Below are 57154 nucleotides of genomic sequence, written 5' to 3'. Positions count from 1 at the left end.
TCGCCTTCTGCACCAGCTTCGTCGGCGCCGCGCTGCGGCTGCGGCTGACCGACCACCGCAGGGCGCAGGTGGTCCTGCGGGCGGCCGCCCCGGTCATCCGGGAGGTGGTGGCGGCCGCGCTGGTACGGGAGTCGGCGGACCTGGGCGGCTGCGTGCCGATCGCGGACGCGATGTCCGGCCGGCACGAGCGGGCCGAGGCCCGGCTGTTCGCGAGCTGAACCCACTCATTCCATTTCTGCTTCCGCTGCTACTGCTTCCGCTTCCGCTTCTGCTTCTGCAAGGAGATCCGCATGACCGAGAACGTGCTCCGGGTGGGCATCGGCGGCCCGGTCGGTTCCGGCAAGACGGCGCTGATCGAGGCGCTGGTGCCGGTGCTGATCGCGCGCGGCCACCGCCCGGCGGTCATCACCAACGACATCTACACCCAGGAGGACGCCCAGCACGTCCGCCGCACCCTGGCCGGGGTGCTCGACCCCGAGCGGGTGGTCGGCGTCGAGACCGGCGCCTGTCCGCACACGGCGGTGCGGGACGACCCGACCATGAACCTCGCCGCCGGGGCGGAGATGCTGGAGCGCTTCCCCGACGTCGACACCCTGCTGTTCGAGTCCGGCGGCGACAACCTGACCCTCACCTTCAGCCCGGTGCTGGTCGACCTCTTCCTGTTCGTGCTGGACACCGCCGAGGGCGAGAAGATGCCCCGCAAGCGCGGCCCGGGCATCACCGAGTCGGAGCTGCTGGTCATCAACAAGATCGACATCGCCCAGTACGTCCGCGTGGACCTCGGCGTCATGGAGTCCGACGCCCGCCGGGTGCGCGAGGGCGGTCCGGTGGTGCTCACCAACTGCCTGACGGGGGAGGGGCTGGAGGAGATCGCGACCTTCCTGGAGACCTTCCGGAAGGTCCCGGCGTGACGACCCTCGCCCCGGGTTCCGTCCCCCGGCTGGACCCCCGGCACTACGAGCCCGCCCGGGTCCCGTCCGAGGTCCGCCGGTACGCCGGGACGCCCGACACCCTCGCGGTCGGGCGCCCCGGCAAGGTCGGGCTGCTGGAGCTGGCCTTCGAGCGGATCGGCGGGCGCACCGAACTCACCGGCCACTACCAGAAGTCGCCGCTGCAGATCATGCGCCCGCTGTACTTCGACCCGGCCCGCCCCGACCTCGCCGTCACCCTGCTGATGTCCACCGGCGGCGGCATCCTCCAGGCCGACCGGCTGCGCACCGACGTCCGCTGCGGCGCCGACACGGCCGTCCACCTCACCACCCAGGCGGCCACCAAGGTCTACCGGATGGAGTACGACTACGCGACGCAGCTGGTCAACCTGGAGGCCGGGCCGGGCGCCTATGTGGAGTACCTGCCCGAGCCGGTGATCCCCTTCGTCGACGCCCGGTTCTACCAGCGCACCGTGCTGACCGTGGACCCCGGGGCGACGGTGCTGGCCGGCGAGACGGTGCTGGCCGGGCGCCTCGCCCGGGGCGAGCGCAACGCCTACCGGGTGTTCGCCTCGGACCTCGAAGTCCGGCGCCCGGACGGCGAGTTGGTGGCCCTGGACACGGTGCGGCTGGAGCCCTCGGGCGGCGGCACGACGGGCCCGGCGGTGCTCGGCGGGCACGACGTGATGTCCAGCCTGTACGTGCTCAGCCCGCTCGCCCCGGCGGCGCGGATCGCCGACGTCCTGCACGAGGCGCTGGCGGAGCGCGGGCTGCTGTACGGGGTCAGCGTGCTGCCGCAGGACAGCGGCGCCTGGCTGCGGCTGCTCGACTCCGACACCCGGGCCTGCGCCGCCGCGCTGCGGGCGGCCTGGGACGCGGTGCGGCGGCTGCTGATCGGGGTCCCGGCGCCGGAGCTGCGGAAGACCTAGTGCCGCGCGGCGGGAAGCCCTTCTCGGCCCGGAGCTCTCTCTCGGCCTAGAGGTCCTTCTCGGCCAGCCGGGCGATCTGCCGGTGGCTGAGCTCGACCGTGCGGCTCATGTGCCGGAGCAGGAAGTCGAGTTGGTCCTCGCTGTCCTCGGCGTACATCGCCACCCAGTCGACGCTGAGGGCGCGCCACACCTCCCCGAAGCGCTCCAGTGCCTCGGGGAGCACGGCGACCAGCACCCGGCGCCGGTCCGTCTCGTCCCGTCGCCGGACCACCAGGCCGGCCTTCTCCAGCCGGTCGACCAGTCGGGTGGCCGAGCCGCTGGTGAGCCCGGTCAGTTCGGCGATCCGGCCGGTGGTGACCGGGCCGTCCTCCAGGGTGAGCAGGTTGAGGCACTGGACGTCGGTCGGGTGCATGCCGAGGTGGTCGGCGACGGCCTGGTTGAACAGCACGTAGGAGGCCAGGTAGCGGCGTGAGACCGGCCAGAGCCGGGCCATCAGTTCGTCGCGGGAGGGCGTCATGGGGCCAGGGTAACCGGCGGCCCGATAAAAAGTTGCGTCGCGCAGAGATGTCTCCTTACATTGACTGCATGACGCAGATAAATGCTCGACTCCCCGTCGCCGTGACCGGCGCCACCGGCGCCCAGGGCGGCGCCACCGCCCGCGCCCTGCTCCGGGCCGGCCGTCCGGTCCGTGCCCTCACCCGCGCCGTCGGCTCCCCGGCCGCCCGCGAACTCGCCGCCCTCGGAGCCGAGTTGGCGTACGCCGACTTCGACGACCCGGCCTCGCTCACCGCCGCCCTCGACGGCACCGGCGCCCTCTTCGCGATGTCCACCCCGTTCGGGACGGACCTCGACACCGAGATCCGCCAGGGCACCGCCCTGCTCGACGCGGCGGCCGCCACCGACTCCGTCCGGCACGTGGTCCTCACCTCCGCCAGCAACGCCGACCGCTCCACCGGCATCCCGCACTTCGACTCCAAGCAGCGCATCGAAGAGCACCTCGCCACCCTCGACCTGCCCTGGACCGTCCTCGGCCCGGCCGTCTTCCTGGACAACTACGCCAACGACTGGACCCTCCAGGCCCTGCGCGAGGGCGTCTTCCTCCTCCCGATGCCCGCCGACACCCCCATCCCGGTGATCGCCGCCGACACCATCGGCGCCTTCGCCGCCCACGTCCTCGCCCACCCGGACGGCTACACCGGCCGCCGCATCGACATCGCCTCCCAGTGGCGCACCGGCCACCAGATCGCCGCCGCCATCACCGCCGCCTCCGGCCGACCGATCCGCTGCGAGCAGGTGCCGCTCTCCGTCGTCGAGACCTACTCGGCCGACCTCGCCGCGATGTTCCGCTACTTCCAGCAGGTCGGCCTCGCCATCGACACCGAGGCCCTGCACGCCGCCCACCCGACCGTCGACTGGCGCACCGCGGAGGCCTGGGCCGCCGACCAGCCCTGGGAGTTGTGAGCCGCACGCCGCGGGGCGGGAGCCCGGGCTCCGGGGTGGCGGGCGGTGTCACGGATGACGGACCTCCCCCCTACGATGACCGTCATGGATTCTGGGGGGCCGGGGCTCCAACTCATCGACGGGCGCTTCGAACTGGTGGAGCGTCTGGGCGGCGGAGGCATGGGTCTGGTGTGGCGGGCACGCGACACCGTCCTGCAACGCGAGGTGGCGCTGAAGGAGGTGCGCGCGCCGGATCCGGCCTACCTCGCCGGGGACCCGGGGGCGGCGGCGGTGCTGCGCGAACGCGTGCTGCGCGAGGCCCGTTCGCTGGCGCGGCTCAACCACCCGCACGTGGCGACGATCCACCACATCGTCGACCGGCCCGAGTACCCGCACCCCTGGCTGGTGATGGAGCTGGTCACCGGCGGCTCCCTGCACGACCGCCTCGCCCGCGGCCCGATGTCGCCGCTGGAGGCGGCCCGACTCGGCCGCGGCGTGCTCTCCGCGCTGAGCGCCGCGCACGCGGCCGGCATCCAGCACCGCGACGTGAAGCCCGGCAACGTCCTGCTGCGCCCGGACGGCAGCCCGGTCCTCACCGACTTCGGCATCGCCGCGCTGGCGGAGTCGCCCAGCCTGACCACCACCGGCGCGCTGATCGGCTCGCCCGAGTACATCGCCCCCGAACGCGTCCGCGGCGAGGAGGGCAACCCGGCCTCGGACCTGTGGTCGCTGGGGATGATGCTCTTCGTCGCGGTCGAGGGCTACCACCCGCTGCGGCGCGGCACCAGCCTGGCCACCCTCGCCGCCGTGCTGGACGAGCCGGTCCCGCCGCCGGTGCGGTCCGGGCCGCTGGGCCCGGTGCTCGCCGCCCTGCTGGTGCGCGACACGGCCGCCCGGCCCGACGCCTGGCTGCTCGACCGGCAGCTCGCCGAGGCCGAGTACGCGGCCTCGGTGGTGGGGGAGGCCGGCACGGTCGGCACGGTGCGCTTCCAGCCGACCGCCGGCACTGTACCGCCGCAGGCCACCGAGCGGGTCACCGGATACTCCGGCGGGTACCCGGGCGGATACCCCACCGGTGCGACCACCGGACACCCCACCGGGTACCCGGGCGGACACCCCACCGGACACCCCGCCGGTGCGACCACCGGGCAGACCTTCGGCCCGCCGAGGCCCCCCGCCCAGGAGCCGAGCGACGCGAGACCCCACCCCGGCCGGAAGCGCGGCAGGCTGCGGTCCGGCTACCTGCTCCTGGTGCCGGTGCTGACGATGTCCGTCGTCTACGGCATCCAGTACTTCGCGGCCAAGGACGCCGGCAAGCTCCCCGGCAGCGACGCGCCGGCGCCCTATCCGGGCCTGCTCACGCCCGCCGGCGTCCGCGGTGCGATCCAGTCCATGAACCAGAAGGCCGGCGGCCGTCCCGTCCTGGAGTTCACGCTCCAGCAGGACTCCGGGGGCGTCGTCGTCGCGACCGCCGCGAACCCGAAGCTCTACGACTCCTTCGACTACCGCGACGGCAAGACCACCCAGGGCCTGCGCTCCGGCACCGTGGCCTTCGAGGAGAAGCCAGTGGACCTCCAGGCGGTCAACTGGGACGCCCTCCCGGCCCTGTTGCAGCGGGCCGACGCAGAGCTCGGCATCGCCCACCCGACCAGCCACCACATCGCCGTGCGCAACGCCCCGGGAATGGGCGACACCGGGCCGACCCTGCTGGTGTACGTCGGCGACTCCTACGGCAGCGGCTACCTGCGGGCGGACGCCAACGGCACCGTCACGAAGACCTATCCGCGCAGCTGACGGTCATCCGTCACCGTCATCCGTCACCGGTCGGGCCGGCCCAGCCGCTCCACGAACCTGCGCTGCCACGGCGTCTCCACCGCGTGCCGGCTGTAGTGCTCCCGCACGTAGCCGACCGCCTCCGCCGCCGGGACGCCGTCCAGCACCGCGATGCAGGCGAGGGCGGTGCCGGTGCGTCCCCGGCCGCCCGCGCAGGCGAGTTCGACCCGCTCGTCCGCGCAGCGCTGCCAGGCCTCGCGGAAGGCGTCGGCGGCGTCCGCGCGGTCGGCGGGCAGGCGGAAGTCCGGCCAGCGCACCCAGCGGCTCGGCCAGGGGAGCGGGTTCGGCGCGCGGTCGAGCAGGTAGACGCCGAAGTCGGGCCGGGGCCCGGGCGGCAGCGGGTTGCGGACGCCGCGGCCGCGCAGCAGCCGCCCGGAGGGCAGCCGCAGCACGCCGGGGGCCGAAGGGTCCCAGGTGACGGGGTCGGGACGGTCGCTCATGTCGCCTCCTCAGGGGCCCGGGTGCCCGACGAGCTTCAGGCTGCGCTCCCACAACTCCGCACGGGCGCGCAGGTCGTAGGCCTGGCGGTTGGCACGGGCCTCCCGCAGGCGATCGTAGTAGCGGCCGGTGACGCCGGCCAGGGCTGCGTCGGTGACCAGCCGGTGGGTGGCGGCGAGGCCGTCCTCCAGGCTGTCGATGCTGTAGCCGATCTCCTGGAGCACCATCTTGGTGGGCATGTACGTCGACGGGTGGAGGCTGTTGACGGTCACCTCGGCGGCGGGCACCCGGGCGGCCAGTTCGAGGCCGCAGGCGATCTGGGCGAGCTTGCTGCGGCAGTACGCGCTGGTCCCGCTGTAGTCGCGCTCCAGCATCAGGTCGTCGAAGTCGACCTCCTCCTGTCCGGCGGAGGCGACGTTGACGATGCGCGCGGGGGCGCCGGCCCGCAGCAGCGGCAGCAGTTCGAGGCTGAGCAGGAAGCCGGCCAAGTGGTTGACGGCGAAGCGCAGTTCGTGGCCGTCGACGCTGGTGCGGCGGGTGCGGCCGTCGGGCTCGCCGGCGCCGACGCCCGCGTTGTTGACCAGGGCGTCCAGCCGGTCGGTGGTGGCCCGGACCCCGGCGGCGAGGGCGCGGACCTGGTCGAGGTCGGCGAGGTCGGCGCGCAGGGTGACGGGGCGGGCGACGCCGTGGGCCCCGGCGATCGAGTCGGCCGTGCGGTCCAGCTTGCCCTGGTCGCGGCCGTGCAGCAGGACGGTGGCGCCCTCGGCGGCGAGCCGGTGGGCGAGGGCCCGGCCGAGGCCGTCGGTGGAGCCGGTGACGAGGACGGTCCGCGGCGGGGTGAGCGGGGTCATCGGGACTCCTGGGGCCGGAGAGGGACGGGGGACCGGTTCAGGATGCCACGTGCAGTCGCGAGGCGCCGGGCATTCCGGCCCGGTGAGCCAGCGCCGCCGCCTCGCCGCGCGAGCTGACGCCCAACTTGGCCAGGATGTTGGCGACATGGAACTTCACCGTGGACTCGCTGATGTGCAGCGCCTCGGCGATGTCCCGGTTGCGGCGGCCCTGGGCCAGCTGGTCGAGCACCTCCAGTTCGCGCGGCTGCAGTCCGTCCAGCGGATCGGTGGCGGCGATCGGGGCGGGCAGGCCGAGCGGCAGGTCGACGGTCACGGTGGTCCCCCAGCCGGGGACGGACTCGACGCCGTAGCGGCCGCCCAGCGCGGCGATCCGCTCGGCGGTGCGGTGCACGGCCAGGGCGTCGGCGGCGAGCAGCCCGAGGCCGTCGTCGCGTACCACCGCGCGCAGCGCGCCGTCCGTCGTGAACTGCCAACTCACGTGTAGCCGGGCCGGCTTCTCCTGTTCCAGCATCAGCATCACGGCGACCCGGACGGCGTCCCGGGCGGTGTGCGCGGTGTCCGCCGGGACGGACCGGGCGGCCTCCGCCGGGGGCGCGAGGTCCAGCCTGACCCGGGTGTGCCGCAGCAGCGGGCGCAGTTCCCGGGCGAGCCGGGCGAACGCGGCGTCGGCGGGCTCCTCGCTGAGCGTGCGGTCGAGGTCGGCGGCGCGGCGCAGGTCCAGCAGGGCGGTGACGGCCAGCTCGGTGGCGGCCCGGCGCGCGGCGGCGTCGTCCAGGTCGGCCGAGCGCAGCGGTGCCAGGATCGCGCTGAGCGTCGCGCCGTGGGTGCCGGTGAACTCGGCGGTGGCCCGGGCGCGGGCGTCGGCGGCGGCCCGGGAGGCCGCCGCCAGGCTGGGCGCGGCGTCGGTGGAGCGGTGGGCGGAGTGGGCGATCACCAGCTCGCACAGCTGCTGGAGCACGGCGAGTGCGGCGGGCGACACCGGCTCGGCGTCCGCCCGGACCAGCACCACGACCGCGCCCTTGCCGTCGCCCTGCTCGGTCGCGACCGCCACCACCGGCCGGGTCCGGCCCGCGAGTTCGGCCTCGCCCTGCCAGGGCCGGCCGGTCGAGGTCGTCCCGGCCGCGCGCTCGGCCAGCCGGGACAGCTCCAGGCCGCTGGTGCCGCCGGTCAGCTCGGGCGGGCCGTAGGCGAGTGCGGGGGAGTGGGTGCAGACGCCGCTGAGGTGGGCGATCGCGAGGTGCGGGACGAGCGTGCGGATCACCTCCGACAGCCGCGGCATGAGGTCGGGCCGGGGGGTGCGCAGCACCTCGACGGCCCGCGCCAACGCGTCCTCGGGTCGGCTCCAGTACTGCTGCCAGGTCTCGTCCATACCGTTCAGCCTAGTGCGGGCGCCGCCGCGGGCCACCCCTCCCTTCGGCCAGGTCGAACTGTCCGAAGGACCGGCCGGAGCGGGACGGGCGGAGCAGGATGGAACCCGTCGGAACGAAACGGCGCCGGGCGACTCCCGGCCGGGTCCCGGGCCAACCCCCGGACCAGCCAAGGACGAAGAGGACCTCCCATGACCAAGGCGATCGCCTTCCCCCAGTACGGCGACGCGGACGTGCTGCGCCCCGTCGAGATCGAGCTGCCCGCCCCCGGGCCCGGCCAGGTGCGGGTCGCGGTGCGTGCGGTGGGCGTCAACCCGCTGGACCACAAGGTGCGCAGCGGCGCACTGGACGGCTTCTTCCCGGTCACCTTCCCCGCCGTGCCCGGCTACGAGGTGTCCGGGGTGGTGGAGGAGGTCGGCACGGAGGTGACCGGCTTCGCCCCCGGCGACGAGGTGTTCGGCGCGCTGATGGGCGGCGGCTACGCCGAGCACGCGCTGCTGGACGCGGACCGGCTGGCGCACAAGCCCGCCACGCTGAGCTGGGAGGAGGCCGCGGCGATCCCGACCGTCGCCGAGACCGCCGAGCGGGTCCTCGCGAACCTGGGCGTCCGGGCGGGCGAGACGCTGCTGGTGCACGGCGCGGCGGGCGGGGTCGGCACGCTGCTGCTGCAGTTCGCCCGGGCTCGCGGGATCACCGTGGTCGGCACCGCGAGCGAGGCCAACCACGACTACCTGCGCGAGCTCGGCGCGATCCCGGTGACGTACGGCGAGGGCCTGGCCGAGCGGGTGCGGGCGGCCGCCCCGGGCGGGGTGGACCGGGCGCTGGACGCGGCCGGTCAGGGCGGCGTCCTGCCGCTGTCGATCGAGCTGACGGGCAGCGCGGACCGGGTGCTGACGATCGCCGACATCCCGGGGGCGGAGCAGTACGGCGTCCGCTTCACCGGTGGCGCCGAGGGCGAGCAGATGTACCACCGGGAGAGCCTGGACGCCGCGCTGGCCCTGCACCGGGCGGGCACCCTGCGGCTGCCGCTGCACCGGGTGCTCCCGCTCGCGGAGGCGGCGGAGGCGCAGCGGCTCAGCGAGTACGGGCACCTGCGCGGGAAGATCGTCCTCACGGTCTGAGGGTGTGAGGGTGTGAGGGTGTGAGGCACTGGGGGCCTGACGAGTGCGGCTCCGCCCGCGCCCGTGCCCTGCCCGGTTCGACGGCCGACCGTCGAACCGGGCAGGGCACGGGCAGTGGCGTTCCCGCCTCCGACCAGGCCTCCTTCATCACCGGGGCCGTCCTGCCGGTGGACGGCGGGTACCTGGCGCAGGAGCGCTGCCGGATGTACCGGTGACCCGGCCCCGGTCGGTCATGGCCGCGCGCGTGCCGCGACGTCGCGGACCCAGACCGGGAACGGCGGGTGCTGACCCGGGATCCAGGCCCCGGAGTCGTCGAGGACGTCCCCGACGCCGGTCCCGTCCGTTCCGTCCGCCGTTCCGTCCGCCGTTTCCTCCGCCGGGTCTGTCAGCCCGGTCGTGCCGGGCTCCTCGTCGGCGAGGTAGTCCGCGACGATCGGTCCGAGGTCCGCGGTCGGGGTGTAGGCCCGGCCGAAGGGGAGGTCGTCCGGGCCGACCGAGCCGGTCGAGCAGCGCAGTTGGCCGGCCTGCTCGTCGTGCCAGACGTAGAAGGTGGCCGGCCCGTCGTGGCCGAGTGCCCGGACCCGCTCCCGGAGCAGGGCGGCGGTCCGCTCGAAGGCCTCCACCGTCTCCTGGACGGTCAGCGACTGCCGGTCCTCGACCTCGGCGGTCAGCCACCAGGTGTTGGTCTCCCACTCCACCGGCCGGTCGTCCGGCACCAGCACCGGCGGTTCGTCGGCCAGTTCGGCGATCCACGTCAACAGCATGACGCCAGTGTCCCAGCCCGTCCGTTCACCGTGTGCGGAGGGCAGCGTCAGTGCGCGAACAGCTCGACCAGGGTCGACACGCCGTCGGCCCCGTGGCCGTGGTCGACCGCGCGGCGGGTGACCGCGAGGGCGGCGTCCAGGACGGTGGTGTCCAGGCCGCGGGCCCGGGCGGTGTGGGCGACGTGCGTCAGCCCGGCCGCCGCGGAGGCGACGCTGCTGCGGTCGCCCGGGTGTCGGCGTTCGTCCGCGCGGCGGGCGAAGTCCTCGATCACCGCGGGCAGCAGCTGCGGCAACCCCTGGGCGTACGGGGCGAGTTCGGCGCCGCTGATGCCCTCGGTGCGGGCCAGGGCGAGGGCGTGGACCAGGCCGTGCACGGTGGTCCAGAACAGGTCCAGCAGGGCCGCGTCGAAGGCGGCCGCCCGTCCCTGGTCGGCGCCGACGTGCCGTACGGTGCCCAGCGCCCGCAGGGTCGGTCGGTGCTCGGCGAAGGTCCCGGCGTCGCCGCTGAGCAGGATGGTGCCCTCGGGGCGGCCGATGGTCGGGGTGGGGGTGAGGATCGCCGCGCTGAGGAGGCGGTGGCCGCGGGCTCCGGCCTCGGCGGCGTCGGCCCGGGCGTCCTCCGGGGTGATGGAGGTGGCGTTGACGACCGTCCGGTCGCGCAGCGCCTGCCCGGCGTCGTCCAGGACGGTCCGGGCGGCGGCCCGGTCGCGGACGCAGAGCAGCACCAGTGGGGCGTCCGCCACCGCCTCGGCCGCGGTGGCGGCCACCCGCGCGCCCCGGGCGGGCAGGTCGGCCTCCCGGCCCGGGGTGCGGTTCCAGACGGTGACGGGGTGCCCGGCGGCGAGCAGCGCCCCGGCCAGCGCGCGGCCCATCGGACCCAGGCCGAGGACGGCAACGGCGGTGGCGGGAAAGTGAGTTGATGACGGTGCGGAAGATCGTTCGTTCGGCATGGCGGTTACGCTAGACCTTCACGCCGACGGCAGAGTCAAGGCCGGGGCCGTCGGTGCTCGGTGGCCGGTGCTCGGTGGCCGGTGACGGGTGAGGGAAGAGGTGCCGTGATGCGGATCGGAGAACTGGCCCGGCGGACCGGGGTCACCCCGCGCGCCCTGCGCTACTACGAGGAGCAGGGGCTGCTCACCCCCGAGCGCCGCCCCAGCGGCTACCGCGAGTACGGCGACCGGGACGTGGACACCGTCCACGGCATCCGCACCCTGCTCGCGGCCGGGCTCAACAGCGCCGTGATCGCCGAGATCCTCCCGGGCCTGCCGCTCCCCGGGCAGCGCCGTCCCGGTCCGACCTGCCCGGAGCTGCTCACCGTGCTGGCCCGCGAGCGGGCCCGGATCACCCGGCAGATGGACCAACTGGAGGCCTCCCGGAAACTGTTGGACGCCGTCATGGGCGCGGACGCGCCGAGCGAGGTGATCCGTACGCCGCAGCGGTGAACGGGCCGGGCGGGCGGCGGCCGCGCGTCGGGCGAAAACGGGTGGCGTGTGCCCGCGCACCCGTGTTGAAGTGGGCGGATGGATTCTGATCATGTACTCGCCCTGTTCGACCAGCGGCTCCGGCGCGACGCGCGGCCGGACGGCCCCGGGGTCCGCGTCGAGCGCGACGGCGCCGTGGTGCGCCAGACCGGCGGGGAGCACGCCTGGAACGGCGTCGTCTGGTCCGGCCTGGACGAGGCCGGGGCGGATGCCGCGATCGCCGCGCAGGTCGCCCACTTCGCCGGGCTGGGCCTGGAGTTCGAGTGGAAGACCTACTCCCACGACCGCCCCGCCGACCTCGGCCGACGGCTGCTCGCGGCCGGTTTCACCGCCGAACCGGACGAGGCGCTGATGATCGCCCGGATCGACGAGCTGCCCACCGACGCGGCGCTGCCCGAGGGCGTCCGCGTGGAGCCGGTCACCGACCCGGCCGGGGTGGACCTCATGGTCACGGCCCACGAGCTCGCCTTCGGCACCCCGGGGGGCACCCTGCGGGAGCGGCTGCTCGACCACCTCCGGCACGACTCGGGCACGCTCAGCATGATCGTCGCGATGGCCGGCGACCAGCCGGTGAGCGCCGCCCGGATGGAGCTGAACCCGGGCACCGGCTTCGCCGGCCTGTGGGGTGGCGGCACGGTGCCCGGCTGGCGCGGCCGGGGCATCTACCGGGCCCTGGTCGCCCACCGCGCCCGCCAGGCCGCCGCGCTCGGCTACGAGTACCTCCAGGTGGACGCCAGCGACCAGAGCCGTCCCATCCTGGAGCGGCTCGGCTTCGCCCGGCTGAGCACGACCACGCCGTACGTGTACACGCCGTAGCGGCGGCCTGCCGCCTTCCGGCTCCCGTCCCGCGTCGCCTCCGGTGCGGCCCCGCCCCTCACGGCAGCCGCTCGACCAGCACCATCGCCGCGTCGTCGTCCAGCCGTCGGCCGACGTGGGCGAGCAGGTCGCGGCGCAGGCGGTGCAGCAGGACGCCGGGGCGTTCGGCCTGCCAGGCGGTGACCCGGTCGGTGAGCGGGTAGAAGCGGCGCTGGGCGTCCCGGGCCTCGATCACGCCGTCGGTGTAGATCAGCAGCCGGTCGCCGGGGCGGAACGCGAAGGTCTGCACCTCGTAGGAGACCGGGGCGAGCTCGCCGAGCCCGAGCGGCGGCGCGGGCTGGGGGGTGGTGAGGGTGGTGAGGCCCTCCGGGCGCAGCAGCAGCGGGGGCGGGTGCCCGCAGTCGATCAGGTGGACCAGTGCGCCGTCGTCGGGGATGTCGAGCAGGACGGCGGTGATGAAGGACTCGCCGCCCTCGTCCGGCGCGCCCTCGGGCGGGTCCGGGCGCCGGGAGCGTTCGGCCTGCCGGCTCTGGGCCAGTTGGGCGAGGTCCCAGCAGACGCTGCCGTCCAGGTACGCGGCCAGGTCCGGCAGCTCGGCGTGCAGGTGGGCGGCGGCCCGGAAGGCGCCGAGCAGCAGGGCGGCGTCGCCGAGCGAGGACAGCCCCTTGCCGCGTACGTCGCCGACCAGCAGCCGGGTGCCGGTGGCGGTGCGGGCGGCCGCGTACAGGTCCCCGCCGACCTGCGCCTCGGCCTCGGCGGCCAGATAGACGGAGGCCAGGTGCAGCGGCCCGATCCGCTCCGGCAGCGGGCGCAGCAGCACCCGTTGGGCGGCCTCGGAGACCGAGCGCACTCGGGCCAGTTCGCGTTCGTGCCGGTCGCGCAGCACCCGTAGGCCGACGATCAGCACCGAGACGATCACCTGGGCGCTCAGCTGGGTCTCGATGTTGGCGCTGGTCAGGCCGTCCCGGGCGGCGCCGATGAGGGTGAGCGCGCCGAGGGCGAGCAGGGCGACCCCGGCGGTGGCCCGGGGGCCCGCGATCGAGGCGGTGAGGGCGGGGGCGACGATCAGCAGCGGCCCGAGGTGGATCTGCGGCGGCGAGAGGAGGTCGACGACGGTGATCACGACGATCAGTGCGAGCGGCAGCGCCGTCATCACTCGGCGGTCCGGCCGCCAGGAGCGGCGGCGGGCGCGCGGACGGGGTTCATCGGGGCGCTGCCGGAGGGGCACCCCTCCTCTGTACACCGTGCGGGCGGTGGGGCGCACCCCGGGACGGCGGCCGGGCCCCGGCGGGTGGCCTGCCCGCCGGTCCGGGTGGTGCGCCCGGGGCCGGTCAGCCGTCCTTGCCGTAGCGGACCAGGTATGCGGCGAAGCGGGCGATGTCCTCGTCGGACCAGTCGGTGAAGCGGGCGGTGAAGGAGAGCCGGCGCTGCTCGTTGGCGTCCTGCAGCAGGGTGAGTCCGGCGTCGGTGGCGCGCAGGATCTGGCCGCGCTGGTCGTCCGGGTCGGCCTCGCGGCGCAGCAGGCCGAGCTTCTCCAGGGCGGTGACCTGGCGGCTGACGGTGGACTTGTCGAGCATGAAGTGCGCGGCCACGTCGGCGGCCCGGCAGCCGCCGCGCTCGGTGATCAGGTCGAGGATGCTGTACGTGACCAGGGAGAGGTCGGGGTGCAGCTGGGAGGCCTTGTGCCGGGCACGGCGGGCGAAGGCGGTCAGCTCGCGCTGGATGGTGTCGATGGACGACTTGCGGCCGGGCACGGCGTTGCTACCTCCTGGAGATTTGTTGCACTATACAACGGATTCGCCCGGAGTCGCGCGTGTCGGCGCCGCCCCGCCCGGGTCGTCGCCCGCCGGTCCGTCCGTGCCCCCGCCTCCGTCCGTGCCCCCGCCTGCGCCCGCGTCCCTGCTTTTGCCAGCGTCCCCGCCCGCCGTCCGGGCCCACTCGGCCTGCCAGGCGCGGGCGGCCGCGATCCGGCGGGTCGCACTCGGGTGAGTGGCGAACAGTAGCTCAAGCACCCGGGGCGGGTCGACATCCGAGACGTTCACCACCGCCAGTCTGCGCTGCATCGCCACGAACTGCTCGGCGTCACCGGTCAGTTCGAGTGCGTGCCGGTCCGCCCTGGCCTCGATCCGACGGCTCACCGCGCACTGCACCGGCCCCGACAGGGCACCGATCAGCGCGGCGAGCGCGGCCAGCAGCGGCAGCGCCCGGGGATCGGCCGCGTCCGCCGCCCCGGCGGCCGACAACAGCGGGTGCCAGTTGGCCAGCAGGCCCAGCACGGCCACCGCCCCGGCGGCGCCCACCGCGCCGAGCGCCGTCCCGACCGCCACGTCCCGGTGCTTGACGTGCCCCAACTCGTGCGCCACCACCAGCTCCACCTCACGCGGCTCGGCGGCCGACAGCAGCGTGTCGTACGCGACGATCCGGCGGGTCGCACCCAGCCCGGAGACGTACGCGTTCAGCGCGGTGGTCCGGCGGGAGGCGTCCGCCACCAGGACGTCCCGGACCCGTACGCCGTCCCGCTCGGCCAGCGCCAGCAGCGCGGTCCGCAGCTCGCCCGGGGGCATCGGGGTGAACCGGTTGAACACCGGCTCGATCAGCAGCGGGTGGAGGAAGGACAGCGCGGCGGTCAGCAGCGCCGCGGCCCCCGCCGCCGGGAGCCACCAGTGCTGCGGCGACCAGGCGGTCAACGTGAACAGGCCGAGCACCAGCGGGAGGACGAGCAGCAGGGTGAGCGCCAGCGAGCGCACGGCGTCCACCGCCCAGCCGGCCCAGCCCTGGGTCACCAGCCCGTACCGGGCCCGCACGGTGCGCGCCCCGGCGCCGAAGGGCAGCTGCAGCGCCTGGCCGAGCAGCACCAGGGCCGCCGCCCCGGCGAGCACCCCGGCCGTCCGGGAGCCGCCGAACCAACGGCCGGTCGCGGTCACCAGTGCGGCACCGGCCGGGCTCAGGCCGAGCACCAGGGTCAACGCCAGGCCCGCCAGGCGGCCGCCCAGCGCCCACGGCAGCTGGGCGCGGCGCAGTGCACGGCCGCGGGCGCGCTCGGCGGGGGAGAAGACCGGCTCGGCGGGGGCGGCGGGGGCGGGTTGGCCGGGAGCGGTGGGCTCGGCGGGCTCGGTGGGGTCCGTGGGGTCCGTGGGGGTGTTCATCGCTGCGGCTGGCTCCGGTGGGGTCGGGGGCGGTTCCAGCATGTCCTACCGCACGGTGCGGGCGCTCACCCGTCGCGTCCGCCCGGCGGCCCTGTGCGGCTCCCCGTCCCCGCCCGGTGGCCCCGTGCGGCTCCCCGTCCCCGCCCGGTCTCCCGTTGCCGCGCTACTCCTCCGCCGGTCCGGTGGCCCCGTGGACGCCGGCGCGCAGCAGCTGGTGACCCAGGTCGACCAGGGCGCGGCCGACCGCGAACTCGTCGCCGACCGCCGCGGCCGGGGCGTCGCGGGGGTTGCGGCGGGCCAGGGCGTCGCTGTGCAGCACCTCGCCGTCGGCGTCCAGCACGGCGTGCACCCGGGTGGTGTCCCCCTCCTCGGCCAGGTGCAGGCTGAGCCGCCAGTCCTTGGTGCGGACGGTGCCCGGGGCCGGACCGCTCTCCGGCTCCGCCGTCGGTGGCCGTTCCCCACCCGTGGTGGCGGTACCGTCCGCACCGTCCGCCCGGACGATCACCACCGGGCAGACCCCGTGCACCGCGCAGCGGGTGGACACCGAGCCGAGCAGCGCCCGGGCGAAGGCGCCCCGGCCACGGCTGCCGAGCACCAGCAGATCCGCCTCCTCGGCGGCCTCCAGCAGCACGTCGGCGGCGTGTCCCGGCAACAGGCTCTCCCGGATCTCCACCGGGTGCCGGGCGCCGACGACCTCGTTCACCTCCGCCGTCAGGGTGCGGTGGGCGGCCTGTTCGAAGCTCTCGTCCACCATCGGCGAGAACCAGCCGTACAGCGAGGGGTACTCCCAGGCCGCCACCGCGTGCACGGCGGCCCCGGTGAGGACCGCCTGGCCGACGGCCCAGCGCAGCGCCGCCTTCGACGGCGCCGATCCGTCGATCCCGACCACGATCCGGTGCTCCCGGCTGCCGGGGACCGGTTGACTGCTGGCCATCACGCACCTCCTGCGGCATCCGGGCACGCCCGCGCGGCCCGCCCGCGGCCTCCTCCCTCCACGCTGCGCGCCGCCCGACCCGGGGCGCCAGGGACGCGGTGGCCAGGTCGGGCGGGAGATCGGGACGGCCGGGCCCGCCGGGACCTCGTGCCGCGCCGCCCTGCTGGGACCTTGTCCCGCGCCGCCCTGCTGTGTCCGGAATGTTGTGGACAGGGGCTCAATCCGTGGCGATTCGGTGGCATAGGCTGACCGCTCTTGCATCGACACCGGGGGGAACCACTCATGCGCCGTGCCGCGGCCGCCGTCGCCGTGTTCGTCGGGCTGACCGCCGTCGCCGCCTGCGGGCCGGACGATCCGGCGCCCGCCAAGGCCGCACCGGCCGCGTCGACCACCCCGGCCGCCGCCCCGCCCTCCGCCGGGGCCTCCGGTACGGCTCCGGCACCGCTCCCCACCAAGGGCGGCGCGCCCCGCCCGGACGGCACCATCACCGTCGCCCTCGCCGGGGACGTCCACTTCGAGGGCCGCACCCAGTCCCGGCTGTCCGTCCAGCCGCCCGAGCCGGCCCTCGGTCCGATCTCCCGCACCCTAGCGGAGGCCGACCTCTCCGTGCTCAACCTGGAGACCGCGATCACCGGCCGCGGTGCGCCGGAGCCGAAGACCTACACCTTCCGCACCACGCCCAAGGCGCTGTCCGTCCTCAAGGACTCCGGCGTCGACGTCGTCTCGATGGCCAACAACCACGCCGTCGACTTCGGCGCCGACGGCCTCACCGACACCCTGGCCGCCAAGGACTCCTCGCCCATCCCGGTGGTCGGCGTCGGGCGCAACGCCAAGGAGGCGTACGCCCCGTACGTGACCACCGTGCGCGGGGTGAAGGTCGCCGTGGTCGCCGCCAGCCAGGTCGAGGACATCACCAACCAGAAGTGGCGGGCCGGTGCCAACAAGCCGGGCATCGCCTCGGCGCTGGACGTCCCCGCCCTCGTCGCGGCGGTGCAGGCGGCCAAGCAGCAGGCCCCGGTGGTGATCGTCTACCTGCACTGGGGCGAGGAGGGCAAGGCCTGCCCGACCGGTCCGCAGACCGCCGTCGCCAAGAAGCTGGCCGCCGCCGGCGCCTCCGCCGTGGTCGGCACCCACGCCCACACCATGGTCGGCTCCGGCATGCTCGGCAGCACCTACGTCGGGTACGGCTTCGGCAACTTCCTCTGGTACGGCACCTCCAACTACGCCTTCTCCAACGAGACCGGCGTCACCACCCTCACCGTCAGCGCCGACGGCAAGGTCACCGGCGAGGCCTTCGCCCCGGCCCTCATCGACGACAAGGGCATCCCCCAGCCCGTCACCGGCGCCGCCGCCGACGCGGCCCTCAAGCGCCGCGACGGCCTGCGCGGCTGCGCCGGACTCACCCCGCCCCCGGCGGCCCACTGACCTCTCCGTCGCCTTCAACCGGTCTGCGGACAGCAGTAACTGACGACACGTCGACTTCATCCACCGCTCCGCCCCCGACGCCTGGGGTCGGGGTTCTGGCACCGAGGCCGCCCGCCCCCTTCGTCGGGGCGGGCGGCCTTCGTGCGTTCGGGGTGAGTTGACGGTGGTGCACGGAGTCGGGGGCGTGTCCGCGTACGGCGGCTGACGGTGTGGTGCGGAGTCTCGGCGTAGGCGAACAGTTGTGTTAGGTTAGGCTTGCCTAACAATGCTGGTCGGAGGGGATGTCCTGTGGAGCGGTCCGAATTCGCCGGTGTCGTCGCGATGGTCACCGGGGCCCGGCAGGGCATCGGTGCGGCCGTGGCCCGGGCGTTGGTCGCTGAGGGGGCCGTCGTCGCGGCGGTGGACCGGAGCGCCGGTCCGGCGGTGAGTCCTGAGGCGGTTCGGCCGTACGTTCTGGACGTCGCCGATGCGCAAGCCGTCGATGGGACCGTCGAGTTGATCGAGGACCAACTCGGGCCGATCGACGTGCTGGTGAACGTCGCGGGCATCCTGCGGGCCGCACCGGTCGTCGAACTCAGCGACACCGACTGGGCGGAGACCTTCGCGGTCAACGCCACCGGGGTGTTCCACGCCAGCCGGACGGTCGGCCGTCGGATGGCCGCCCGCGGCCGTGGCGCGATCGTCACCGTCGGGTCCAACGCCGCCGGGGTGCCGCGGGCCGGGATGGCCGCCTACGCGGCGTCCAAGGCGGCGGCCACCATGTTCACCCGCTGCCTCGGGCTGGAACTCGCCCGGTCCGGGGTGCGCTGCAACGTCGTCTCGCCCGGCTCGACCGACACCCAGATGCAGCGCGCACTGTGGGGCGAGGACGCCGAGGCGGCCGAACAGCGCGTGATCGACGGCGATTTGGCGTCCTGGCGGGTCGGCATCCCGCTCGGGCGGATCGCCGCGCCCGACGACGTCGCGGAGGCGGTGCTCTTCCTGGCCTCCGACCGCGCGCGGCACATCACCATGCACGACCTGTACGTCGACGGCGGCGCGACCCTGCGCGCCTGAGGCGCCCGCTCCCGGACCGGCCGGCCGTCCCCACCTGGCCGGCGCCCGCTTTCCGCATGCCTGCAGTTCCGCAGTTCCGCATGCCCGCCAGTTCCGCATGCCCGTAGACCTTCGGACCCTTCGGACCCGTCCCAGACTGGAGAGAACGCCGTGACCACGGTGTACCACGCCCCGCCGACCCCCACCGACGGCGGTCCCGATCAGACGGCCATCGGCGCGGCCAGCGGCCTGCTCGGCCAGTACCGGGCCGACGCCGACGAGGCGTTCTTCGCCTCGCCGACCCGCACCCTGCTCACCGCCGGGGTGCACGCCCGGGTGCCGCAGGACGCCCGTCCGCTGCCCGTCCGGGTCGCCGAGACGCTGGCCGAGGCGCGGCGGGCCGGGGTGCAACAGCCGCTGGTGGTCGGGGCGGTGGCCTTCGACCAGGGCAGCCGGGCCGAACTCGCCGTCCCCGCCGTGGTCCGGGCCGCCGGGGCGCTGCGCGACGACCCGCTGATCGCGCTGCCCGCGCCGGCGGTCGCGGCGGCCGGGTGGCAGGTCCGCCCGGTCCCGGCCCCCGAGGCGTACGGGGCGGGCGTCGCCGCGGCCGTCGAGCGGCTGCGCGGCGGGGAGTTGAGCAAGGTGGTGCTGGCCCGCACGCTGGAGCTGACCAGTGACCGGCCGCTCGACCTGCCGGCCGTGCTCCAGCGGCTGGCCCGGCGCGACCCGGGCGGCTACACCTTCGCCGTGCCCGCCGGCGGCGGCCGCACCCTGATCGGTGCCAGCCCCGAACTCCTGCTCTCCCGGCGGGGAACGGCCGTGCTGGCCAACCCGCTGGCCGGCTCGGTGCCGCGCAGCGCGGACCTCGGCGAGGACGTGCGGCGCGCGGCCGCGCTGCTGGAGTCGCCGAAGGACCTGCACGAGCACGCCGTCGTGGTGGACGCCATCCGGGCGGCACTGGCGCCGTACTGCCGCGCCCTGGAGGTGCCGGAGCGGCCCACCCTGGTGCGGACCGCCGCGATGTGGCACCTGGCCACCACCATCACCGGCGAGCTGGCCGACCCGACCGTCTCCGCCCTGGAGTTGGCCTGCGCGCTGCACCCGACCCCGGCGGTCTGCGGGACGCCGACGGCGGTCGCGCGCCGGGTGATCGGCGAGGTCGAGCCCTTCGACCGGGGCCTGTACACCGGCATGGTCGGCTGGGGTGACGACACGGGCGACGGCGAGTGGGTGGTGACCATCCGCTGCGCGGAAGCGGACGCGGAGGAGCGGAGGCTGCGGGTGTACGCGGGCGCCGGGGTGGTCGAGCAGTCCCGACCGGAGGCCGAACTGGCCGAGACCAGCGCCAAGTTCCGCACCTTCCTGGACGCGGCGGGGGTGGCGCGGTGACCTCCCTGGACGGGGTGACTTCCCCGGACGCGGTGGCCTCCCTGGACGGGGTGACGTCCCTGGACGCGGTGGCCTCCCTGGACGAGGTGCTGGACGGATTCACCCCGTACCCGGCCGAGTTCGCCGAGCGTTACCGGGCCGCCGGGCACTGGCGCGGCGAGACCTTCGGCCGGATGCTGCGCGAGCGCGCCGCCGCGCACGGCGGGCGGACCGCCGTCGTCGACCCGGGCGGCCACGGGGTGGCGGCGGGGGAGCGGCGCTGGACGTACGCCGAACTCGACCGCCGGGCCGACCGGATGGCCGCCGGGCTGCTCGCCCGGGGCATCGGGGCCGGGGACCGGGTGGTGGTCCAACTGCCCAACGTCGCCGAGTTCTTCGAGGTGGTCTTCGCGCTGTTCCGGATCGGTGCGCTGCCGGTCTTCGCGCTCCCCTCACACCGGTACGCGGAGATCTCGCACTTCTGCTCGTTCACCGGCGCGGTGGCGTACGTCGTGCCGGGGGTCGAGGGCGGCTTCGACCACCGTGAACTCGCCTCCCGGGTACGGGCGGAGAACCCCGCGCTGCGGCTGGTGCTGGTGGCCGGCGACGACCCGGGCGAGCACCTGCGGCTGGCCGACGTGCCCTGCGACGGTCCGGGACCGGAGCGCGAAACCGCGCCCGGGGACGTCGCCTTCCTGCAGCTCTCGGGCGGCAGCACCGGCGTGCCCAAGCTGATCCCGCGCACCCACGACGACTACATCTACTCGCTGCGCGGCTCGGTCGAGCTGTGCGGGCTGGACGAGCGCAGCGTCTACCTGTGCGTCCTGCCCGCCGCCCACAACTTCCCGCTCAGTTCGCCCGGTTCGCTCGGCGCGCTGTACGCGGGCGGCCGGGTGGTGCTCTGCCCGCAACCCAGTCCGGAGACCGCCTTCCCGCTGATCGGGCGCGAGGGCGTCACCGTCACCGGGCTGGTCCCGCCGCTCGCCCTGCTGTGGCTGGACGCCGCCGAGCGCGGCGCCCGCGGCTACGAGAGCCTGGAGGTGCTGCTGGTCGGCGGGGCCAAGTTCAGCGCGGAGGCGGCCCGTCGGGTGCGCCCGGTGCTGGGCTGCACGCTGCAGCAGGTGTTCGGGATGGCCGAGGGGCTGGTCAACTACACCCGCTTGGACGACCCGGAGGAGCTGATCACCACCACCCAGGGCCGGCCGATCTCGCCCGACGACGAGGTCCGGGTGGTGGACGACCAGGACCGCGACCTGCCCGACGGCACCACCGGGCACCTGCTCACCCGCGGCCCGTACACCATCCGCGGCTACTGGAACGCCCCCGGGCACAACGCCGACTCCTTCACCCCGGACGGCTTCTACCGCACCGGCGACCTGGTCCGCCGGCTCCCCAGCGGCCACCTGGTGGTCGAGGGGCGGGCCAAGGACCAGATCAACCGGGGCGGGGAGAAGGTCGCCGCCGAGGAGATCGAGAACCACCTGCTCGCCCACCCGGCCGTGCACGACGCGGCGGTGGTGTCGATGCCCGACCCGTACCTCGGCGAGCGCAGCTGCGCGTACGTCGTGCTCCGCGCCGAGAGCCTCGAACAGCCGCCGAAGGCCGTCGAGTTGAAGCGCTTCGTCCGGCAGCGCGGCCTGGCCGACTACAAGGTGCCGGACCGGGTGGAGTTCGTCGACGCCTTCCCCGCCACCGGCATCGGCAAGGTCAGCAAGAAGGACCTGCGGGCCGCCATCGCCGCCTCGCTCGCCGATCCCGCCTCCCCCGACCGTTCCTGACATCCGTCATCCACCCGAGGAGTTCGACCGCCGTGGGCCTGCCCCGCATTCCCTCCTATCCGCTGCCCGCCGCCGAGGAGCTGCCCGCCAACCGGGTTCCCTGGACGGTCGACCCGGCACGCGCCGTCCTGCTGGTGCACGACCTGCAGAACCACTTCCTGGACGCGTTCCCCGAGGGCGCCGCTCCGCTGCCCGAACTCCTGCACAACGTCGCCGCGTTGACCGGGGCGGCGGCCGCGAACGGCGTACCCGTCGTTTACTCGGCGCAGCGCGGCGGGCAGAGCCCGGCCGAACGCGGGCTGCAGCAGGACTTCTGGGGGCCCGGGCTCCCCGACGACCCGCGCGCGGTGGCGATCGCCGAGGCCGTCGCCCCGGCGCCGGGCGACACGGTGCTCACCAAGTGGAAGTACAGCGCCTTCGTGCGCACCGAGTTGGAGCAGCTGCTGCGCGAGCAGGGCCGGGACCAGCTGGTGATCACCGGGGTGTACGCGCACATCGGCGTGCAGGCCACCGCCTGCGACGCCTGGATGCGCGACGTCCAGGCCTTCGTGGTGGCCGACGCGGTGGCCGACTTCGGGCCGGAGGAGCACCGCGCGGCACTGGCGTGGATCGCCGGCCGCTGCGGCGTGGTCACCACCACCGGAGCGGTGCGGGGCGCGCTGGACGGCACGGAAGGGGACGCGAAGTGACGGGCACGGCCTTCACCGTGGAGCGGATCCGGGCCGAGGTCGCCGACCTGCTCGGCGAGGACCCGGCGGACATCCCGCTGGACGAGAACCTGGCGGACTGGGGGCTGGACTCGATCCGGCTGATGGCGCTCGCCGAGCGCTGGCGGGCCGAGGTCGCCGAGGCGGCCGTCCTGCGGCTGGCGGAGCGGCCGTCCGTCGAGGCCTGGGCCGAGCTGCTGGGCGCGGTCTGATGGCGGCGGTGGTACGGGAAGCGGGCCGGCCGGCGGCGGAGGCGCCGGGCCTGGCCGCGGGTACGGCCGGGGTCTCCACGGAGGGGCTGGTGCTGCCGGAGCCGGCGCCGTCCGGCCCGGCGGTCGAGCATCCGGCCACCACCGTGGTGGGCCCGGTCGAGGCCCAGGCGGCCCGGACCCCGGAGGCTCCGGCGCTGGTGCGCGCGGACGGCGGGGTGGTGACGTACCGGGAGCTGAACGCCTCGGCCAACCGGCTGGCGCGGGCGCTCGCCCGGCGCGGCGCCCGGCCGGGGACGGTGGTCGGGATTACGGCGGCCGGGCACCCCGAGCAGGTGCTGACGGCGGTGCTCGCGGTGGCCAAGTCGGGTGCGGCGTACCTGCCGCTGGACCCGGCGGACCCGCCGGGGAGACGGGAGTGGCTGCTCGCCGGGAACGAGCCGGTGTGCGTGCTGGGGGAGGGGGTGCCGGGGGCGCTGTCCGGGCTGTCCGGGCTGGACGTCGGCGGGGAGCTGGACACCGATCCGCCGCGGGCGCTCACCCCGCAGCACCTGCTCTGCGTCGGGTACGGCCCGGGCGGGCGTCCGGCCGCCGTCCGGCTGACCCACGGCGAGGCGGACCGGCGGGTGCGCGAGCTCCAGGCCGCCCACCCGCTCGGACCGGGGGACGAGGTGCTGCAACTCCGGCTGCCGCACTGGGGGTTCCTCTGGCCGCTGCGGACCGGCGCGGCCGTGGTGCTCGCCGAGGGGTGAGCGGTGGGTGGCGGCGAACGACTTTCAGCGAACAGATGACGGAAGACGGATGATGAAATCTGTTCGCTGAAAGTTGTCGGCTGTTATCTGTTATCTGTTCGCTGAAATCTGAAATCTGAAATCTGTCAGCTGTCACCCGTCCGCCGCCGCCCCGTCCGCCCCCGCGAGGCCCGCCCGCGCCAGGTCCGCCGCCGTCCAGGCCATCGCCACCGCCCCGTCCAGCAGGGCCCGTTCGGCCTCCGCCCCCACCGCCGCCTCGGCGAACGCCGCCTCGTGCGGCGCGCAGGCACCCCCGGTGATGTCCAGCACCGGATGGATCGACGGCACCGCGTGCGAGACGTTCCCCATGTCCGTACAGGCGAAGGGTCCGCGCTCCACCGGCTCCGGCCGTCCCAGCGCCGCCGCGTTGGCCCGCCAGTACGCGAGCAGCGCCGGGTCGGAGCGCATGTCCAGGTAGTCCGGCTCGGGTCGGCTCAGTTCCACCTCGCAGCCGGTGGCCAGCGCCCCGGCCCGGAAGCAGTCCTCGACCCGCGCCCGCAGGTGGGCGAGGTCCTCGGCCGCCGAGGCGCGGATCTCGTACTCGGCGCTCGCGTGGTCGGGGATCAGGTTCGGCGCCGTCCCGGCGGCGGTGGTGATGCCGTGCACCCGCCACTGGGGCGGCAGTTGCTGGCGCAGCAGTCCGAGCGCGACCTGGGCGACGGTGAGCGCGTCGGCGGCGTTGCGGCCCTCGTGCGGGTTGAGGCTCGGGTGGGCGGCGCGCCCGGTGTAGCGGACGGACAGGGTGCCGAGCGCGAAGGAGTGGAAGTCGGCGACCTCGACGGGGCAGGGGTGGACCATCATCGCCGCGTCCACCCCGTCGAACGCGCCGGCCTCCAGCATCAGCGCCTTGCCCGCCCCGCGCTCCTCGGCCGGGGCGCCGATCACCCGTACGGTGAGCCCGAGTCGGTCCGCGTGCGCGGCGAGCCCGAGCGCGGCGCCGACGCCCGCGGCGGCGATCAGGTTGTGTCCGCAGGCGTGTCCGAGGTCGGGCAGGGCGTCGTACTCGCAGACGAGGGCGACGGTGACCGGCCCGCTGCCGAGGCTCGCACTGAAGGCGGTGGCCAGTCCGTGGGCCGGCGCGGTGACCGAGTAGCCGTGGGCGCGCAGCAGTTCGACGCACCAGGCCGCCGCCCGGTGCTCCTCGAAGGCGGTCTCGGGGTGGGCGTGGATGCGCCGGCTGAGGGTCAGCAGTTCCGTCCGGTGGGCGTGGATGCGGTCGCGGACGGCCTGTTTGGTGGCGTCCAGGGTCGTGGCCGTGCCGGCCGTCGTCGACGTGCGGGGCATGCGGGCGCCTCCGGGGGGTCAGGGGTCGGGCCGTCACGGGCCGTTGACCAGATCGTATGAAGTTAGATTAGGCTAACCTAAGTAAGGCGTTCCGGATCCCCCGAGGAGCTCTCCGCACCATGTCCGCCGTCGTCACCCAGTCCGCCGCCACGCAGCCCGTCGACATCCCCCTGCTCGCCGCCCAGGCCGCCGTCTGGTACGCCCAGTCGCTCGACCCCGCCAGCCCGGTCTACAACACCGGCGACGCCGTGGAGATCACCGGACCGCTCGACGAGGACGCGTTCGAGGCGGCCCTGCGCGCGACGGTCGACGAGGCGGAGGCGCTCGGCGCGGTCGTCGTCACCGGCCCGGACGGCACCCCGCACCAGCGGCCGCACCCCACCAGCCACTGGCCGCTGCACCGCCTCGACCTGCGGACCGCCGCCGACCCGGAGGCCGAGGCCGAGGCCTGGATGCGCGCCGACCTCGCCCGCCCGGCCGACCTCGCCACCGGTCCGCTGTTCACCCACGCCCTCGTCCGGCTCGCCGACGACCGCCGCCTCTGGTACCGGCGGATCCACCATCTCGCCGTCGACGCCTACGCGTTGACCCTGATCGGCGAGCGCGTCGCGGCCCGCTACACGGCGCACGTCGCCGGGGCCGACCCCGGTCCCAGCCCCTTCGCCGGCCTGGCGGAGGCCGCCGCCGAGGAGGCCGCCTACCGTGCGGGCGACGACCACCGGGCGGACCGCGCCCACTGGATGGCCCACCTCGCGGGCGCCGAAGCCCCCGCCACCCTGCCCGGCCTCCCCGCCGCGACCGACCGCACTCCCGAAGGCGATCCCGGTCCTGACGCTGCCGCCGCCCCCGTCCCGCTGCGCCTCACCACCACCCTCCCGGCCGGCACCCGCGAGCGCCTGGAGCGCGCCGCCACCGCCGCCCGCGCCACCTGGGCCGAACTCCTCCTCGCCGCCACCGCCGGCTACCTGCACCGCCTGACCGGCACCGAGGACGTCCTGCTCGGCCTCCCGCTCGCCAACCGCCGCGGCCCCGCCGCCCTGCGCACCCCCGTCGCCGCCGCCAACGTCCTCCCGCTGCGGCTGGCCGTCCGCCCCGCCGACACCGCCGAGGAGCTGCTGCGCCAGGTGGTCCGCGCCCTGCGCGCCGCCCGCCGGCACCAGCGCTACCCCTTGGAGGAGCTGCGCCGCGACCTCGGCCTCACCGGCGAACGCCGCGCCCTGTTCGGCCCGATGGTCAACATCAAGGCCTTCGAGGGCGACCTCGACCTGGCCGGCCTGCCCGGCGTGGTCCGCAACCTCGCCGCCGGTCCCGTCGACGACCTCGCCGTGAACGTCTCGCCCAGCCCCGACGGCGCCCTGCGCGTCGTCCTCGACGCCGACCCGGCCCGCCACGGCGCCGCCTCGCTCGCCGCCCACCGGGACGGCCTGATCCGCTACCTCGACGCCCTCGCCGAGCAGTTGCTCACCGAACCGCAGGCGCCGATCGGCCGGATCGACCTGCTGGACGCCGACGCGCTGCGCCGGGCGACCGCGGGCCGCACCGAGCCCCCGGTCGAGCGCACCGTGCCCGAGCTGTTCGCCGCCCAGGCCGCCCGCACCCCGGACGCCGTCGCCGTCCGCTGCGGCCCGACGGTCCTCACCTTCAAGGAGCTCGACGCCGACGCCAACCGGCTCGCGCACCGCCTGGCCGCCCTCGGCGTCGGGGGCGGCTCGCCGGTCGCGCTCGCCCTGCCGCGCAGCGCGGACACCCTGGTCGCGATGCTCGCCGTGCTCAAGGCCGGCGGTGCCTGCGTCAGCCTCGACCTCGCCCACCCCCGGCAGCGGCTCGCCGCCGTGCTGGCCGACGCCCGCCCGGTCTGCGCGGTCGGCACCCCCGACGCGCTCTCCGCCCTCGACCTGCCGCCCGGCCTGCCCGTCGTGCACCCGCACCAGGCCGTGAACGAGCCGGACGCCCCGCTCGCCGCGCCCCGACTCCAGCACGGCGCCTACGTGTTGCACACCTCCGGTTCCACCGGCCGTCCCAAGGGCGTGGTGGTCACCCACGCCTCGCTCGCCAACCTCCACGCCGGCCTCGGCGAGGACCACATCGCCCCCGCCCTCCGCCGCACCGGCCGCGACCGCCTGCGCATCGCCCACAGCGCCTCCTTCGCCTTCGACGCCTCCTGGGACCCGGTGCTGTGGATGGTCCACGGCCACGAGCTCCACCTGCTGGACGACGCCACCTACCGCGACCCGGCCGCCCTCGCCGCCCACCTCGACCGTGAGCGCATCGACTACCTCGACCTCACCCCGTCCTACCTCGAAGTCCTGCTCACCGAAGGCCTGTTGGACGAGGGCCGGCACCGTCCGTCGGTCCTCGCCGTCGGCGGCGAGGCCACCCCGCCCGCCCTCTGGCAGCGCCTGGCCGCCGTCCCCGGCCTGCACCCGATCGACCTCTACGGCCCCACCGAGACCACCGTCGACGCCTACGCCTGGACCCCGGGCCCGGACGGCGCCCCGACCGGCCGGGTGGTGCGCGGCTCCCGCGCCTACGTCCTGGACGGCTCGCTGCGCCCCGCGCCCGACGGCGTCACCGGCGAACTGTACGTGGCCGGCGCCTGCCTGGCCCGGGGCTACCTCGGCCGCCCCGACCTCACCGCCGAACGCTTCCTCGCCGACCCCTTCGGCCCGCCCGGAAGCCGGATGTACCGCACCGGCGACCTCGCCCGGCGCCGCCCCGGGGGCACCCTGGAGTTCCTCGGCCGGGCCGACGACCAGGTGAAGATCCGCGGCTTCCGGGTCGAGCCCGGCGAGGTCGCCGCCGTCCTCGCCCAACTGCCGGGCGTGGCCCAGGCGGTGGTGATCGCCCGACCCGGACCGCAGGGCAAGCGACTGCTCGGCTACGTCGTCCCGGAGACCGGCCGCCGCCCGGACGGCGACACCGAGCCGGCGACCGGCCGCCGCCCGGACGGCGACACCGAGCCGGCGACCGGCCGCCGGTCGGACACCGCCGCTGAGTCGGGCAGCGCCGCTGAGTCGGGCAGCGCAACCGACCCGGAGGCGCTGCGCGCCGCGCTGGCCGAGCGGCTGCCCGCCCATCTGGTCCCGGACGCCGTCCTGCTGCTGGACGAACTCCCGCGCACCGCCCACGACAAGCTCGACCACCGCGCCCTGCCCGAGCCCGCCGCCGTCACCCCCGGCGCGGCCGCCGCCACCCCGCAGGAGGAGCTGATCTGCGGGCTGTTCGCCGAGGTCCTCGGCCTGCCCGCGGCACCCGGCAGGGAGGACTCCTTCTTCGACCTCGGCGGCCACTCCCTGCTCGCCGGCCGACTCGCCGCCCGACTGCGCGAGACCTTCGCCGCGCCCGTCGCCTTCGCCGACGTCTTCCGCGAGCCGACCCCGGCCGCCCTCGCCGCCCTGCTCCAGGGCGCCGCCGCCGGGCACGGCCCGCAAGCCGCCGCCCCCGGCCTCCGGGGCGCCGTCGCGGCCGAGTCCCGTCCAGCCCTGCGGCCCGTGCCGCGCGCCGAGCGGATGCCGCTCTCGCCCGCCCAGCGCGGCCTCTGGTTCCTGCACCGGCTCGAAGGCCCCAGCCCCACCTACAACATCCCGCTCGCGCTCACCCTCACCGGGCCGCTCGACCGCGCCGCGCTCACCCTCGCCCTCGGCGACCTCACCGCCCGGCACGAGGTCCTGCGCACGGTCTACGGCGAGGAGCCGGACGGTACGCCGTACCAGCGCATCCTGCCCGCCGCGCCGGTCGAACTCCACCAGGGCGACGGAGAATTGACCGAAGCCGTCCGACACGCCTTCGACCTGGCCGCCGAACCCCCGTTGCGCGCGACCCTGTTCGCCCATGCGCGGGAGCGGCACACCCTGCTCCTGCTGCTCCACCACATCGCCGGGGACGGCGCCTCCACCACCCCGCTGCTGCGCGACCTGGCCGCCGCCTACGCCGCCCGGCAGGCCGGTCGATCGCCCGAACTCGAACCACTGACAGTCCAGTTCGCCGACCATGCGGCCTGGCAGCGGCAGCTGCTCGGCACCGTCGAGACGCCCACCCCGCTCGCCGCACGGCAGACCGAGCACTGGCGCGCCGCCCTCGGCGGGCTGCCCGACCAGCTGGAGCTGCCCACCGACCGCCCCCGCCCGGCCGTCGCGGGCCACCAGGGCGCCACCGTGCCCTTCACGCTGGACGCCGAGGCCCACGCCGCCCTGGCAGCCCTCGCGCGGGGTGCGGGCGGCACCGTCTTCATGGCCGTCCAGGCCGCCCTGGCCGCCCTGCTCACCCGGCACGGCTGCGGCACCGACATCCCCGTCGGCACCCCGCTGGCCGGCCGGGACGAGCCCGAAACCGCCGCGCTGGTCGGCTACTTCGTCAACTCGGTGGTCCTGCGCACCGACACGTCCGGCGACCCGTCCTTCCGGGAGCTGCTCGGGCGCGTCCGCGGCACCGTCCTGGCCGCGCACGAGCACGCCGACCTGCCCTTCGACCGCCTGGTCGAGGAGCTCAACCCGGCCCGATCGCTGGCCCGCCACCCGCTGTTCCAGGTGATGCTCGCCTGGCAGAGCCGCGCCGACGAACCCCTCGCGCTGGGCGGCGGACTGACCGCCGAGATCGCCGCGATCCCCAGCGGCACCGCCAAGTTCGACCTCACCCTCAACGCGGGGGAGCGGCCCGGCGGCGGCATCGACGGCTTCCTGGAGTTCCGCACCGACCTCTTCGACGCCGCCACCGCGGCCGCCCTCACCGAGCGCCTCGCCCGCCTGCTCACCGCGGCCGCCGCCGACCCGGACGCGCCGATCGGCCTGCTGCCGCTGATCAGCGAGCAGGAGCGGCACCGCGCCCTGGTCGAGTGGAACGGCGCCGCCCCGCCCCCCGCCGCGCCGGACGCCACCCTGCCCGAGCTGTTCGAGGCCGCAGCCGCCGCCAACCCCCGCTCCGTCGCCGTCAGTTGCGGGGACGACCGGCTCACCTACGCCGAACTCTCCGGCCGCGCCGACCGGTTGGCCCGCCGCCTGACCGCCCGGGGCATCGGGCCCGGCACCCTGGTCGCCCTCGCCCTGCCCCGCTCCGTCGGCCTGGTCGTCGCCCTGCTCGCGGTGACCAAGTCCGGCGCCGGCTACCTCCCGCTCGACCCCGACTACCCGGCCGACCGGCTCGCCTACATGCTGGCCGACGCCGCCCCCGCCGCCCTGCTCACCGACCGGGCCACCGAACCCCGGCTGCCCGCCCACACGGTCCCCTGGTTCCTGCTGGAGGGCGAGGAGCCGGCCGACCTCCCGGCCGCCCCGCCGGCCGACCCTCCGGCCCGGCACCAGCGCACCCGGCCGCTGCACGCCGACGACACCGCCTACGTCATCTACACCTCCGGCTCCACCGGCCGGCCCAAGGGCGTCCCCGTCACCCACCGCAACGTGACCCGGCTGTTCAGCTCCACCGACCACTGGTTCGGCTTCGACGACCAGGACGTCTGGACCCTCTTCCACTCCTACGCCTTCGACTTCTCGGTCTGGGAGCTGTGGGGAGCGCTGCTGCACGGCGGCCGCCTGGTCGTCGTCCCGCACCTGGTCAGCCGCGACCCGGTCGCCTTCCTCGACCTGCTCGCCCGCGAGCGGGTCACCGTGCTCAACCAGACCCCGTCCGCCTTCTACCAGCTCAGCGCCGCCGACCGGGACCGCCCCGGCACCGAACTCGCCCTGCGCTACGTGGTGTTCGGCGGCGAGGCGCTCGAACTCGGCCGGCTCGACGACTGGTACGCCCGCCACCCCCAGGACGCGCCCACCCTGGTCAACATGTACGGCATCACCGAGACCACCGTGCACGTCTCGTACATCGCCCTCGACCGGGCGAGCGCCGCCGCGACCAGCAGCAGCACCATCGGCGTCAACATCCCCGACCTGCGGGTCTACGTGCTCGACCGGCACCTCCAGCCCGTGCCGCCCGGCGTCACCGGCGAGATGTACGTCGCCGGGGCCGGGCTGGCCCGCGGCTACCTCGGCCGCCCGGAGCTCACCGCGACCCGCTTCGTCGCCGACCCGTACGCCGGGCTGTTCGGCGAGCAGGGCACCCGGATGTACCGCTCCGGCGACCTCGCCCGGCGCCGCGCGGACGGCGTGCTGGAGTACTTCGGCCGCGCCGACCAGCAGGTCAAGCTGCGCGGCTTCCGGATCGAACTCGGCGAGATCGAGGCGGTGTTGGCCGCCCACCCGGCGGTCGCCGACGCCGCCGTAGTGGTCCGCGAGGACGTCCCCGGGGACAAGCGCCTGGTCGGCTACGCGGTCGCCGGCGATGTGGCGTCCGACGAGCTGCGCGCCCACGCCGCCGCCGGACTCCCCGCCCACATGGTGCCCTCCGCCGTCGTCCTGCTCGACCGGCTGCCGCTCACCGCCAACGGCAAGCTCGACCGCCGCGCGCTGCCCGCCCCCGAGGCCCCCGCCGCCGGTGCCGGCCGCCCGCCGCGCAGCCCGCGCGAGCAGCAGCTCTGCCAACTCTTCGCCGAAGTCCTCGGGTTGGAGACGGTCGGCGTCGAGGACGACTTCTTCGCGCTCGGCGGCCACTCCCTCCTGGTGGTCCGGCTGGCCGGCCGGGTCCGCGAGCTGCTCGGCCTGGAGGTCGGCATCGGCACGCTGTTCCAGGCGCCCAGCGTGGCCGCCCTCGACGCCGCCCTGTCCGAGGACGCTCCCGGCGCCGACGCCCTGGACGTCCTGCTCCCGCTGCGGCCCACCGCCCCCGGACGGCGCGCCCCGCTGTTCGCCGTCCACCCGGCCGGCGGCCTGAGCTGGTGCTACACCGGCCTGATCCGCCACCTCCCGGCCGACGTGCCGATCTACGGCCTCCAGGCCCAGGGCGTCGGTGCCGCCACCGCCGCCGAGCCGCTGCCCGCGACGATGGAGGAGCTGGCCGCGCACTACGCCGACCGGCTGCGCGAGGTCCAGCCCGAGGGCCCGTACCGGCTGCTCGGCTGGTCCACCGGCGGGATCATCGCCCACGCCGTCGCCGTCCGGCTCCAGGAGCTCGGCCAGCGGGTCGAGTTGCTCGCGATCCTGGACGCCTACCCGGCCGAGGGCTTCCGCGACCTGCCCGTCCCCGACCGGGCCGAGGCCCTGGAGGCGCTGCTCACCATGGGCGGCTTCGGCCCCGCCGACCTCGCCGACCAGCCGCTCGAACTCGACGCCGTCATCGAGCTGTTGGGCCGCGAGGGCAGCCCGCTGGCCGGCCTGGACCGGACCACCGTGACGGCGCTGAACGAGATCTACCTCAACACCAACCACCTGGTGCGCGGCTACGACCACCGCCGCTTCGACGGCGACGTGCTGTTCTTCCGCGCCACCGTCGACACCATCGACGACACCCTGGTGCCCGAGCTCTGGGCCCCGTACGTGTCCGGCCGGATCGACAACACCGACGTGGCCTGCTCGCACAAGGACATGACCCTGCCCGCCCCGATCGCGCACATCGCCGACGTGATGGCCGACCATCTGGAGACCGCTACCGATGAGTGACGCCCCCGCCAACCCCTTCGACGCAGAGGGCGAGTTCCTGGCCCTCGTCAACGACCAGGGCCAGCACTCCCTGTGGCCCGCCTTCGCCGCCGTCCCGGCCGGCTGGGCCGTCGCCCACGGCCCCAGCGGGCGCGCCGACGCCCTGGCCTGGATCACCGCCCACTGGACCGACCTGTGACCGCTCCCGCCGTCGGGTCCCCGGCGCGCCCCCTGCTCGCGGGGCGCGCCGGGCTGGTGGTCGTGTACACCGCCGCGATGTGCATGAGCGGCCTGGACTCGACCATCGTCAACCCCGCGCTGTACCGGATCGCCGAGGACTTCGGACGGCCCGTCTCGGCCGCCAACACCGTCGAGACGGCCTTCCTGGTCGGGCTCGCCCTCGGCCTGCCGGTGGCCGGCTGGCTCGGCGACCGCTACGGCGTGAAGCGGGTCTTCCTCGGCGCACTGGCCGCCTTCACCCTCGCCTCCGCGCTGTGCGCGGCCGCCTCCGGCCTCGGCGCGCTGGCCGCCGCCCGCGCCGTCCAGGGCGTGGCCGGCGGACTGCTCACCCCGGTCGGCATGACCCTGCTGTTCCGCGCCTTCGACCCGGACGAACGCCCGCGCCTGGGCCGGATCCTGATCGTGCCGACCGCCCTGATGCCCGCCCTCGGGCCGCCGCTCGGCGGCTTCCTCACCGAACACCTCTCCTGGCACTGGCTGTTCCTGGTCAACCTGCCGATCGGGGCCGCCGCCGTGGCGACCGGCCTGATCGCCCTGCGCAGCGAACCGGAACCCCCGGCCGGCCGGTTCGACACCCGCGGCTTCCTGCTCGCCACCCCGGGCCTCGGCCTGCTCACCTACGCGCTCGGCTTCGGCCCCGCCCACGGCTGGTCCGCGCCGACGGTCTGGCTGAGCGGGCTCCTCGGAGCGGTTCTGCTGGCACTCGCCGTACGGAGCCAACTCCGCACGGCCGAACCGCTGGTGGACCTGCGGCTGCTCGCCGACCGGAGCTTCGGCGCGGCGAGCTGGCTGGCCCTGCTCACCTCCGCCGGGCTGATGGGCGCGCTGTTCGTCCTCCCGCTGCTCTACCAGGCCGCCCGCGGCGCCTCGGCGCTGGACGCCGGACTGAGCGTCTTCCCGGAGGCGATCGGCCTGATGGCCGCCTCCCAGGTGGTCGACCGGCTGCTGCTCCGACTCGGTCCGCGCCGCCTCGCCCGGCCCGCCCTGCTGCTGGCCGCGTTGGTACTGGCCGCCCTCGGCTTCGCCGAGAACCCTTGGGCCGTCAGGGCGTTGATGTTCGCCGTCGGCCTGGTGCTGGGCACCGCCGTGCTCACCGTCCAGATCGCCGGCTTCGCCGACGTCGCGCCGCCCGCGATGGGCCGGGCGATGGGCCTGTTCACGATCCTCCGCACCCTCGGCGGCGCCCTCGGCATCGCCGCCACCGCCGCCCTGCTCGGAGCCCTCGCCGACGGCCCCGACCCCACCCCCTACCGCCTCGCCCTCACCCTCACCGCCCTCCTGGTGGCGGCCGGAGCCCTGCTGGCCCGCCGCCTCCCGGCCGAGGGCCCGCCGCCGCCCCCGGCCTGAGGATCAACCGGCCCGGCCGGGCGCGCCCCCCGCCGCCCGGCCGGACCACCACACCGACCCGAGCAGCAGCAGCCCGGGGGCGATCCCCGCGACGAGCGCGACCACGGCCGCCGGGGCCCCGCCGAACGCCAGCGCCAGCCCGAGTGCCCCACAGGCCGCCATCCCCGCACCGAGCTTGTGCAGCGAAGGGCGACGCCACGCGACCGCGAGGCCGAAGAAGTGCACCCCGACCACGAAGGCGATCCACCCCACCGTCGCCTCCGGGGTGTGCAGCACCCGGTTGATCACCGCGAGCCCGGCGACGATCCCGATCACCTCGGCCACCACCACCAGCCAGTACCGCCCGCCGAAGGCCGGGCCCGCCGATTGCTCCGCGACCGCTTCCGCGCCACGCCGCCCGAACAGCACCAGCCCGAGGAACGCGGCCACGCCGAGCACCCGCAGCGGTATCCCCACTCCCGTCGGCAACGCCCCCGCGTTCGCCTCGATGAACACGAGCCCGAACCCGGCCCCGATCAGCCGTCCCATGTGATTCCTGGTCATGCCGATCAGCATCCCATTCGAACGCGCATGCGTATCGGCGGCTCGCGCACCCGCACTGCATCTACGCTGGTCCGACAATTGGAGCACCGGAGGAGGATCGATGGTTCCCGAGCGCTTCCGACTCCTCGACGAGGCCCGCCGGAGCCTCCCGGACGGCTACAAGGTCGAGTTGTCCGGGGACCTCCTCGTCATGCAGGCGTCGCCGTCCTAGCGCCCTGTTCTCTGAGCCGAACCGCGACCGCTACCACACCAGAACCGAGCGGGAGTTCGGCGAGACGATCCGCATCCCCGTGCCGTTCGACTTCGAGCTGGACCTCGCGCGGCTCGTCCCGTACCGGGAATGACGGGCTTTCGTCCGTTGGCGGGAACTTGGCCGGGCGGTACTGCGCGGCGGTGTGGGGGTACTGCATTGGGCTGACACGTTGCAGACTGACCGTCAGAACCCAGGCCGACGTGGAGGCAACCTCATGACCGCTTCGCTCCCCGAGCTCACCGGTGACTACGTCATCGATCCCACCCACTCCCGGATCGGCTTCGTGGCCCGCCACGCCATGGTGACGAAGGTCCGGGGCGCGTTCCACCAGTTCGAGGGCACCGCTCACCTGGACGGCGCCGACCCGTCCAAGTCGACCGGCCAGGTGGTGCTCAAGACCGAGAGCATCGACACCGGGGTCGAGCAGCGGGACCAGCACCTGCGGACCAACGACTTCCTGGATGCCCCCAACTTCCCCGACATCACCTTTCGCACCACCGCGATCGAGGCGAAGTCCGACACCGAGTACCGGGTGATCGGCGACCTCACCATCAAGGACACCACCCGCCCGATCGACATCGACTTCGAGTACACCGGCAACGCCGTCGACCCGTACGGCAACCTGCGGGTGGGCCTGGAGGGCTCGGTGACGATCAGCCGCAAGGAGTTCGGGGTGACCTGGAATGCGGCGCTGGAGGGCGGCGGCGTGTTGGTCGGCGACAAGATCGTGCTGGAGTTCGACATCTCGGCGATCAAGCAGAAGTAGTCCGACCTCGCGGGCCCCGGTCGCCGTTGGCGGCCGGGGCCTCAGTCGTTCGGACAGAGGATCAGGTCGTCCAGGGCGTACCGGCGCGGCCGGTCGCCGAGTTCGGTGACGGCGGCGCGGATGCGGTGCAGGTGCTCGACGGTGAGTTGGAGCGGGGGCTCGTCGGGCTGGTGGGTGGTGCGGATCGGGTAGTCGACGCCCGGCTCGCGGGTCATCTCGATGTGGCAGCCGAGGACGTACGTGACGGGGTGCTCCTCGGCGAACGCGATCAGCCGCTCGATGCTGCGGCCGAAGGCGGGCCAGTCGTCGATGTAGAGCCGGCCGGGGTAGACGGTGTCGCCGGTGAGCAGGAAGCCGGTCCACGGGTCGTAGTACGTGACGGCGGCCGCGTGGTGGCCCGGGGTGGCGAGGCATTCCAGCGCCCGTCCGCCGCCGAGGTCCACTCGGGCGGTGCCCTCGGGATCCTGGTCGAAGCCGAAGTAGGACCAGGCGGTGGTCCGGTCGGCGCCGACCAGGACGGTGTCCGGCCGGTCGGCGAACTGCCCGTCGCCCGCGACGTGGTCGCCGTGCGGGTGGGTGTGCAGGACCAGCAACGGGTAGTGCTCGCGCGGGTTGCGGGCGAGCCACTTCGCGATCAGGTCGTCGACGGTGGCGCGCAGCGGGAAGTACTCCGCCTCCGCCGTCGCCCCGGTGTCGATCAGCACCGCCCGCTCCGCGCCGAACAGCAGGAACAGGAACGGCGCCTCGTAGTGCACCGCCTTGTTCTGCCGCAGGATGACGGTGTGCTCGTCGTACGAGTGGACCTGGATCTCCGGGTCCGTGTCGTGCTTCGCGGACGGCGAACCGTGGATCCACGGGACGTCCAGCGGGCGGGCGATCGGTGCGGCGGCGGTCATGACGACTCCCTGGGTGCGTCGTCTTGGCGGGCCGGGTACGGCGCACATCTCGTCCGGGGCGGGCGCCGTCGCGCTGCCGGTTGCGACGCTAGCATCCGTCCGTCGACGTCCGCGCGGTGGTTTCAGCCCGCGCGGGACATCGGCGGTGGCGTGGCGGACGAGGACGCGTTCATCGCTGACTCCCGAGGTCATCCGGCGTGGGCTCCGACGCTAGGCGCCCGACGGCTCGGAGGTGTGCGATTCGGTCGAAGCCGTCCCTACGGGCGACCCCAGCAGGTGGGCCAGTCCGTCGGCCAGGCCGCCGCGCCAGCAGGCGTAGTCGTGGCCGCCGTTGAACTCGCGGTATTCGAGCTCGTACCCCCGAGCGGTGAGGACGTCGCGCAGGTGGCGGTTCTGGGTGAGCAGCATCCATTCCTGGAGGCCGACTTCGACGTAGAACCGGGCGGCCCGGCCGGGTTCGGCGGCGAATCGGCGGGTCAGCCATTCGCTGCCCTCGTCGAATTCCGTCTCGTCCGGCCACCAGAAGGAGCCGGACTGGGAGAGCGCGTTGCCGAAGCGCTCCGGGCGCCGGTACGCGGCGAAGGCGGCGGTGAGGCCGCCCGCGCTCTGGCCGGCGATCACGGTGCGGGCCGGGTCGGTGGTCGCGCCGAACTCCCGTGCCGCCCACGGCAACAGCTCGTCGGCGAGCAGGTCGACGAAGCCCGGGTTGCAGCTGAGGTCCTCCGGCCGTCCCGGCCCCATGGTGTGCACCAGCAGCGCCACGGTCGGCGGGATCGCGCCGTCCGCCGTCAGGTTGTCCAGGGTGTCGCCGACGGACAGCACCTGGCCCCACATCTCGCCGTCCAGCAGCACCGCCACCGGGTACGGTCCCGGGCCGTGCCCGGCCGGGAGGTGGACGTCCACCCGCCGCCCGGCCACCGTGTGGGACACGGTCCGCCCGCGCGGCACGCCGTCGCGCCGCCGGGCGTACGGCTGGGCGGGCGCCTCCGGCAGGCTGAGCACCGAGGAGGGGTGGCGTCCGTCGCGGGCCGGGAGCCGGGGTTCGGTGTCGTGCGGGTCGGGGCGGGCGTGGTCGAGGACGTGCAGCCAGTCGGCCCGGCTGGTGCCCGGGGTGGGGCCCCGGAAGGGGTGCAGCTGGTAGGAGGCGCGGTGGTCGGCGCGCAGCCGGTGGGTGAGTTCCCAGCGGCCGTTGCGGCGCCGCATCAGGTGCGGGGTGAGGTCTCCGGCGTGCCGGTCCTTGTCGGTGACGGTGTGCAGTAGGGCGAGGACGCCGTCGCAGTCCTGTTCCTCGGAGACGAAGGTGACCAGCCGGTACGCGGGGTCGTCCGGGTCGGCCGCGATCAGCGGGAAGGCATTCACGTTGTTCAAGGTGTTCAACGTTCGTTACTCCTGGTTCAGTCGGTTCGGCGGGAGAGCAGCACCCAGAGCAGGAAGGGCCCGCCGAGCACGGTGGTGACGATGCCGACCGGGATCTCCACCCCGCCGATCAGCACCCGTCCGAGGGTGTCCGCGAGGACGACGAGCAGCGCTCCGGTGAGCGCGGAGCCGAGTACCGGCACCCGGGCCGGTCCGGCCAGCCGTGCGGCGAGCACGGGCGCGGCGAGCGCCACGAAGCCGACCGGCCCGCAGACGCCGACGGCGAGCCCGGCGAGGGCGACGGCCAGCAGCAGGCAGATCAGCCGGACCCGTCCGGGGTCGACGCCCAGTGAGGCGGCCACGCTGTCGTCGAAGCGCAGGACGGCCAGCCGTCGGGCCACCGCCAGGGCGATCGGCACCAGCACGGCGAGCCCGATCAGTACCGGTGTGGCGATGGCGTAGTCCCGCCCGTTGAGGCTGCCGGAGGTCCAGACGTACAGCGAGCCGGCCGAGTTGAGCGAGCGCCGGGCCAGGGCGACCTGGATGACGGCGGAGGCCAGTGCCGACATCGCGAGCCCGACCACCAGTACCCGGTAGCCGCGGGCGCCGAGTCCGCCGGAGACGAGGGTGACCACCAGGACGGCGGCCAGCGCGCCGAGCGGGCCGGCCCACCAGGCGCCGAAGGTGCCGGAGGCGGTGGCGGAGATCAGCACGGCGGCGGTCGCGCCGTCGTTGACGCCGAGGAGTTCGGGGGTGGCCAGCCGGTTGCGGGCGAGGGTCTGGGTGAGGCAGCCGGCCAGTCCGAGGGCGGCGCCGGCGGCGAGTCCGGCGACGATCCGGCCGAGCCGGAACTTCTGCACCAGCAGCACGTCGAGGCGCTCGCCCTGGCCGAACACCGCCCGGAAGGTGGTGCCGAGGCCGAGTTCGCTCTGCCCGGCGTGCGCGGAGACGACCACGGCGGCGAGCAGCGCGGCGGCCAGGCCGAGTCCGGCGAGCAGTGCCCGGCGGGGGAGCAGCAGCGACCAGGCGCCGTACCGGAGCACCGGGTCGGGTGCCGCCGGGCCAGGTTCGGAGCGCCGTACCGCTGGGGCTTCGGCGGCCGGGTCGCCGAGGGCGAGGGCGGCGGAGCGGCGGGAGCGGACGATGGCGATCAGCGCGGGGGCGCCGATCAGGGCGACGATGACCGACACCGGTGCTTCGAACGGCCGGGCCACCACCCGGGCGAGCACGTCGGCACCGGTCAGCACGGCGGCGCCGAACAGCCCGGCGAACAGGGTGAGTCGGCCGGTCCGGGGCCCGGCGAGGGCGCGGGCCAGGAATCCGGCGAGCAGTCCGAGGAAGGAGATCGGCCCGGCCAGTGCGACCGCCGAGGCGGTGAGCAGGGTGACGGCGACGGCGACCGCGGCGCGGGTGGCGCCGGGTCGGTGGCCGAGGCCGCGGGCGAGGTCGTCGCCGAGGGCGAGCGCGGTGAGCGGCCGGGTGGTGAGCAGGGCGAGCAGGAAGCCGACGCCGAGGACGGGGGCGAGCTGGCGCAGGGTGGTCCAGCCCTCCACCCCGGCCAGTGAGCCGAGCACCCAGACCCGGTAACGGTCGTACGCTTCGGGTGAGTTGACGATCAGCACGCCGGTGATCCCGCCGAAGGTGGCGCCGACGGCGGAGCCGCCGAGGACCAGTCGCATGGGGGAGCCGCCACCCCGGCTGCCGGCGATCAGCAGCACCAGGCTGCTGGCGAGGACGGCGCCGCCGAAGGCGAAGGCGAGGTAGCCGTAGGAGGTCTGCACGCCGAGGACGGAGACGCCGAGGACGACGCCGAGCGAGGCGCCCGCGTTGACGCCGAGCAGGCCGGTCTCGGCGAGCGGATTGCGGGTGACGGACTGCAGTTGGGCGCCGGCGACGCCGAGTGCGGCGCCGACCAGCAGGGCGGTGAGGGTGCGGGGGAGTCGCAACTCGCCGATGACCAGGGCGAGTCGGCCGTCGGTGCGGGCGCCGTCGTGGTCCAGCAGGTAGTCCAGCACCCGCCCGGGGCCGACCTCGCCGGCGCCGACCGACAGCGAGAGCGCGGCGAGCGCGAGCAGCACGAGGACCGCGCCGGTGGCGACCGGCCAGGTGCGGTGCCGCCAGGCCCGTGGGGGTGCCGGCGGCGGCGTGGCCGGGGCCTCGGCCTCGGGGACGGCGGGCGGTTCGTGGACGCCCGCTTGCGACGATGTCATAAGGTAAGGCTAACCTAATGAACGGGGCGTCCCTTTGGGCACCGCCGTCGCGCCCAGCCGCCCGGACGCCGCCCAACTCCCGTACCACCCCTGCCCCGGAGGCACCCATGCCGTACGCCCAGAGCCCGCTCCGCCCCGTCCGCCGCCGCGCGGCCCAGGCGCTGGCCGTCACCGGGGCGGCCGCCCTCCTGCTCACCGGCTGCGGCTCCTCCGGCTCCTCCTCGTCGTCCGCCCCGTCCTCGAACGCCGCCGCGGACCCGGCGAAGGCGGCCGACGGCGGCAAGCGCACCGTCAAGGACGCCACCGGCAAGGCCGTCGAGGTCCCCGCCGAGCCCAAGCGGATCGTCACCCTCACCCAGGAGGACCTGGACGCGGTGCTCGCCCTCGGCGTCAAGCCGGTCGGCATCACCAACGGCCAGGGCCTGGCCGAGCCGCCCGCCTACCTCAAGGACAAGGTCCAGGGCGTGCCGGTGGTCGGCAACCTGCTGCAGCCGGTGATGGACAAAGTGATCGCCGCCAAGCCCGACCTGATCCTGGCCGGTGACATGCAGGACGAGCAGGTGCTCAAGCAGCTGCGCGAGATCACCCCCGCCACGCTCGTCACCATGGCGCCCACCGACGACTGGAAGCTCGCCTTCCGGGGCATCGGCAACGCCGTCAACAAGCTCGACCAGGCCAACAAGGTGATCGACGACTACCAGGCCAAGGCGACCAAGGCCGGGGCGGACCTCGGCAAGAACAAGGGCGCCGCCGTCTCCATCGTCCGCTGGAACCCGACCGGTCCGAGCTGGATGGAGAAGAAGCAGTTCGCCAGTGGGGTCGCCCTCGACATGGGCCTCACCCGCCCGGCCGCCCAGGACAAGGACGGCAACGCCCACAGCCCGGCGCTCAGCCTGGAGAAGCTCGCCGAGATCGACGGCGACTGGCTGTTCCTGTCCACCCTCACCGACGACGGCAAGGCCGCGCTCAAGGACGTCCAGTCCAAGCCCGCCTACCAGCAGTTGAACGCGGTGAAGAACGACCACACCGTCACCGTGGACGGTTCGGTCTGGTCCACCCGGGGCGGCCCGCTGGCGGCCGACGTCGTCATCGGGGACCTCGGCAAGGCGCTGGCCGGGTCCTGAGTGCTCGCGACCGACGGGGGGATCCCGCCATGGAGTTGACGGTCCAAGGCGTCACCGCCGGGTACCGGCCCGGCCGTCCGGTGCTCGACGGCATCGACCTCACCGTGCCCGCCGGACAGGTGGTGGCCGTGGTCGGCCCGAACGGCTGCGGCAAGTCCACCCTGCTGCGGGCGGTGGCCCGACTGCACCGGCCCGACCGCGGCCGGATCCTGGTCGGCGGCGAGGACGTCTGGCGGCTCGGCCCGCGCCGGGCCGCGCACCGGGTCGCGCTGCTGCCGCAGAGCCCGCAGGCCCCCGAGGCGGTCACCGTCGCCGGACTGGTCCGCTACGGGCGCCACCCGCACCAGGGCCTGTTCCGCCAGTGGTCGGCCGAGGACGAGCGGCGCACCGCCGACGCCCTGCGCGCCACCGGCGTCGACGCCCTCGCCGACCGCCGGCTCGACCAGCTCTCCGGCGGCCAGCGCCAGCGCTGCTGGCTGGCCATGGTGCTCGCCCAGGACACCCCGGTGGTGCTGCTGGACGAGCCGACCAGCGCGCTCGACCTGGGCCACGCGGTGGAGGTGCTGGAGCTGGTCCGGGCGGTCGCGGCGGGCGGGCGCACGGTGCTGATGGTGCTGCACGACCTCGCGGCGGCCGCCCGCTACGCCGACCTGCTGGTCGCGCTGCGGGACGGCGCGGTGGTGGCCTGCGGGCCGCCGCGGGAGGTGGTGGACGCGCCGCTGGTCCGGGCGCTGTACGACATCGACAGCCATGTGCTGGCCGCGCCGGACGACGGGGCGCCGGTCATCGTGCCGCGGGCGCCGCTGGGCTGAGGGCGCCGTCGCCGCGGACGGGCGGCGTCACCCCACCCGGGGTGGCGCCGCCTTCGCGCGTTCGGCGTCCGGAGCGTTCGGTGTCCGGAGCGTTCGGTGTTCGGAGCGTCCGGCGCGTTCGGTGTCCGGCGTGGGCCGGGGCCGTCGCTCGTATCCGATCGACCACTCGTTCGAGTGGTTTCAACTCCCCTGCCCCTCGGCGAGCTCCCCCCGACCGTCGGCTTGTCAGTACCCCTCGCTACGTTCCTCGCATCGCTGGTCAACAGGCTGATCGGAACGATGTTCCCCGGTGGGAGGAGTACGGCCGTGGCATGGGTGGAGACGGGCGCGGGAGGGTACCGCGTCGCGCTCGACGGAGAAGGCAGGGTGGTGTGCCGCAACGCGGCGGGCCGCGAACTCAAGTCCCTTCCGTCGAAGCTCGGTGACGACCCGGTGGTCACCCAGCTCAAGCAGCTCGCCGAATGGCTCGCCGCGCACGAGCGGCGCTGCCAGGAGGACGTCGAGCGGTGGATGGTGCGCTCGCTGCCGGTGCCCGCCGCCGTGCTCGCCGCCGTCTGGCCGGACGAGGCCTGGCGGTCCGTCCTGCGGGACGTCGTGGTCACCGGCCCGGACGGCGCCGTCGCCGGCTTCCTGCGCGACGCGGACGCCGAGCGCGGCCTCGGCCTGGTCGACCTGGACGGCGACACCGTGCGCCTCACCGACGGCGAGGTGCTGATACCCCACCCGGTGCTGCTCCCGGACCTCGACGAGCTGCGCGAGTTCGCCGTCGAGCTCGGCGTCTCCCAGCGCGTCCAGCAGCTCTACCGCGAGGTCTGGCACCGGCCCGAGGAGCCGTCGGCCGGCACCGAGGTCACCGCGTACGCGGGCGGCCGCTACCGCGAACTGCGCGAGCTGATCGGCCGCTGCACCCGGCTCGGCTGCCGGGTCCGCGGCGGCTCGGCCGTGCAGTCGATCACCGAGGGCGGCCGCACGGTCGAGGCCCGGGTCTGGGTCGGCGACTACTACGAGTACGACGCCTGCGAGACGGGCGCGCTGAGCTGGGCCGGCCCGGACGGCCGGGCCCTGCCGCTCGCCGAGGTCGGACCGGTCGCCTGGTCCGAGGGGATGAGGATGGCCGCCGCCCTGTACGCGGGCCGCACGATCGAAGGGGAGGACGACGCCGCATGACCACCAGCCCGACCACCACGACCACCGCGGGCCACGGCCCCGCCGCACCCGAGGCGTTGCTCGACGCCGGCGCCGTGCTGCCGGCCGGCACCCTGCCCGGCGCCGGCCGCCCCGACAGCCCCGCCGACGTGCTGACCGCCCGCGGCTACACCCACCCCGCGCTCGACGGCCGCCGGATCGTCCGGCTGGTCCCCGGCGCGCTCGGCCGGGCCGAGGACCTCGCCGTCGAGTTCCTCGGCCTCACCCCCGACGCCGAGCCCGCCGAGGTCGGCCAGGTCCGTCAGGAGGCGCTCGGCTTCCCCGCCTGGGCGCTGGTCCACGACCCCGCCAACGGGCACCACGCGCTCGCCCTGGTCAAGGAGTTGGAGCGGCTGGCCCGCCAGGCCAAGTCCAAGCCCGGCGCCGCCAAGGACGGCTTCGACGAACTCGCCACCCGGCTCGGCCGCGCCGTCCCGCACTTCCTGCCCACCTTCTGCGAGGAGGTCGGCCGGATCTTCCTCGCCCACGGCAACCAGACCTACGCCGCCGCCTGGTTCGGCAAGGCCCGCGAGGCCGAACGCACCCACACCCTGCCGGTGGACGAGGAGCGGCTGCGCGCCGTCTTCCTGGAGTTCGCGCTGGCCGGCGCGCTCACCGTCAAGTCCCTGCGCCAGTACGTCAAGGAGCTCGCCGGGCGGCTCGACCCGCAGACCGCGTGGCAGCGCTTCCGCCAGCTGTGCACCGAGCGCTCCGCGGCCGGCATGGCCCCGTACGCCGGGGTCGCCGAGGACGCCCGCGCCCTCGTCAAGGCCGCCGGGCTCGACCGCGCCGAGCACGAACGCGCCCTGCTCGCCGAGCTGTTGGCCTCCCCGGCGGTCAACCGGGCGCCCGCCGCGTTCTGGAAGTCCTGGCACGGCACGCTGATCGAGCTGGGCCGCGGCGACGCCGAGGTCCGCGCCCGGCTGCTGGAGCTACTGCCCGACCCGGCCTCCTCCGCCGACGACTCCGCCCGGCACGACGCCGTCTGGCTGGAGGTGCTCGCCGCCACCGGCGCCGAGGACCTGCTCACCGGCCCGCGCGCCGAGGGCGCCGAGCCGGCCGCCGCCTGGCTCCAGCGCTGGTGCCACCACCTCGGCCGCGGCTGGGGCAGCCGGCCCGGCTGCCCCGCCTCCGTCGCCCTGGTCGGCCGGATGGTCGAGCGGTTGCGCGCCGACGCCGTCCCGGTCGACCTGTTCACCGGCATCCGGGCCGGCCACACCCGGCTCGACCTGTTGGACGTCCTGCTCGCCGCGGGCGTCCCGGTCGCCGACCCGCCGGCCGGCCTGGGCATCGACCTGCGCGGCTGGATCGGGCAGAGCGGCCCCGACAGCGCCACCCTCGCGGCCGTCGCCGCCGACGACCGCTTCCGGCCGCTGCTGCGCCGGTCCGCCCCGGCCGCCTGGGAGACGGCCGTCCAGCAGCAGGCCGCCGTCCTGCCGCTGCTGAACGAGCTGTTCCGGGAGTGGGCCGAGGAGCGCGCCGCGGACCTCGACGCCATCCGCGGCCTGGCCGGCGCCGCCGACCTGGTCCGCTCGCTCACCCTGCACCGCACCGCCATCCGCACGGTCGCCCCGGCCGTCGCCGAGCGGATCGCCGCGCTCGACGTCACCGGGCTGCTCACCCGCGCCCTCGGCGCCGGCATCCTGGACGAACTCGGCTGGCCCGCCCTGGAGGAGGCGCTCACCGCGCTCGCCGACCCGCCCGCCCCCGACGCCCTCCCGGTCACCGCCCCCGGCCACCGCCGCCAGGGCCTGAACGGCCTGGTCGTCGAGGACGCCTGGCCGTACCTCGTCCTCCTCCGTCACAACCGCGCCCTGGTGGTCGGCCCGGAGGGCGTCCTGCTGGAGCACACCCTGCGGGTTCCCCCGCTGTCGGGCGTGCGCAACCGGGTCCGGCTGCGCCTGGTCGACGGCGAGCTCCTGGTCGTCTGGTACGAGGGCAACCAGCAGAAGGCCTACTGGTCCGGCCGACCGGACCAGGTCTTCGAACTCGCCGGCCGCACCATCGCCGGCTACCACTACGGCGACCACCACCCGGACGACACCTCGCTCCCGCTGCCCGGCGGCGGCCGCACCACCGGCGCCCGCCCGCTGCACCCCGGCGACACCCGGCTGCCCGAGGAGCACCCCGTCCTCGGCGACGGCACCGGGTACTGGACGGTGCGCCACGCCCAGGACGGCACCCCCGTCCTGCGTGAACTCGACCCGGCCACCGGCACCCTGGGCCGGGCCGCCGAGCCGCCCCTGATCGCCGCCACCGCCTCGGCCGGCCGGCTGGTCGCGGACAGCGCCCGGCTGCTGCCGATGCAGCCCGGCCTGGAGGGCACCCCGCTCGGCACCGACGGCACCGTGCTCGGCAGCTGGATCCGCCGCGAGCCCGGGCGCGCCGTCACCACCTTCACCGCCGACGGACAACGCCTCGTCCTGCCGATGCACGGGAGCGACGACACCCACGTCCTCCCGGTCGGCCGGCTCGCCCTGCCCGGCGCACCGGGCCCGGTGGTCAGCCGCAGCGGCGAGTTCCTCGACCTCGGCCTGCCCGACCTCGCGGACCGCTCCGACCGCACCGCCGACCTGCGCTCCTGTCGCGCCGGCGAACTCTCCGCCGCCGGCACCGCGTTGATCCCGCCGTTCGACCACTGGCACGCCCTGCGGCCCCGCGACGAGGCCGGCTCCCGGGTGCTGCGCGCCCTGACCACCGAGCAGGCCGCCCGGCTGATCGACCTCGCCTGGCCCGAGGACGCCGAGCCCGTCCCGGCGGACGAGCAGCGCTGGCTCACCGTCCAGGGCGTCCGGCGCCCGCTCGCCCAGCGCGGCGAGGCCCGCAACAGCCTGCCGGTCGAGGCGGTCGGCGCCGCCCTGCCCGGGATCGGGCACCCGCTGCTGCTCGCCGGTGTCGCCGGGTTCGCCCGCGCCGCCGCCGACCTGCTCGACCGGGTCGCCCGGTTCGTCCCGCAGCCGGAGGCCGACCGGCCGAGCAAGGCCGAGGCCGCCGAGTGGCGGCCCCAGCACGGCCGCGACCACGAACTGCGCGACGCCGTCTGCGCCGTCCTGCCCGAGACGACCGGCTTCGGCAACTCCTGGGGCACCGCCGAGCGCCACTGGACGCTCAACAACCTGCGCGCGGTCAGCGCCGTGCTCGCCGCCCCGCCCGCCGCCGACGGCGAGGGCTGGACCACCCCGGCCACCGTGGCCCTCCGGGGCGGCGAGGCCAACCAGGGCTGGCTGCACCTGCTCGGCCGGGTGGACGTCCTCGCCCACGCCATCGCCAACCCGCTCACCCCGGCGGCACACCGCTCCTCGCTGGTGCTGCTGCTCGGCGAACTCACCAAGGGCCCGCTCGCCGACCGCGGCGCCACCCTGCGCGCGGTCCTCCTCGCCGAGACCGACGAGCGCGCCAAGGGCGGCGTGCGGCCGACGGACTTCCGCCAGGGCGAGGTGCTGCGGCACGGCGACCGCACCGTGGTGATCCTCGGCCACCGCTACCAGCGCCAGGACGGGACCGTGCACTGGCTCGCCGTCGACCACGACCCTAGCGGCGAGTTCGGTCCGGTCGCCCACTTCACCACCGTCACCGAGCGCAGCACCGAGGAGCGGGTCAGCGCCGCCTGGGCCGCCAAGTTCTGGCGGGTCGCCGCCCTGCGCGGCAGCGTCCCCTGGCAGCCCGCGCTCGCCGCCGCGTTCGCCGAACTCACCGGCATCGGCACCGCCCGGGCCACCCTGCTGCTCTGCCCGCCGCCCGGCCTCCTGCACTGGGGCAACGTCGAGGTGCCGGCCGAACACGGCCTCAAGTCCGCCGAGGTCAAGGCCGCCCACGCCTGGCTGCGCGGGCACGACCAGAACGCGCTCGCCGACGTCTGGGGCGCCCTGGTGCCCACCGACGACCCGAAGCGCCTGTGGACGGAGGGGCCCGACCTCGCGGCCGGCGCCGCCGCCTGGCTCCGGCACTTCGGACGGCTCGTCACCCTCCCCGAGGAACTGCTGCCCGGCGTCCAGGGCGTGCCCGTCGGCCGGATCGAGGCGGTGCTCAACCCCAGCCGCACGCCGTGGCTCACCCGCACCACCACCTACCGGCTGATCACCGAAGGCCGGAGCACGCCCCAACTGGAGCCCCAGGACGCGACGGCCGCGCCCGGCAACGGAGACGTCGCCGGCACGATCGACGCCCTGCGCTGGCTCGCCTACCACCTGCCCGCCGACAGTCCGCTGCGCCCGCCGCTGTCCGAGAGCGCCGCCGCGCTGCGCGCCCGACTCGCCGACCCGGAGCTGCTGATCAGCCTCGGCCCGGTCCGCACCGCCAAGGGCGGCGCCGTCTCCGCCGTGCTGCGCGGTCACTTCGGGCTGCCCGCCGAGGGCGGCGCCGACCCGGACGGCCTGGTCCGCTGCGGTCCGGCCGTCGTCCTCAGCCCCTACCACGCCGAACTCGAACAGCTCTGGCTGCGCCCGGCCGGCCTCACTGGCCCCGACGACCCGCTGGTCGAGCTGCTCCTCGGCCTCGGCGACGGCTACTGGACGGGCGTCGAACTGACCGCCGTACGCGCCGTCCTGAACGGCGAAGCGGAGCGCCTGGCCTCCTCGGTCGACCTTCCGTCAGCCGGAACCGCCGACGGCCCGCTCTGGTTGCAGAACCCGCAGCTCAGCGTCCCCGCACTGGTCGCCGAAGCAGCCCGCGCCCACGGCCTGGGCGAGGACGCCGCCACGCTCTACCTCCAACTGCTCGCCCTGCCCGACCCGACCGACCGCAACGCCGCCCGCTGGACGGGCTGGAAGCCCGCCCGGCTCAAGCGCGCCCGCGCCGAACTCGCCGCCGCCGGCCTGGTGCTGGAGGCCAAGCGGGCCCGGGCCGGGCGCAGCCTCTTCCTGCCCGGCGGCTGGCAGGAGGCCAAGGCCCCCGCCCTCCCGGTGGAGACCTGGAAGGCCGCCCTGTACCACCTGCCCACCCACCGGCCGGTGCTGCCGCACCTGCCCGTCCCCGAACTGTTCGCCCGCGCCTGGCAGCGCACGCTCGACGGCGACGCCCCCGGCTACGAAGAGCTCCAGACCAGCAAGCGCAGGAAGGCCCGCCGATGAGCACCACCGTCACCGTCCCCGAGACCCCCGTCCGGCAGATCGTCCCGCCCGAGGAGAAGTACGCCGCCGAGCTGGAGTTCCTCGCCGCCCACGACAGCGGCCCGCGCCCGCCCGGCTGGCACCTCACCCCGCGCGCCGTCGTCACCTTCGTGATGGGCAGCGACGGCGAGAAGCTCAAGGCCGGGCGCCGCGGCCTCGTCATCGAGCCCAAGTTCGTCGGTGAACGCGCCCTGGTGGAGCGCTGCGTCGTCACCCTCGCCGGGGAGCGCGGCCTGCTGCTCGTCGGCGAGCCCGGTACGGCCAAGTCGATGCTCTCCGAACTGCTCGCCGCCGCCGTCTGCGGCACCAGCGCGCTCACCGTCCAGGGCACCGCCGGCACCACCGAGGACCAGCTCAAGTACGGCTGGAACTACGCCCTGCTGCTCGCCAAGGGCCCCAGCCGCGAAGCCCTCGTCCCCTCCCCGGTGCTCACCGCGATGACCACCGGGGCGGTCGCCCGGGTCGAGGAGGTGACCCGCTGCCTGCCCGAGGTGCAGGACGCCCTGGTCTCGCTGCTCTCCGAACGGCGCATCGCGGTACCGGAGTTGGCCGGCACCCCGGACGGCCAGCTGCACGCCGCCGCCGGCTTCACCCTGATCGCCACCGCCAACCTGCGGGACAAGGGCGTCAGCGAGATGTCCGCCGCCCTCAAGCGGCGGTTCAACTTCGAGACGGTCGGCCCGATCGGCAGCCTCGCCGCCGAGGTCGAGCTGGTCCGCCGGCAGTCCACCACCGCCGTCGCCCGGGCCGGGGCCGGCTACGCCGTCGACGACGCCGTCCTGGAGGCCCTGGTCACCGCCTTCCGAGACCTGCGCACCGGCCGCTCCACCGAGGGCTGGGAGGTCGAACGCCCGTCCACCGTGATGAGCACCGCCGAGGCCGTCTCGGTCGCCACCGCGCTCGGCGTCACCGCGGCCTACCTGCCCGACGGCGGCGACCTCCTCGGCCGCCTGCCCGGCCAACTCCTCGGCGTCGTCCGCAAGGACGACCCGGCGGACGCCGCCCGGCTGCTCGGCTACTGGGACGGCCCGGTCCGCCGTCGCGCCGAGCAGGGCGCCGCCACCTGGCGCACCCTGTGGGACCTCCGCTCGGCGCTGGAGGCCTGACGATGACGAGCAGCGCGGTGCAGCCCGGGGTCGGCCCCGTCCCCGGCCCCGGCGCCAGCCCCGGTACCGACCCCGACGTCCGTGCCGAGACGGAGCGGCTGGCCGGCTCCGGTACCGACCGGCCCGGGCCCTACCTGATCGGCGTGCGCCACCACGCGCCCTCCCTCAGCGCGGTCCTGCCCGCGCTGCTCGACACCGCCCGGCCCGAGGTCGTCCTGGTCGAACTACCGGCCGAGTTCCAGCCCTGGCTCGACCTGCTCGCCGACGAGGCGACCGAGGCCCCGGTGGCCCTCGCCGCCGCCCCGTCCGGGCGCTCCGACGGCTCCGGGCCCTCCGACGGCTCCGGCGGGCTCGCCTTCTACCCGTTCGCCGACTTCTCCCCGGAACTCGTCGCCCTGCGCTGGGCCCGGCGCAACGGCGTCGAGGCCATCGCCTGCGACCTTCCGCTAGCCCACCGCGCGGGCCACCGCTCCACCGCCCACCGCGCCGGTCCCGACGGCCCCGACGGCCCGGCAACCCCCGGCGTCGCCGACGCGCTGCGCCACCGCCTCACCGGCCGCGCCTCCGACGAGGACCTGTGGGACCGCCTGGTCGAGACCGCCGCCCCCGGTTCCACCCCGGAGGCCGTCCGGCGCGCCGCCCTGCTGGTCGGCTGGGGGCTGCGCCACGACGCGGAGACCGGCCCCGGCGTCGACCCGTACGACCTGCGCCGCGAAGCCTGGATGCGGGCCCGCATCCGGGCGGCCACCGCCGACGGGCGCCGGACCGCCGTCGTGGTCGGCGCCTTCCACGCCCCCGCCCTGCTCGACGGGCCGACGGCCCCCGAGCAGCCGCCCGGTCCGGACGACCCCGGCCACGTGCTCTCCCTGATCCCGTACACCTACCCGCTGCTCGACGCCCGCTCCGGCTACCCCGCGGGCATCCGCGACCCGGAGTGGCAGCACACCGTCCTCGACGCCGGGGGCGACCCGCAGTACCTCGCCGAGGCCCTCACCACCACCGCCGTCCGGATCTGCGCCGCGCTGCGCACCCAGGACCACCCCTCCGGCCCGGCCGACGCCCGTGAGATCGTCCGGCTGGCCGGCGACCTCGCCCGCCTGCGCGGCCACGCCGCCCCCGGTCGCGGCGAACTCGTCGAAGCCGTCCAGACCGTCCTCGCCCAGGGTGAACCCCTCGGCCGGGGCCGGGCCGTCGCCCGCGCCCTCGAACAGGTCCTGGTCGGCACCCGCACCGGGCGCCCGACCCCCGCCGCCCCGCGCAGCGGTCTCGCCCCGGCCGTCGAGAGCCTCCTCGCCGAACTCGGCCTCCCCGGTCCCGCCGACCCCGGCCCGCGCGAACTGCGGCTCGACCCGTTGCGCAGCCCCCTGGACCGCCGCCGCGAGATCCTCTTCCACCGCCTCACCGCCTGCGGCGTCCCCTACGCCGATCCCGTCCCCACCACCGGGCCGGGCGGGACCGAAACCCTCGGCACCCGCTGGCGCCCCCACTGGACCCCGACGGTCGCCGCCCTCCTCACCGTCGCCGGCACCCGCGGGGTCACCCCGGCCCAGGCCGCCGAGGGCTTCCTCCGCGCCCACCTCACCGACGACCCCACCCCGCGCGAGGTCATCGACGGCCTCGCCGACGCCGCCGCCTGCGCCCTCCCCGCCCTCACCACCACCCGCCTCGGCCAACTCACCGCCACCCTTCCCGCCGGCGCCACCCTCCCCGACCTGCTGGACGGCCTCGCCCTCCTCGACCGGCTCACCGCCGGCCACTTCCCGACCACGGATCCGGCCCTTCCACCGGTCGACGCCGAGTCCGTCCGCGTGGACCGGTCCACCCCGTTCGAGGAGGCGGTGGAGGTGCTGACGGCGGCCGCCGTGCGGCAGGTGGAGGGACTGGGCGGGTCGGACGATCCCGGGGACGCGCGGGCGCTGGTGGAGCTGGCGCGGCGGGCGGACCGGTCCGGCGGGGTGCGCCTGGGCCATGTCCTGGGTGAACTCGCCGAGCGGGGAAGCCCGTTGGTGCGGGGTGCGGCCGGTGCGGTCCGGGTGCTGCTCGGGCAGGAGCCGGCCGAGGCCTTCGGCGGGCGGGCCGCGTCCTGGGTGGACGGGGCGACGGACGTACGGGCGCGGCAGGTGCTCGGCCGGTTGCTGGTCGGGGTGCTGACGGCCGCAGAGGGCCTCTTCGACAGTGCGCCCGAGGCGCTCGAACCGCTGCTGGAACGGGTCGGTTCGCTGTCGGACGCCGCGTTCCTGGACCGGCTGCCCGCGCTGCGCGGCGGCTTCGACACGCTCAGCCCGGCCGCCCGTGACCGCCTGCTGTCCCTGGTCGAGGAGCGCCTCGGCTCGCGGCTGGCCGCGCTGCCGGAGCAGACCGACCCCGCGCTGGTGGCCCGTTGGGTGCGCGCGGACCTGGCGGCCCGCCGGGTGCTGGCCGGTCGGGGCCTGCTGCCTCCCGCGGCCGGACCGGGCGAGCCGGGCGAGCCGGGCGAGCCGGGGCCCGTCCCGGTGCCCGCCGGGCAGTCCTCGCCCACCGGCCACGCCCTCGCTCCCGCCGAGCGCTGGCGGCTGCTGCTCGGCCGCCCGGGGACGGGCGGCCTGACCGGCCGCGGTGCCCGACTCGCCACCGCCCTCGACGAGTTGTACGGCCGGGGGCACGGCGAGGGCTCCGGCCCGGGCCTGGACGACCGGGCCGGCCGGGGCGGGCGGGGCGGTGGCCGGGAGACGCCGTTCCCGGGGGTGCGCGAGTGGGCCGAGGAGTTGGAGGCGCTGTTCGGCCCGGGGGTGCGGGAGGAGGTCCTGGCCGCCGCGGTCGCCCAGGGCCGGACGGACGTCCTGGAGGCGATCGACCCGTCCGCCGTCCGCCCGTCCGTCGAGCTGCTGCGCGCGGTGCTGGACCACGCGGGCGGTCTGCCGGAGGCCCGGGTGGCCGGGCTGCGTCCGCTGGTGCGGAGACTGGTGGACGAGTTGAGCCGGGAGCTGGCGACCAGGCTGCGCCCGGCGCTGACCGGGATCAGCGTCCCGCGCCCGTCCCGGCGCCCGGGCGGCGGGCTGGACCTGCACCGGACCATCCGGGCCAACCTGGCCACCGCCCGTCCCGGACCGGACGGCGAGGGCACCCTGATCGTGCCGGAGCGTCCGGTGTTCCGGACCAGGGCGCGGCAGGCCAACGACTGGCGGCTGATCCTGGTGGTGGACGTGTCCGGGTCGATGGAGGCGTCCACGGTCTGGGCGGCGCTCACCGCCTCGATCCTGGCCGGGGTGCCCTCGCTGACCACCCACTTCGTCGCCTTCTCCACCGAGGTGCTCGACCTGACGGAGCGGGTGGCGGATCCGCTGAGCCTGCTGCTGGAGGTGCGGGTCGGCGGCGGCACCAGCATCGCGACCGGGCTGCGCTACGCGCGCGGGTTGGTGACGGTGCCGTCGCGGACGCTGATCGCGGTGGTCAGCGACTTCGAGGAGGGCGGCCCGGTGAACGGGCTGCTCGCCGAGACCCGGGCGCTGGTGGACTCCGGAGTGCACCTGCTCGGCTGCGCGGCGCTGGACGACACCGGGACGGCCCGGTACTCGAAGGCGGTCGCGGGCCGACTGGTCGCGGCCGGCATGCCGGTGGCGGCACTGAGTCCATGGGAACTGGCCCGCTGGGTGGGGGAGAAGGTGCGATGAGCGCGACGACGTGTGAGAACGACTGGCCGGGCGTCCGGCCCGAGGTGGTCGCCGAGGTGGTGTCCGGGCTGAGCGCCCGCCTGCAGAAGCGGCTGGACGCCGCGGTGGCGAAGCTGGCGCAGCGGCCGGTGAGCCGGTCCGGCGACGAGTGGCGGGTGCCGGTCGACGAGGAGGCGTCGCTCGTCCTGCACGCCCCCGGCGGGGTGGTCGTCGGCCCGGACGACGTCCGGTGCGGCTGCCTGCTGGCCCCGGCCTGCGTGCACCGCGCCGCCGCCGTCACCCTCTGCCCGCTGGCCGAGGCCCCCGAGCCGACGGAGCCCGCACTGGCGGCTTCGGTACCGCCGGAGCCCGTACCGACGGCTTCGGTACCGACGGCCTCCGTCCCGACGGAGCCCGGGGGCGACGAACCGACGGCCACCGAGCCGCCCGAGCCCGCCGCCCTGACCCCGGCCGAACTCGCCGCCGCCCGCCACCTCCACCGGGCCGCCTGCGCGCTGCTGGCCGCCGGGGTGAGCGGTGCGGGCGCCGTGTCCCAGGCCGAACTGCTGCGCGCCGCCCACCGGGCCCGGGTGGCGGGACTGTACCGACCGGCCGCGGCGGCGGTCGCCGTGGTGACCAGGATCCGGGCGGCCCGCTCCGGTGCGCCCGACCACCGGCTGGCGGACCTGGTCGCCGTCCTGCGCGACCTGCTCGGCCTCACCACCGCCCTGACCGGCCCCGCCCTCGCCGCCGATCCGGCGTCCGCCGCCTCCGCCCCGCTCGGCGCGCTGCGCGGCACCGCCCGCCAGAGCTACGCGGAGGAGGGCGGCCTACGGCTGTACGGGCTGTTCGCCGAGCCGGTGCTGACCGCCACCCACGCCGGTGCGGTCAGCTGGGCGGTGGACACCGGCGGGCGGCTGAGCACGGTCGCGGAGGTGCTGCCGCACGGTGATGCGGCGGCCGCCGCGCCGCTGGCCGTCGGGGCGGGCAACCGGACGGTGCGGCTGGGTGACGCGGCGCTCAGCCACCGCGAGTTCAGCCGTGCCGGGCTGGCCGTCCAGGGTGCGACCAGGTCGGTCGCCGGCCGGCTGGGGGCGGGTGCCTCGGTCCGGGCGGTCCGCGCGGCCGGGGCGGACTGGACGGCGGAGCCGGTGGCCCGGCTCTGGTCCGAGCCGCCCGCCGCCCAGGTGGCGCGAGCGCTCGCGGCGCAGGAGCTGCCGTACGAGAGCCGCCCGGCGGGGAGCGACCTGCTGTTCCTGGACGTCACCCTGCTGGGGGCGGCCCCGAGCGGCCCCGGCGGGGCGCTCCAGCTGCTGGGCCGTGCCTGTACCCGTACCGGCGGGAGCGAGCCGGTGGTCGTGCTGCGCCCGGGGCACGAGCATCCCGGCCTGGCCTTCCGCGCCAATCTCGCGCTGCTCGCCACGGCCCCCGGCCTGCGGTTGCGGCTGATCGGCCGGCTGGAGCGGGCCGACCGCCCGGAGCTGCGGGTGCTCGCGATCGGCACACCCCCGGACGCCGCCGCCCCCGACGCAGCCCCCGCCCCCGACGCGGACCGGGGGGAGTCCCACCGCCTCGTCCTCCCGGGCGACCGGGCCGGCCGGATCAACCTCGGTCTGGAGCGCCTCCAGACCGCCGACCTCCAGACCGTCGAGCGGTCGGCCGGGCCCGCACCGGAGCCGCTCCCCGTCGCGCCGCCCGTCGGCCCGCCGGTGCACGTGCTGGGCCGACGGGTGGAGCAGACGGTCACCACCGGCCGGTCGGCCCTCGCCCCGAGCCCGGCCACGGCGGCGGCCGACCTGGGCCTGCTGCGCGCCGCCGGTCTGGCCACGGCCGCCGACCTGCTGGACGGTCTGCGGGCGGCCGGGGCGAACCGGCCGCGCGACGTGTTCGGCCGGATCGTCCAGGACGACCACGACGCCTTCGCCACCGCCTGGCTGGCCGCCGCCGGCTACACCGAGGCACTGGCCGTCGCGCTCTGCTCCGCCGCCTGGGAAGACGAGGAGGTGCCCCACCCGGCCACGCCGTGAAGCCGTGCCGTGAAGCCGTGCCGTGAAGCCGAGTCGTGAGCCGAGGCACCGGCCGGTCCCCGAGCCGAAGTATTTGCAGAGACCGATAATCCGCGCCGACTGGCATACTTGTGGGAGGAAGCAGCAGTAGACAGCACAGGACGCGAGGGGAAGGCGAGCCATGGGCATCCGCGACGATGCGGCTGAGGTCCGGGCCAGTGGCTGGCGGACGCTTGCCGCGTTGCACGGGCTGATCGACACCGCGCTGGAGAAGGCGCTCCAGGCGGAGCACAAGCTCTCGGTGGTCGAGTACACGGTGCTGGAGGCGCTCTCCCGCCAGGACGGCTGGCACATGCGGATGCAGCAGCTGGCCCGGGCGGCGGCGCTGAGCAGCAGCGCGACCACCCGGCTGGTGAGTCGCCTGGAGGACCGTGGCCTGCTCAGCCGCTACCTCTGCGCGGACGACCGGCGCGGCATCTACACCGAGCTGACGCCGGAGGGCCGCGCCCTGCTGGAGGCCGCCCGGCCGGTGCACGACGCGACCCTGGAGGCGACCCTGACGCAGGCCGCCGAGCTCCCCGAGCTGGCCCCGCTGGTCGACGCGCTCGCGGAACTCACCCCGGCCAAGGCGTAACAGCGAGCCGGGCACGGCCGGGCGAGCGGCCGACCTGCCCGGCCCGGCCCTGCGGCCCTCACCGCCGGGCGACGGCCAGTGCGTCCCGGTGCACCCGGTCGAGCAGGGCGAGCAGCAGCTCCTTGCTGGACGCCCGCTCCCGGACGTCGCACAGCACCACCGGCACCTCGGGCCCGAGGTCGAGGGCGCGTCGGACGTCCTCCGGGGTGGCGTCGCGGCGGCCGTGGAAGCAGTTGACGCCGATGGCGAACGGGATGCCGCGCTGCTCGAAGAAGTCCACGGCGGCGAAGCTGGATTCGAGCCGCCGGGTGTCGGCGAGGACGATCGCGCCGAGCGCGCCGAGGGCGAGGTCGTCCCACATGAACCAGAACCGGAACTGCCCGGGCGTACCGAAGAGGTAGAGCACCAGGTCCTCGCGGACGGTGATCCGACCGAAGTCCATCGCCACCGTGGTGGTGGACTTGCCCTGGACGCCCTCAAGGCTGTCGACCCCGATGCTGGCGCGGGTCATCCGCTCCTCGGTCTGCAGCGGTTCGATCTCGCTGACCGAGCCGACCATGGTGGTCTTCCCGACGCCGAAGCCGCCGGCGACGAGGATCTTGACCGCGCCCGGCACCAGGCTCTTGGTCGTCAATTCGGGTCTCCTGGAAGGGAACTGGGAGTTTCGAGGCGGGTCGGTGGCGGTTCGGCGGGCGGGGCGGCCGGCCGGTCAGAGCCGTCGGACGCCCTCGATCACGGCCTGGATCAGCGAGATGTCCGGGGCCTCGGCGAGCTGGACCGGGGCCCGGGTGAGGATCAGCCGGGCCTCCGCCAGGTCGTCCAGCAGCACCTTGACCACGCTCACCGGCAGGTCCATGCTGGCCGCGATCTCGGCCACGGCCAGCGGGCGTTCGCGGCACATGTCGAGGATCGCGGCCGGCTCGGGGGTCAACCGGCTGGTGTCGGCGCGCGGGTCGGCGGTGACCACCAGGGTGATCAGCGCGAAGCCGTCACGGACCGGGCCGGTGCGCCCGTTGGTGATCGCGTAGGGGCGGACCAGATGGCCGGCCTCCTTGTCGTAGAACCAGCCCTCGTCGGCGTCGGCGGTGGTCACGCACCGCCACCCGCGCCGCCTTGGCCCGCGTCGCTGCGCGGCGCCGCGGTGAGGTACTGGCCGACCTGCTTGACCAGCATGTTGATCTCGTAGGCCATCAGCCCGGCGTCCACCTGCTCGCTGGTGAGGACGGCCAGCCGGGCGCCCTGCCCGGCGGTGGTGACGAACAGGAACAACTGGTCCATCTCGACCACGGTCTGCCGGACCCGTCCGCCGTTGAAGCGGTGCCCGGCGCCGCGGGCCAGGCTCTGCAGGCCGGAGGCGACGGCGGACAGGTGCTCGGCGTCGGCCCGGTCGAGGCCCTGGGAGGTGCCGACCAGCAGGCCGTCCTCGGAGAGGACGATGGCGTGCCGGGTCTCGGGTACCCGCGCCACCAGCTGGTCCAGCAGCCAGTTGAGGTCGCGCTGGGTGTCGGTGTGCTGCGTCATCGCTGCTGTTCCTTGGGTTCCTGAACGGCGGAGGCTTCCGCGGCTTCCCCGGCGGCGGAGCTCGCGGCCGGGTGGGGGGCGGTGGCGGGCGGGTTGGGCTCGGTACCGGCCTCGCGCGCAGTCCGGGTGCCGCGCTGGATGGCGGCCATGGTGGCGCGGGACCGGGCCGGAGAGGGGTCGTCGGCCTCGCCGTGGCGCGGACCGGCCGGTGCGGAGGGGGACGCCACCGGCGGCACCGTCCCGCCGGGCGCGTTGGCCTCGCGGAGCTGCTCGGCGAGGCTGGCGTTGCGGACCCGCTGCGGCAGGATCCGC

General features: G+C 75.6%; 47 protein-coding genes and 1 riboswitch (2 of these 48 only partly in view). Of the genes, 28 read left to right on the top strand and 19 right to left on the bottom strand.

What is annotated here, in order from left to right:
• From ABTZ03_RS20635 to ABTZ03_RS20625, 3 genes are all read left to right on the top strand, one after another.
• Nucleotides 1-218 carry the 3' portion of an urease accessory protein UreF gene (locus ABTZ03_RS20635; RefSeq protein WP_502894528.1) on the top strand. The gene continues 547 nt to the left of window position 1, outside the view, so the window shows 218 of its 765 coding nt (coding positions 548-765); its start codon lies beyond the left edge, outside the window; the stop codon is at nucleotides 216-218.
• A gap of 72 nt (nucleotides 219-290) precedes the next feature.
• Nucleotides 291-911, top strand: coding sequence for an urease accessory protein UreG (gene ureG, locus ABTZ03_RS20630; RefSeq protein ID WP_350514462.1), 621 nt, complete (start codon nucleotides 291-293; stop codon nucleotides 909-911).
• Nucleotides 908-1858: an urease accessory protein UreD gene (locus ABTZ03_RS20625; RefSeq protein ID WP_350514461.1), complete on the top strand. Its 951-nt coding sequence runs from the start codon at nucleotides 908-910 to the stop codon at nucleotides 1856-1858. Before ureG ends, ABTZ03_RS20625 begins: the two co-directional genes overlap by 4 nt.
• A 46-nt stretch (nucleotides 1859-1904) precedes the next feature.
• On the opposite strand, the gene ABTZ03_RS20620 is transcribed toward ABTZ03_RS20625, so the two are convergent.
• The gene (locus ABTZ03_RS20620) at nucleotides 1905-2375 is read right to left on the bottom strand and encodes a MarR family winged helix-turn-helix transcriptional regulator (protein WP_350514460.1); all 471 of its coding nucleotides are present in this window, start codon (nucleotides 2373-2375) and stop codon (nucleotides 1905-1907) included.
• A gap of 68 nt (nucleotides 2376-2443) precedes the next feature.
• Between ABTZ03_RS20620 and ABTZ03_RS20615 the strand changes: the two genes are divergently transcribed.
• Complete coding sequence (locus ABTZ03_RS20615) at nucleotides 2444-3319, top strand: NmrA/HSCARG family protein (protein WP_350514459.1); 876 nt, start codon at nucleotides 2444-2446, stop codon at nucleotides 3317-3319.
• 84 nt (nucleotides 3320-3403) lie between these two features.
• Complete coding sequence (locus ABTZ03_RS20610; RefSeq protein WP_350514458.1) at nucleotides 3404-5092, top strand: serine/threonine-protein kinase; 1689 nt, start codon at nucleotides 3404-3406, stop codon at nucleotides 5090-5092.
• 23 nt (nucleotides 5093-5115) lie between these two features.
• Here the strand turns inward: ABTZ03_RS20610 and ABTZ03_RS20605 are convergent, their stop codons facing one another.
• The 3 genes from ABTZ03_RS20605 to ABTZ03_RS20595 are packed head-to-tail and all read right to left on the bottom strand — an operon-like array spanning nucleotide 5116 to nucleotide 7789.
• Nucleotides 5116-5571, bottom strand: a complete 456-nt coding sequence (locus ABTZ03_RS20605; protein WP_350514457.1) for a protein-tyrosine phosphatase family protein — start codon at nucleotides 5569-5571, stop codon at nucleotides 5116-5118.
• 9 nt (nucleotides 5572-5580) lie between these two features.
• The gene (locus ABTZ03_RS20600) at nucleotides 5581-6420 is read right to left on the bottom strand and encodes an SDR family NAD(P)-dependent oxidoreductase (RefSeq protein WP_350514456.1); all 840 of its coding nucleotides are present in this window, start codon (nucleotides 6418-6420) and stop codon (nucleotides 5581-5583) included.
• A gap of 37 nt (nucleotides 6421-6457) precedes the next feature.
• Nucleotides 6458-7789, bottom strand: coding sequence for a helix-turn-helix transcriptional regulator (locus ABTZ03_RS20595; protein ID WP_350514455.1), 1332 nt, complete (start codon nucleotides 7787-7789; stop codon nucleotides 6458-6460).
• 189 nt (nucleotides 7790-7978) lie between these two features.
• Here ABTZ03_RS20595 and ABTZ03_RS20590 point away from each other — a divergent pair, with 189 nt between their 5' ends.
• Both ABTZ03_RS20590 and ABTZ03_RS20585 read left to right on the top strand, forming a co-directional pair.
• Nucleotides 7979-8908: an NADP-dependent oxidoreductase gene (locus ABTZ03_RS20590; protein WP_350514454.1), complete on the top strand. Its 930-nt coding sequence runs from the start codon at nucleotides 7979-7981 to the stop codon at nucleotides 8906-8908.
• A gap of 20 nt (nucleotides 8909-8928) precedes the next feature.
• Nucleotides 8929-9123: an SDR family oxidoreductase gene (locus ABTZ03_RS20585; RefSeq protein WP_350514453.1), complete on the top strand. Its 195-nt coding sequence runs from the start codon at nucleotides 8929-8931 to the stop codon at nucleotides 9121-9123.
• A gap of 15 nt (nucleotides 9124-9138) precedes the next feature.
• Here the strand turns inward: ABTZ03_RS20585 and ABTZ03_RS20580 are convergent, their stop codons facing one another.
• Nucleotides 9139-9672 (bottom strand): hypothetical protein, encoded by a 534-nt coding sequence (locus ABTZ03_RS20580; RefSeq protein WP_350514452.1) that lies wholly within the window; start codon nucleotides 9670-9672, stop codon nucleotides 9139-9141.
• A 47-nt stretch (nucleotides 9673-9719) separates the two neighbouring features.
• Complete coding sequence (locus ABTZ03_RS20575; RefSeq protein WP_502894525.1) at nucleotides 9720-10622, bottom strand: imine reductase family protein; 903 nt, start codon at nucleotides 10620-10622, stop codon at nucleotides 9720-9722.
• A 108-nt stretch (nucleotides 10623-10730) separates the two neighbouring features.
• On the opposite strand from ABTZ03_RS20575, the gene ABTZ03_RS20570 reads away from it, so the two are divergent.
• Entirely contained in the window at nucleotides 10731-11114 is a 384-nt protein-coding gene (locus ABTZ03_RS20570) for a MerR family transcriptional regulator (protein WP_350514450.1), read from the top strand.
• Between the two features lie 78 nt (nucleotides 11115-11192).
• Nucleotides 11193-11969, top strand: a complete 777-nt coding sequence (locus ABTZ03_RS20565) for a GNAT family N-acetyltransferase (RefSeq protein WP_350514449.1) — start codon at nucleotides 11193-11195, stop codon at nucleotides 11967-11969.
• A gap of 58 nt (nucleotides 11970-12027) precedes the next feature.
• Here ABTZ03_RS20565 and ABTZ03_RS20560 read toward each other — a convergent pair whose 3' ends face one another.
• The 4 genes from ABTZ03_RS20560 to ABTZ03_RS20545 form a co-directional block, all read right to left on the bottom strand.
• On the bottom strand, nucleotides 12028-13122 hold the full coding sequence (locus ABTZ03_RS20560; protein ID WP_350514492.1) for a PP2C family protein-serine/threonine phosphatase: 1095 nt from the start codon (nucleotides 13120-13122) through the stop codon (nucleotides 12028-12030).
• 178 nt (nucleotides 13123-13300) lie between these two features.
• Nucleotides 13301-13723: a MarR family winged helix-turn-helix transcriptional regulator gene (locus ABTZ03_RS20555; protein WP_350514448.1), complete on the bottom strand. Its 423-nt coding sequence runs from the start codon at nucleotides 13721-13723 to the stop codon at nucleotides 13301-13303.
• Between the two features lie 30 nt (nucleotides 13724-13753).
• A complete protein-coding gene (locus ABTZ03_RS20550; RefSeq protein WP_350514447.1) occupies nucleotides 13754-15115 on the bottom strand; it encodes a M48 family metalloprotease in 1362 nt (453 codons plus the stop codon).
• A gap of 163 nt (nucleotides 15116-15278) precedes the next feature.
• Nucleotides 15279-16049 (bottom strand): universal stress protein, encoded by a 771-nt coding sequence (locus tag ABTZ03_RS20545; protein ID WP_350514446.1) that lies wholly within the window; start codon nucleotides 16047-16049, stop codon nucleotides 15279-15281.
• A 282-nt stretch (nucleotides 16050-16331) separates the two neighbouring features.
• On the opposite strand from ABTZ03_RS20545, the gene ABTZ03_RS20540 reads away from it, so the two are divergent.
• The 7 genes from ABTZ03_RS20540 (at nucleotide 16332) to ABTZ03_RS20510 (ending at nucleotide 23323) form a co-directional block, all read left to right on the top strand.
• Nucleotides 16332-17474 (top strand): CapA family protein, encoded by a 1143-nt coding sequence (locus ABTZ03_RS20540; RefSeq protein WP_350514445.1) that lies wholly within the window; start codon nucleotides 16332-16334, stop codon nucleotides 17472-17474.
• Between the two features lie 288 nt (nucleotides 17475-17762).
• Nucleotides 17763-18530 carry a 2,3-dihydro-2,3-dihydroxybenzoate dehydrogenase gene (locus ABTZ03_RS20535; RefSeq protein ID WP_350514444.1) on the top strand — a complete coding sequence of 256 codons (768 nt, stop codon included), beginning with the start codon at nucleotides 17763-17765 and terminating at the stop codon, nucleotides 18528-18530.
• A 150-nt stretch (nucleotides 18531-18680) separates the two neighbouring features.
• Entirely contained in the window at nucleotides 18681-19898 is a 1218-nt protein-coding gene (gene dhbC, locus ABTZ03_RS20530; RefSeq protein ID WP_502894524.1) for an isochorismate synthase DhbC, read from the top strand.
• Nucleotides 19899-19966: 68 nt separating this feature from the next.
• On the top strand, nucleotides 19967-21655 hold the full coding sequence (locus ABTZ03_RS20525) for a (2,3-dihydroxybenzoyl)adenylate synthase (RefSeq protein ID WP_502894531.1): 1689 nt from the start codon (nucleotides 19967-19969) through the stop codon (nucleotides 21653-21655).
• 32 nt (nucleotides 21656-21687) lie between these two features.
• The gene (locus ABTZ03_RS20520; protein WP_350514443.1) at nucleotides 21688-22344 is read left to right on the top strand and encodes an isochorismatase family protein; all 657 of its coding nucleotides are present in this window, start codon (nucleotides 21688-21690) and stop codon (nucleotides 22342-22344) included.
• A complete protein-coding gene (locus ABTZ03_RS20515) occupies nucleotides 22341-22574 on the top strand; it encodes a phosphopantetheine-binding protein (protein WP_350514442.1) in 234 nt (77 codons plus the stop codon). The genes ABTZ03_RS20520 and ABTZ03_RS20515 overlap by 4 nt, the downstream gene beginning before the upstream one ends.
• Nucleotides 22575-22582: 8 nt before the next feature.
• Entirely contained in the window at nucleotides 22583-23323 is a 741-nt protein-coding gene (locus ABTZ03_RS20510) for an AMP-binding protein (protein WP_350514441.1), read from the top strand.
• A 132-nt stretch (nucleotides 23324-23455) separates the two neighbouring features.
• Here ABTZ03_RS20510 and ABTZ03_RS20505 read toward each other — a convergent pair whose 3' ends face one another.
• A complete protein-coding gene (locus ABTZ03_RS20505; RefSeq protein ID WP_350514440.1) occupies nucleotides 23456-24646 on the bottom strand; it encodes an amidohydrolase in 1191 nt (396 codons plus the stop codon).
• A 119-nt stretch (nucleotides 24647-24765) separates the two neighbouring features.
• Here ABTZ03_RS20505 and ABTZ03_RS20500 point away from each other — a divergent pair, with 119 nt between their 5' ends.
• Genes ABTZ03_RS20500 through ABTZ03_RS20490 form a run of 3 tightly spaced genes read left to right on the top strand, consistent with a single transcriptional unit; the run spans nucleotide 24766 to nucleotide 33693 of the window.
• The gene (locus ABTZ03_RS20500; RefSeq protein ID WP_350514439.1) at nucleotides 24766-32127 is read left to right on the top strand and encodes a non-ribosomal peptide synthetase; all 7362 of its coding nucleotides are present in this window, start codon (nucleotides 24766-24768) and stop codon (nucleotides 32125-32127) included.
• Entirely contained in the window at nucleotides 32120-32305 is a 186-nt protein-coding gene (locus ABTZ03_RS20495) for an MbtH family protein (RefSeq protein WP_350514438.1), read from the top strand. Before ABTZ03_RS20500 ends, ABTZ03_RS20495 begins: the two co-directional genes overlap by 8 nt.
• A complete protein-coding gene (locus tag ABTZ03_RS20490; RefSeq protein ID WP_350514437.1) occupies nucleotides 32302-33693 on the top strand; it encodes a DHA2 family efflux MFS transporter permease subunit in 1392 nt (463 codons plus the stop codon). Before ABTZ03_RS20495 ends, ABTZ03_RS20490 begins: the two co-directional genes overlap by 4 nt.
• Nucleotides 33694-33696: 3 nt before the next feature.
• Here the strand turns inward: ABTZ03_RS20490 and ABTZ03_RS20485 are convergent, their stop codons facing one another.
• A complete protein-coding gene (locus ABTZ03_RS20485; RefSeq protein WP_350514436.1) occupies nucleotides 33697-34236 on the bottom strand; it encodes a hypothetical protein in 540 nt (179 codons plus the stop codon).
• A gap of 467 nt (nucleotides 34237-34703) precedes the next feature.
• Here ABTZ03_RS20485 and ABTZ03_RS20480 point away from each other — a divergent pair, with 467 nt between their 5' ends.
• Nucleotides 34704-35255 carry a YceI family protein gene (locus ABTZ03_RS20480; RefSeq protein ID WP_350514435.1) on the top strand — a complete coding sequence of 184 codons (552 nt, stop codon included), beginning with the start codon at nucleotides 34704-34706 and terminating at the stop codon, nucleotides 35253-35255.
• A gap of 41 nt (nucleotides 35256-35296) precedes the next feature.
• Here the strand turns inward: ABTZ03_RS20480 and ABTZ03_RS20475 are convergent, their stop codons facing one another.
• The 3 genes from ABTZ03_RS20475 to fhuB form a co-directional block, all read right to left on the bottom strand.
• Nucleotides 35297-36151, bottom strand: a complete 855-nt coding sequence (locus ABTZ03_RS20475; RefSeq protein ID WP_350514434.1) for an MBL fold metallo-hydrolase — start codon at nucleotides 36149-36151, stop codon at nucleotides 35297-35299.
• 12 nt (nucleotides 36152-36163) lie between these two features.
• Nucleotides 36164-36223, bottom strand: a riboswitch (guanidine-III (ykkC-III) riboswitch).
• Nucleotides 36224-36361: 138 nt separating this feature from the next.
• Nucleotides 36362-37519, bottom strand: a complete 1158-nt coding sequence (fes, locus tag ABTZ03_RS20470; protein ID WP_350514433.1) for an enterochelin esterase — start codon at nucleotides 37517-37519, stop codon at nucleotides 36362-36364.
• A 26-nt stretch (nucleotides 37520-37545) separates the two neighbouring features.
• The gene (gene fhuB / locus ABTZ03_RS20465) at nucleotides 37546-39717 is read right to left on the bottom strand and encodes a Fe(3+)-hydroxamate ABC transporter permease FhuB (RefSeq protein WP_350514432.1); all 2172 of its coding nucleotides are present in this window, start codon (nucleotides 39715-39717) and stop codon (nucleotides 37546-37548) included.
• 107 nt (nucleotides 39718-39824) lie between these two features.
• Between fhuB and ABTZ03_RS20460 the strand changes: the two genes are divergently transcribed.
• The 8 genes from ABTZ03_RS20460 to ABTZ03_RS20425 all read left to right on the top strand — a co-directional run bounded on the left by ABTZ03_RS20460 (nucleotide 39825) and on the right by ABTZ03_RS20425 (nucleotide 55321).
• A complete protein-coding gene (locus ABTZ03_RS20460) occupies nucleotides 39825-40841 on the top strand; it encodes an ABC transporter substrate-binding protein (protein WP_350514431.1) in 1017 nt (338 codons plus the stop codon).
• Nucleotides 40842-40870: 29 nt separating this feature from the next.
• A complete protein-coding gene (locus ABTZ03_RS20455) occupies nucleotides 40871-41653 on the top strand; it encodes an ABC transporter ATP-binding protein (RefSeq protein ID WP_350514430.1) in 783 nt (260 codons plus the stop codon).
• 306 nt (nucleotides 41654-41959) lie between these two features.
• Nucleotides 41960-42820, top strand: a complete 861-nt coding sequence (locus ABTZ03_RS20450; protein ID WP_502894523.1) for a DUF4132 domain-containing protein — start codon at nucleotides 41960-41962, stop codon at nucleotides 42818-42820.
• Complete coding sequence (locus tag ABTZ03_RS20445; RefSeq protein ID WP_350514429.1) at nucleotides 42817-47907, top strand: hypothetical protein; 5091 nt, start codon at nucleotides 42817-42819, stop codon at nucleotides 47905-47907. The genes ABTZ03_RS20450 and ABTZ03_RS20445 overlap by 4 nt, the downstream gene beginning before the upstream one ends.
• Complete coding sequence (locus ABTZ03_RS20440; protein ID WP_350514428.1) at nucleotides 47904-49052, top strand: ATP-binding protein; 1149 nt, start codon at nucleotides 47904-47906, stop codon at nucleotides 49050-49052. Before ABTZ03_RS20445 ends, ABTZ03_RS20440 begins: the two co-directional genes overlap by 4 nt.
• A gap of 2 nt (nucleotides 49053-49054) precedes the next feature.
• Nucleotides 49055-52702 (top strand): DUF5682 family protein, encoded by a 3648-nt coding sequence (locus ABTZ03_RS20435; protein WP_350514427.1) that lies wholly within the window; start codon nucleotides 49055-49057, stop codon nucleotides 52700-52702.
• Complete coding sequence (locus tag ABTZ03_RS20430) at nucleotides 52699-54708, top strand: hypothetical protein (RefSeq protein WP_350514426.1); 2010 nt, start codon at nucleotides 52699-52701, stop codon at nucleotides 54706-54708. The genes ABTZ03_RS20435 and ABTZ03_RS20430 overlap by 4 nt, the downstream gene beginning before the upstream one ends.
• 160 nt (nucleotides 54709-54868) lie before the next feature.
• A complete protein-coding gene (locus ABTZ03_RS20425) occupies nucleotides 54869-55321 on the top strand; it encodes a MarR family winged helix-turn-helix transcriptional regulator (RefSeq protein ID WP_350514425.1) in 453 nt (150 codons plus the stop codon).
• A 58-nt stretch (nucleotides 55322-55379) separates the two neighbouring features.
• On the opposite strand, the gene ABTZ03_RS20420 is transcribed toward ABTZ03_RS20425, so the two are convergent.
• The 4 genes from ABTZ03_RS20420 to ABTZ03_RS20405 all read right to left on the bottom strand — a co-directional run.
• A complete protein-coding gene (locus ABTZ03_RS20420) occupies nucleotides 55380-55955 on the bottom strand; it encodes a GTP-binding protein (RefSeq protein WP_350514424.1) in 576 nt (191 codons plus the stop codon).
• A 75-nt stretch (nucleotides 55956-56030) separates the two neighbouring features.
• Nucleotides 56031-56414: a DUF742 domain-containing protein gene (locus ABTZ03_RS20415; protein ID WP_350514423.1), complete on the bottom strand. Its 384-nt coding sequence runs from the start codon at nucleotides 56412-56414 to the stop codon at nucleotides 56031-56033.
• Entirely contained in the window at nucleotides 56411-56842 is a 432-nt protein-coding gene (locus ABTZ03_RS20410; protein ID WP_350514422.1) for a roadblock/LC7 domain-containing protein, read from the bottom strand. The genes ABTZ03_RS20415 and ABTZ03_RS20410 overlap by 4 nt, the downstream gene beginning before the upstream one ends.
• A protein-coding gene (locus ABTZ03_RS20405) for a sensor histidine kinase (protein WP_350514421.1) crosses the window boundary here: on the bottom strand, nucleotides 56839-57154 show its 3' end. Its footprint extends 1751 nt past the window's final position; the window shows 316 of its 2067 coding nt (coding positions 1752-2067); the start codon falls outside the window, past its right edge; its stop codon occupies nucleotides 56839-56841. Before ABTZ03_RS20405 ends, ABTZ03_RS20410 begins: the two co-directional genes overlap by 4 nt.

Source organism: Kitasatospora sp. NPDC096077 (genome assembly GCF_040303245.1).
In the GTDB taxonomy this organism is placed as follows: Bacteria; Actinomycetota; Actinomycetes; order Streptomycetales; family Streptomycetaceae; genus Kitasatospora.
This window is presented reverse-complemented; position numbering and strand designations above follow the sequence as displayed.

Coding starts and splice junctions, on each gene's coding strand:
- ureG (WP_350514462.1), top strand. CDS start 291: ATGACCGAGAACGTGCTCCGGGTGGGCATCGGCGGCCCGGTCGGTTCC.
- ABTZ03_RS20620 (WP_350514460.1), bottom strand. CDS start 2,375: ATGACGCCCTCCCGCGACGAACTGATGGCCCGGCTCTGGCCGGTCTCA.
- ABTZ03_RS20615 (WP_350514459.1), top strand. CDS start 2,444: ATGACGCAGATAAATGCTCGACTCCCCGTCGCCGTGACCGGCGCCACC.
- ABTZ03_RS20610 (WP_350514458.1), top strand. CDS start 3,404: ATGGATTCTGGGGGGCCGGGGCTCCAACTCATCGACGGGCGCTTCGAA.
- ABTZ03_RS20605 (WP_350514457.1), bottom strand. CDS start 5,571: ATGAGCGACCGTCCCGACCCCGTCACCTGGGACCCTTCGGCCCCCGGC.
- ABTZ03_RS20600 (WP_350514456.1), bottom strand. CDS start 6,420: ATGACCCCGCTCACCCCGCCGCGGACCGTCCTCGTCACCGGCTCCACC.
- ABTZ03_RS20595 (WP_350514455.1), bottom strand. CDS start 7,789: ATGGACGAGACCTGGCAGCAGTACTGGAGCCGACCCGAGGACGCGTTG.
- ABTZ03_RS20590 (WP_350514454.1), top strand. CDS start 7,979: ATGACCAAGGCGATCGCCTTCCCCCAGTACGGCGACGCGGACGTGCTG.
- ABTZ03_RS20580 (WP_350514452.1), bottom strand. CDS start 9,672: ATGCTGTTGACGTGGATCGCCGAACTGGCCGACGAACCGCCGGTGCTG.
- ABTZ03_RS20575 (WP_502894525.1), bottom strand. CDS start 10,622: ATGCCGAACGAACGATCTTCCGCACCGTCATCAACTCACTTTCCCGCC.
- ABTZ03_RS20570 (WP_350514450.1), top strand. CDS start 10,731: ATGCGGATCGGAGAACTGGCCCGGCGGACCGGGGTCACCCCGCGCGCC.
- ABTZ03_RS20565 (WP_350514449.1), top strand. CDS start 11,193: ATGGATTCTGATCATGTACTCGCCCTGTTCGACCAGCGGCTCCGGCGC.
- ABTZ03_RS20560 (WP_350514492.1), bottom strand. CDS start 13,122: ATGACGGCGCTGCCGCTCGCACTGATCGTCGTGATCACCGTCGTCGAC.
- ABTZ03_RS20550 (WP_350514447.1), bottom strand. CDS start 15,115: ATGAACACCCCCACGGACCCCACGGACCCCACCGAGCCCGCCGAGCCC.
- ABTZ03_RS20545 (WP_350514446.1), bottom strand. CDS start 16,049: ATGGCCAGCAGTCAACCGGTCCCCGGCAGCCGGGAGCACCGGATCGTG.
- ABTZ03_RS20540 (WP_350514445.1), top strand. CDS start 16,332: ATGCGCCGTGCCGCGGCCGCCGTCGCCGTGTTCGTCGGGCTGACCGCC.
- ABTZ03_RS20505 (WP_350514440.1), bottom strand. CDS start 24,646: ATGCCCCGCACGTCGACGACGGCCGGCACGGCCACGACCCTGGACGCC.
- ABTZ03_RS20500 (WP_350514439.1), top strand. CDS start 24,766: ATGTCCGCCGTCGTCACCCAGTCCGCCGCCACGCAGCCCGTCGACATC.
- ABTZ03_RS20495 (WP_350514438.1), top strand. CDS start 32,120: ATGAGTGACGCCCCCGCCAACCCCTTCGACGCAGAGGGCGAGTTCCTG.
- ABTZ03_RS20485 (WP_350514436.1), bottom strand. CDS start 34,236: ATGACCAGGAATCACATGGGACGGCTGATCGGGGCCGGGTTCGGGCTC.
- ABTZ03_RS20480 (WP_350514435.1), top strand. CDS start 34,704: ATGACCGCTTCGCTCCCCGAGCTCACCGGTGACTACGTCATCGATCCC.
- ABTZ03_RS20475 (WP_350514434.1), bottom strand. CDS start 36,151: ATGACCGCCGCCGCACCGATCGCCCGCCCGCTGGACGTCCCGTGGATC.
- fhuB (WP_350514432.1), bottom strand. CDS start 39,717: ATGACATCGTCGCAAGCGGGCGTCCACGAACCGCCCGCCGTCCCCGAG.
- ABTZ03_RS20460 (WP_350514431.1), top strand. CDS start 39,825: ATGCCGTACGCCCAGAGCCCGCTCCGCCCCGTCCGCCGCCGCGCGGCC.
- ABTZ03_RS20455 (WP_350514430.1), top strand. CDS start 40,871: ATGGAGTTGACGGTCCAAGGCGTCACCGCCGGGTACCGGCCCGGCCGT.
- ABTZ03_RS20445 (WP_350514429.1), top strand. CDS start 42,817: ATGACCACCAGCCCGACCACCACGACCACCGCGGGCCACGGCCCCGCC.
- ABTZ03_RS20440 (WP_350514428.1), top strand. CDS start 47,904: ATGAGCACCACCGTCACCGTCCCCGAGACCCCCGTCCGGCAGATCGTC.
- ABTZ03_RS20435 (WP_350514427.1), top strand. CDS start 49,055: ATGACGAGCAGCGCGGTGCAGCCCGGGGTCGGCCCCGTCCCCGGCCCC.
- ABTZ03_RS20430 (WP_350514426.1), top strand. CDS start 52,699: ATGAGCGCGACGACGTGTGAGAACGACTGGCCGGGCGTCCGGCCCGAG.
- ABTZ03_RS20425 (WP_350514425.1), top strand. CDS start 54,869: ATGGGCATCCGCGACGATGCGGCTGAGGTCCGGGCCAGTGGCTGGCGG.
- ABTZ03_RS20410 (WP_350514422.1), bottom strand. CDS start 56,842: ATGACGCAGCACACCGACACCCAGCGCGACCTCAACTGGCTGCTGGAC.